This is a genomic window from Micromonospora fulviviridis (assembly GCF_014648395.1).
GTDB lineage: Bacteria > Actinomycetota > Actinomycetes > Mycobacteriales > Micromonosporaceae > Micromonospora > Micromonospora fulviviridis.
In genome coordinates, this window is the sequence record NZ_BMRA01000004.1 from 47,394 (window position 1) to 101,250 (window position 53,857).

A 53,857-nucleotide genomic window follows, 5' to 3' on the forward strand; every position below is an offset into this window, starting at 1 on the left:
GGGGTGCTGCCGTACCTTGACCGTGTGGGACGCCTGGAGCAGTGGCGTCGGGTCGCCCGGGCGGGCCCGAGGGCCGGTGGCGCGCTGCGGGCCGCCCTGCTCCGCGTGCTGCGTCGCGACGGGCAGCCGGCGGCCACCGCCGGGCCCGCGCCCAGCCTCACCCGGCTGGACGCGCTCATCGACGAGTTCGCCGCCGGCCGGCCGGTGCGCTGGCGGGTGGGCGGCCAGCCCCGCCCGCTGCCCGCCGCGGTCGACGTGGCCGCGTACCGGATCATCCAGGAGGCGCTGACCGACGCGTGCCGGCACGCGACGGGTCCGGCCGTCGCGGTCCGGCTGCGCTACCACCCCGCCGGCCTCACCGTCGAGGTACGCGGCGACGGGCCCGCCACCCCCGGCGCCGGCCTCGGGCCGCCCGGGCTGCGGGCGCGGGCCGAGTCGGTCGGCGGCGACTTCCACGCCGGCCCGTGCCCCGAGGGCGGCTGGCTGATCCGCGCCGAACTGCCCGCGCCGGAGGACGAGGCCGAGCTGTCCTGACGGTCCCGGGCCTTCCGTGCCGGCGGTGGCCGACCTAGAGTGAGGGCGGCGACCGCGAGGTTGCCGGTGACCCGTCGGGAGGCGCAACCCGTCGGGCGCAGGCGCGAACGCGTCCACCGGTGCCGCCGTGGCCGCCCGCACCCGGTCGCCCTCGCCCCGGTCCGCTACGGAATCCCCCCATCACGACAGGGGAGAAGGACACATGGCGCGACCCATCACGCTCTTCACCGGCCAGTGGGCCGATCTTCCGTTCGACGAGGTCTGCCGGCTCGCCGCCGAGTGGGGGTACGACGGCCTGGAGATCGCCTGCTGGGGCGACCACTTCGAGGTCGACAAGGCGCTCGCCGACGAGGCGTACGTGGACCGGAAGCGGGCCACCCTCGCCAAGCACAACCTCCAGGTCTTCGCCATCTCCAACCACCTGGTCGGTCAGGCGGTCTGCGACCACCCGATCGACGAGCGGCACCAGGACATCCTCCCCGCCCGGATCTGGGGCGACGGCGAGCCGGAGGGCGTACGCCGGCGCGCCGCCGAGGAGATGAAGGACACCGCCCGGGCGGCGGCGAAGCTCGGGGTGAAGACGGTGGTCGGCTTCACCGGTTCGTCGATCTGGCACACCCTGGCGATGTTCCCGCCGGTCCCGCCGGCCATGATCGAACGCGGCTACCAGGACTTCGCCGACCGGTGGAACCCGATCCTCGACGTCTTCGACGAGGTGGGCGTGCGCTTCGCCCACGAGGTGCACCCCAGCGAGATCGCCTACGACTACTGGACCACCAAGCGGGCCCTGGAGGCGATCGGCCACCGGCCCGCGTTCGGGCTGAACTGGGACCCGTCGCACTTCGTCTGGCAGGAGCTGGACCCGGTCAACTTCATCTTCGACTTCGCCGACCGGATCTACCACGTCGACTGCAAGGACGCGAAGGTGCGCACCGGGGACGGCCGGCGCGGCCGGCTCTCCTCCCACCTGCCCTGGGCGGACCTGCGGCGGGGCTGGGACTTCGTCTCCACCGGCCACGGTGACGTGCCGTGGGAGGACTGCTTCCGCGCGTTGAACGCGATCGGCTACACCGGCCCGATCTCGATCGAGTGGGAGGACGCCGGCATGGACCGCCTCGTCGGCGCGCCGGAGGCGCTCCAGTTCGTCCGCCGGCTCGCCTTCGACGCCCCGGCCGCCGCCTTCGACGCGGCGTTCAGCAGCAGCCGGGACTGATCCGGGGTCCCCGGGGCCGGCGCGGCCGGTCCCGGGGCGGCCCTCAGCGGGCGGCGAAGACCTGGTCGCTGACCAGCCGGGCCGCGCCGACGAGGCCGGCCCGGTCGTCGAGGTCGGAGAGGACGATCGGCATGCTGCCGGTGGCCAGCGGGGTGGAGCGCCGGTAGACCACACCCCGGATCTCGGCGAGCAGGACCGGCCCGATGCCCGGGGCGGCGCCGCCGATGATCACGATGGCCGGGTTGACGAAGCTGACCAGGCCCACCAGCACCTGCCCGAGCCGGCGGGCGGCGTCGCGGACCAGTGTCTGCGCGGCCGGGTCGCCGGCGGTCGCCGCCGCGGCCACGTCGGCCACGGTGAGCGCGCCCGCGGCGGCCAGCCGGTCGGCGAGCGCCGTCGAGCGCCCGGCCCGCGCGGCGGTCACCGCCTCCCGCACCAGGGCGGCATCCCCGCAGTACGCCTCGACGCAGCCGGTGTTGCCACACCCGCAGAGCGGCCCGTCCTCGGTGAGCTGGAGGTGCCCGATGTCCCCGGCGCCGCTGGTGGCGCCCCGGTAGAGCGCCCCGCCGAGCACCAGCCCGCAGCCCACCGCGTCGCCCAGCTTCACGTAGAGGAAGTCGTCGAAGGGCCGGCCGGTGCCGGCGTGCCGCTCGCCCAGGGCCATCACGTTGGCGTCGTTGTCCACCTGCACCGGGCAGCCCAGCTCGGCGGCGATGGTGTCGCGTACGGGGAACTGGTGCCAGCCGGGCAGCGCGGGCGCGGAGACCGGGGCGCCATCGCGGACCGCGACCGGCGCGGGGAGCGCCACCCCGACGCCGGCCAGCCGGGCCAGCCCGGCCTCGGCCCGCAGCTTGCCGAGCAGCTCGACGGCCCGGCCGATCACCGCCTCCGGGCCGAGCCGGACGTCGACCGGCTCGGCGTGCCGGGCCAGCAGGGTCAGCTCGCCGTCGGTGAGCGCGACCTCCAGCCGCCCGTCGCCGACCCGCACCGCGCCGAACCGCACCTGCCGCCCGACCCGCAGCAGCGAGGAGCGGCGCCCACCCCGGGACGCGGCCGGCCCGGCGGTCTCCACCAGGCCCTGCGCGGTCAGCCGGTCCGCCTCGGCGGTGAACCGGGCCCGGGGCAGGCCCAGGACGTCGGCCAGTTCGACCCGCGAGCGCGGGCCGTCGTCGCGCAGCAGGCGCAGCAGCCGCGCCTGGTCCGCGTTCTCCGGTCCGACCATCGTCATCACGATCACCTCCCCCCGAATGTGCCACACCGGCGTCACAGCCGCGTGACGCGAGGGGGCCGCCCCGGTTTCCCGGTGCGGCCCCCTACGATCCTCGGCCGGGTCGGTCAGCCCCGCAGACCCGACATGTGCTCGTAGCTGATCTCCGCGTAGCGCAGCGACCGGCCCGGGTCGGCGGCGCCGCCCGGTGCGTTGTCCTGCTCCCACATCGGGTTGTGGTAGCCCTTGGCGCCCATGTTGGCGAAGAAGTTCCCGTAGTCGATGTCGCCCTGGCCGAGCGGCACCATGGCGTAGCCGGCGGCGGTCGCCGGGTCGTACGTGCCGTCCTTGGCGTGGAACAGCGGGAACCGGATGGGCTGGGCCGCGACCACGGCCAGCGGGTCGAAGACGTTGGTCTGAGTCACCCCGTCCGGGTCGGTGTAGCTGCGGAACCGGTGCTGGGCCACGTGCGCCCAGTAGATGTCCATCTCGAACCAGACCCACTCGGGGTTGGTCCGCGCGATGAAGTACTCCAGCTTCCGGACGCCGGAGGACCGGGTCGGCCGGCCCAGCGCGTCCAGCGGCCCGCTGTCCAGCAGGAAGTTGTACGCGGCGTCGTGGTTGTGCGTGTACAGCTTCAGGCCCCGGGCGGCGGCCATCTCGCCGAAGGTGTTCCACCGGTCCACGGCGGCGTCCCAGTCGGCCTTGTAGTTGCTGCCGGTCGGGTCGCTGCCGGTGCCGATGTGCGTCATGCCGAGGATCTCGGCGGTGTCCAGCGTCTGCTCGAACGCGGCGATGGTGTCCGGGGTGACCGTGCCCGGGATGGAGGCGTGCGAGCCGTTGGCCCGCAGCCCGTTGTCGTCCAGGATCTTGCGGATCTCCGCCGGGGTGATCTGCCGGCCGAGGATCGAGGCGTGCTGGGTGTACCCGGCGAACTCGACCTCCTTGTAGCCGATCTCGGCGAGCCGGGCGAGCACGCGCTCGAACCCGTACGGCACCCCGGTGGCGTCCGGGGCGGCGCCGATCCGGTCGCGGACGCTGTAGAGGATGATGCCCCGCTTGCCGGTCGGAACGAGTACCCCGTTGCCGGCGAAGGCGGCCGACGGGCCGAGCGCGGCGCCGGCGGCGACGGCGCCCGCCGCGCCGGCGATGGTGCCGAGCACCCGGCGACGGCTCATGCCGTGCGATGTGTCGTTCATGTCCTGACTGCCTTTCTGACGGTGCTGGATGGTGTGGGAGGGAAGCGAGGGGGGTGGGGCCGCCGGCCGGCGGCCCCACCCGGGCGTCACGGGGTGACGCCGATGCCCTGGCCGGTGAACTCGACCCAGTTGAGGTTGCCGAAGCCGCTGGCCGGGCCGCCGGGAACGGTGGTCAGGACCAGGTAGAGCTTGTGCGTCCCGCCGGGGTCGGTGACCGGCACGGTGGTGCTCGTGAAGGCGTTGTTGCCGGAGGTCGCGTTGACCGTGGCCGTGGCCAGCAGCGGGCCGGTGGGGGAGTCCAGCCGGAACTGGACGCCGAACCGGGGCTGCCCGGCGGTGGCGGCGCTGCCCCCGGAGGTGCGCAGCGTCACCGACTGCATGTTCTTCAGGTTCACGGTGTTGTTGATCGCGATCCAGTCGCCGGGGTCGAGGCTGCCGCGCTGCTGCCCGCCCCCGGTGTCCGCGCTGGTGCCCACCGTGGTGCCGGACTCCTCGGTGGCGAACTCGACCTCCTGCCGCTTGGCCTGGACGATCTGCTGGTCCACCGTGGTCAGCGCCGGCTGGCCGTTGGCGCCCTGATCGGTGTACGACGCGCTGACCACGCCGTAGATGTAGCCGCCGTGCGACGCGTCGTCGGCGTCCGTGGGCAGCACCCCCGAGCAGCCGAACTGGTTGGCCTCGCCGTGCCCGTGGCTGTCGTGGCCGAGCACGAAGGTCACCTCGACCTTGGCGCAGTCGACCGGCCCGTCCTCCGGGTCGGTGACGGTGACCGTCCACGGGATGTCGTCGCCCCAGCTGAAGAAGCCGCCTTCGAGCGGGGTGGTGACCGTGACCGTCGGCGCGGTGTTGCCGACCGTGATCGTGGTGTTCGCCGACGCGGTCTTGCCGCTGGAGTCGGTCACCGTCAGGCGGGCGGTGTAGACGCCGTTGGTGGTGTAGGTGAACGACGGGTTCGGGTCGATCGAGTCGGTGGTGCCGTTGCCGTCGAAGTCCCAGGCGAACGAGATGGAGTCCGCCGGGTCCGGGTCCTTCGAGCCGTCGCTGGAGAAGGCGACGGTCAGCGGCGCCCGGCCGTTGGTCGGGGTCGCGTTCAGCACGGCGGTCGGCGCCCGCAGGCCCTTGACGTAGCTGAACTTGAGCATCGCCGCGTCCGGGTTGACGTTGAAGAAGCCATCGCCGTACGTCAGCAGGTAGAAGTTGCCGTCCGCGCCCCAGCGCATGTCCATGGGGTTGTCGCAGAGGAACGGCTTCGCGGGTGTGGTGGGCGCCTGCCCGCAGTTCAACACGTTGTTGATCTTCAGGATGTCGCCCTGGTCGTCCAGCCGGATCTCCTTGAGGGTGTCCCGGGTGAACTCACCGAAGAAGATGGCGCCGTCGTAGTACTCGGGGAACTTCGTCTCCGACCTCAGCTCCGGGTCGAAGTCGTACTTCGCCGCTCCGTGCGGGCCGACGCCGCCCGTGCCCAGCTCCGGGAAGAGCACCGGGCAGGTCTGCGTCGGAGTCGACAGGTAGGACTCCGGGCAGGGCGTCGGGGCCTGGAACGAGTACCACAGCTCCGACTTCTCCACCCGCGGCAGGTCGGTCAGGCCGGTGTTGTGCCGCGAGGTGTTCTTCGGGGCCGCGCAGTCGAACGGGGCCACCGGCGAGATCGGGTTGGTGGTCCAGTTCATCTCGATGTACGGCAGGTTCGGCTGCACGCACATCGGCCAGCCGTAGTTCGCCGGCTTGTCGACGACCATCATCCGGCCGGTGCCGGCGGGACCGCGGCCCACCTGGGCGACCGAGGAGTCCGGCGAGTAGTCGGTGATGTAGGCGACGTCGTTCTTGTCGAGGGTGATCCGGAACGGGTTCCGGAAGCCCATCGCGTAGATCTCCGGCCGGGTCTTCTCGGTGCCGGCCGGGAACAGGTTCCCCGCCGGAACGGTGTACGACCCGTCCGCGCCCACCGTGATCCGCAGGATCTTGCCGCGCAGGTCGTTGGTGTTGGCCGAGCTGCGCCGGGCGTCGACGAACGGGGCCTGGTAGACGCCGGTGGCGCTGACCGAGTCGTTGTGCGGCGAGAACCCGCCGGACCCGCCGCCGCCGGCCGGGGTGTCGTCCCCGGTCACCAGCCAGAGGTTGTTCTCCGAGTCGAACGCGATGTCGCCGGCCACGTGGCAGCAGGCGCCCCGGTCCACCGGCACCTGGAGGATCTTCTGCTCGGTGCTCAGGTCCAGCGACGGTGTCTCCCCGTCGACGAACTTGAACCGGGAGAGCTGGAAGTAGCCCTTCCACACGTCCCAGGCGTTCGGGTCGGTGCTGGTCGTGGGCGCGCTGCCCGTCGGGGTGTTCAGCGGGGGCGCGTAGTAGAGGTAGACCCACTTGTTGGTGGCGAAGTCGTGGTCCACCGCCGGGCCGTACATCCCGTCCTCGCTGTTGGTGTAGACGGGGATCTGGGCCAGCACGGTGGTCTGGTTGGTCTCCGGGTTGTGCAGTCGTACGCCGCCACGCCGGTCGGTCTGGATCACCCGGCCGTCGGGGAGCACGTCGAAGCCGATCGGCTCGTTGACGTTGGGCTGTGCCCCGACCACCGTCATCTGGTAGTTGGCCAGCACGGTCGCGCCGCAGTCGCCGTCGGTGACGCCGGCCGCCCACTGGATCGCCCCGCCGAGGTGGGCCCGCAGGTCGGCGCTGTCGTAGCTCTCCGGGGTGGCGCCGAGTCCGGTGTAGAACGAGCGGCCGCCCTGGTAGTCCTTGCACCAGGTGACCGGGTGGTCGAAGCCCATGCTGCCGCCGGCGTACGTCTTTTCGTCCACCGTGGCCAGCACGTGCGAGACGCCCCGGACGTTGGCCGCGAAGTTGTACCACCGGTCGGTGGTGGACCAGCGCTGCGGCAGCGTCTCCGACGCCGGGTGGACCCGGTCGGCGACGGTGACGGTCGCCCGGCTCGGGGCCGTCGGCGCGCCGGTGGCCCGGGTGCCGAGCACATTGGTGAGGAACGACCAGTCCGGCTCGGCCTCGATGGCGGAGTGGACGCCCACGAAGCCGCCGCCGTCGCGGTAGTACGCCTCGAACGCGGCCTGCTGCGCGTCGTCGAGCACGTCGCCGGCGGTGTTCAGGAACACCACGGCGCGGAACTGCTTCAGGTGGGCCTGGTCGAACTTGCGGGGGTCGTTGGTGACCTCGACGGTGAAGCGGCGGTCCCGTCCGAGTTGCTGGACGGCCTGCACGCCGGCCGCGGTGGCGGCGTTGTTGCCGCTGGCCGACCTGGTGAAGACGAGCACCTTGTACTGGATGCCGTTGCTGACGGGTGCGGGGGTGGTGAGTACCGGCGCGGCCTGCGCCGGGGTCGGGGCCCGCTCCGCCGTCGCGACGAGCGTCGCGGCGACGAGGGTGAGCAGGCCGAGATATGTGGCGGCCCTGCGGCCGAACGGTCTTCTGCGCATCGAACCTCGCTCTGGTCGGGCGGGTCCGCCTCAGCGCCGGGACGAGGCTGAGGAGGTCGCTGGGAGGTGACGAGAGCCTGGCCAGGTTCTACGCGAGACGATATTTGCGCCCGGGACCAAAGAGAAGAGGTTGAAGCCAAAAGTTTTCGATGAACTGCTCCCACTTTTGCTCATCCTGAACAAAAGTGGGAGCGGGTCTCGTTCGGACAGACGAGAGCGGGCCGGTCGCCTGATGGCGACCGGCCCGCTCCGGGTTGGCTCAGAGGTTGGTGCTCGTGCCGGACGACCTGGTGGTCGACGAGCTGGTCGAGCCCGTGCCGGTCGAGCCGGACTTGGCGCCGACGGCGGCCGGCGTGCCGGCGAACGGCTTGTCGGCGTCGGTCAGCCCCTGCTTGCTGCCGTTGCCGGTGGCGGTGCCCAGCTTCTCGCCGAGCTTGGTCTGCCCCAGCTTGTCCTTGCCCTCCGAGTAGAGCCGGGTCGCCTGGGCCTGCGCGACTCCCGCCGCCTCCTGGACGGTCGGGTGGTCGAGCACCTTGCGGCCCCGGACCACCAGCTCCTCGTACTTCTCCCGGCCGGCACGGGCGCCCAGGACGAATCCCGCAGCCAGCCCGCCAAGAAACATGATCTTTCCGCGCATGGCGGCTCCTTCCGTACCTGACGCGCCGCCGATCCCGGCCCGGTGGCCCCGGGCGGGAACGACCTTCTCGCGCCTGCGTCCTCTGTCGTCGGCTAACTACCCATCCTGCTCTCCGCTCATACCTCCCTGTGCCGAGATGGCGATTTGTCCGGTATTCTCCGTGGGCTCGGCGGGTCGCCGCCGGGTGGGGGAAGTGGGGTAACCCCCTGGCGCAGCACCCCCCGATGTCCTGTACTCTTGTCCCCGTCGCACGGCGCGGAGAGATCCGCAGCCGGGTGATCTACGGTCCCCCGTAGCTCAATTGGCAGAGCAGCCGGCTGTTAACCGGCAGGTTTTTGGTTCGAGTCCAAACGGGGGAGCTCCGCTCCACACGACGCCCGTCGGCCCTGGCCGACGGGCGTTTCGCGTTGCTGCCCCCGCACCCTGTTTCCACCCACGGACGCCAGTTCGCCCGGCAGGATGGTCGATGTCGACTTAGACTCCCGCTGCGTCGATTACTGCGTCGATTCAAGGGTGGATGGAGATGGCCGGAGGGCGGAGCCGCTGGACCGCGACGTTGATCGCGGTGGTCGTGGTGCTGGGCTGGCTGGTCGTCGGCGGCCTCGCCGGGCCCTACTCGGGGAAGCTCGGCGACGTCGCCACCAACGACAACGCCTCCTTCCTCCCCGCCGACGCCGAGGCCACCCGGGCGCAGGACCTCGCCGCCGGCTTCGTGGACCGGGAGACCACCCCGGCACTCGTCGTGTACGAGCGCACCTCCGGCATCACCCCCACCGACCAGCAGCGGGTCCAGGCCGACGCGGCCCGCTTCGCCGAGGTGCCGGGCGTGGTCGGCCCGCTGCCACCGCCGATCGTCAGCGAGGACCGGCAGGCCGTGCAGGTGGTCGTCCCGATCGACGCGGCCGAGGGGGAACAGGTCGGTGCGGTGGTCGACCGGCTGCGGGAGATCGCCGGCACCGACCGGGACGGGCTCACCGTGGACGTCGCCGGCCCGGCGGGCCTGCTCGCCGACCTGATCGAGGTGTTCACCGCCATCGACGGGCCGCTGCTGCTGGTCACCCTGGTCGTGGTGCTGGTCATCCTGCTCATCGTCTACCGCAGCCCGGTGCTCTGGATCTTCCCGCTGCTCGCCGCCGGGATGTCGTACTCGCTGGCCGCGCTCTGCGTCTACCTCCTCGCGAAGAACGACGTCATCAAGCTCAACGGGCAGGCCCAGGGCATCCTCACCGTCCTCGTCTTCGGCGCCGGCACCGACTACGCGCTGCTGCTCATCGCCCGCTACCGGGAGGAACTGCACCGGCACGAGCGCCGCTGGGACGCCATGAGGGCCGCCTGGAAGGGCGCCGCCCCGGCGATCATCGCCTCCGGCGCCACCGTCATCGTCAGCCTGCTCTGCCTGCTGCTGTCCAGCCTCAACTCCAACCGGGCGCTCGGCCCGGTGAGCGCCGTCGGCATCGCCGCCACCCTGCTGGTGATGCTCACCTTCCTCCCCGCCCTGCTGCTGCTCGGCGGGCGGTGGGCGTTCTGGCCCCGGCGGCCCCGGTTCGACCACGCCGACCCGCGGACCGAACACGGCATCTGGGGGCGGATCGCCGGCTTCGTGGCCCGCCGCGCCCGTACCGTCTGGGTCGTCACGGCGGTGGTCCTGGCCGCGCTCGCCCTCGGGGTGACCCAGCTCGGCGCCACCACCCTCGGCCAGTCCGACCTGTTCACCCAGCGCACCGACTCGGTGGCCGGGCAGGAGGTGATCGCCCGCCACTACCCGGCCGGCACCGGCAGCCCGGCCACCATCTTCACCAACCAGGCCACCGCCCAACAGGTCGCCCAGGTGGCGCAGGGCGTGCCGGGGGTGTCCTCGGTCCGCCCGTTCAGCCGTCAGGGACCGGCGGGGCCGCCCGAGGTGGTCGACGGGCGGGTGCAGTTGCAGGCCACCCTCGCCGACCCGCCGGACAGCAACGGGGCCGAACGCGCCATCCGCGAGCTGCGCGCGGCGGTCCACCGGGTGCCCGGCGCGGACGCGGTGGTCGGCGGCTTCACCGCCATCAATGTGGACACCGCCGACGCCTCCACCCGGGACCGCAACGTCATCATCCCGGTGGTGCTGCTGGTCATCGCCGTCATCCTGGCCGTGCTGCTGCGGGCCCTGCTCGCCCCGGTGCTGCTGATCGCCACCGTGGTGCTGTCGTTCCTGGCCACGCTCGGCCTCTGCGCGCTGATCTTCAAGTACCTCCTCGACTTCCCCGGGGTCGACCAGTCGTTCCCGCTGTTCGCGTTCGTCTTCCTGGTCGCCCTCGGCATCGACTACAACATCTTCCTGATGAGCCGGGTCCGCGAGGAGTCGGTCCGGCGCGGCACCCGGGCCGGCGTGCTCACCGGCCTGGCGGTCACCGGCGGCGTGATCACCTCCGCCGGGATCGTGCTCGCCGCGACCTTCTCCGCGCTCGCCGTGCTGCCGCTCGTGGTGCTGGTCGAACTGGGCGTGGCGGTCGCCGCCGGGGTGCTGCTCGACACCATCGTGGTCCGCTCGCTGCTGGTGCCCGCGCTCGCGTACGACATCGGGCCGAAGGTCTGGTGGCCCGGCCGGCTGTCCCGGACCAACCGGGACGGCGACCGGACCGGGGCGGAGGTGACCGGTGCCCGCTGACACCGACGTGGTCATCGTCGGCGGCGGCCTGGCCGGCCTCGCCGCCGCCCGCCGGCTGCACCGGGCCGGCGTGCCCTGGCGCCTGATCGAGGCCGCCGACCGGCTCGGCGGCCGGGTCGCCACCGACGAGGTCGACGGCTACCTGCTGGACCGCGGCTTCCAGGTGCTCAACACGGCCTACCCGCGGCTCGGCGGCCTGGTCGACCTCGGCGCCCTCGACCTGGGCTGGTTCACCTCCGGCGTCCTGGTCCGCCGCGGCGACCGCCTGGACCGCCTGGTCAATCCGCTGCGCGACCCCGCCGGCGCGCCCGGCACGCTGACCGCGGGCGTCGGGTCGCTGGTCGACCGGCTGCGCTTCGCCGCGCTCGCCACGGGCTGCGCCACCCTGCCGGTGGGCCGGCTGCTCAACGCGCCCGAGACCACCACCGAGGCGGCGCTGCGCCGGGCCGGGCTCTCCGCCGCGTTCGTCGAGGAACTGCTCCGGCCGTTCCTTTCCGGCGTGCTGCTCGACCGCGAGCTGGCCACCTCCAGCCACGTGCTGGCCGTCCTCCTGCGCGCCTTCGCCCGGGGCCGGATCGGCCTGCCCGCCCGGGGCATGGCCGCGCTGCCCGCAGCCATCGCCGGCCCGCTGCCCGCCGAGCTGATCGACCTGGACACCCCGGTCGCCGAGGTCGCGCCGGGCCGGGTCCGCACCCCGGCCGGCGACCTCGCCTGCCGCGCCGTCGTGGTCGCCGTGGACCCGCCGGCCGCGGCCACCCTGCTGCCCCGGCTCCAGCGGGTACGCATGCACAGCTACACGACCTACTACCACAGCACCGACACCCCGCCGCTGGCCGAGCCGATCCTGCTCCTCGACGGGGAGCGGCGGGAACTCGTCGCCAACACCGTGGTGGTCAGCAACGCGGCACCCACGTACGCGCCGGCCGGCAGGCACCTCGTGGCCACCTCGGTGGTCGGCCCGCAGGCCCCGCCCGAGCCGCTGATCCGCCGCGAGCTGGAGCGCCTCTACGGTCGCCCCACCGCCGACTGGACCCACCTCGCCACCGTGTCGGTGCCGGAAGCGCTGCCCGCCGCGCCGCCGCCACAGGGCCGGCTCCGCAAGCCGGTCGCGCTCGGCGAGGGGCTCTTCGTGGCCGGGGACCACCGGGACAGCCCGTCCATCCAGGGGGCGCTCGCCAGCGGCTGGCGGGCCGCCGGGGCGGTGCTCGCGGAACTGCGCGGCACGGGCCCGGTGTGACCACCGGCGCGGCCGACCGATCCGCTGCGCGCTGTTATCCTCGCGTTGCCCATCGTGCCGGGCAGATCATCAACCCGGCCCGACGGGTGATGGCCGGTGATCCGTTGAGCGGGTTACGATCCGGCGCGGTAGCGGGGCGGTAGCTCAGCGGGTTAGAGCAGGGGACTCATAATCCCTCGGTCGCGGGTTCGAGTCCCGCCCGCCCCACCACCATTTACCTGCGTCGACTGTAACCCATCGACGTGCGTCCGGGGAAGTCCGTTGCAGTTCCCGTTGCAATTCAGTTCCACAGTGCCCGTCCGATGCCCTCGGCGGCGGCCCGGGAAAGCTCCGGCGCGACGTGCGAGTACGTACCGAGCGTGAGCGAAATCTGAGAGTGCCCCAGCAGTTCCATGACCACCCGAGCCGGCACGCCCTGGGCGAGCAGCAGGGACGCCGCCGTATGCCGGGCGTCGTGCAGTCGCGCGTCGCGCACGCCAGCCGACCGCAGCAGCGTCTTCCACTCGCCCCAGTCCTGCCGTGGGTCGATCGGCCGCCCGTTGCGCTGAGCGAACACGAGGCCCGGCTCGGTGTCGGGAGGCCCGTGCGACTCCCACAACTCGCCGGCGTACTCGCGCTCTTGCTGCTGCGCCTGCCGGTGCTCCTTCAACGCCTCGGCGAGCTGGTCCGGCAGGACGATGGTCCGCCGGCCGCGGTCCGACTTCGGCTCGACAAACACCAAGCCCTTGCCGGCGAGCCGCTGGAGCTGCCACCGGACCCTGATGCGCTGCGCCTCTAGGTCGACGTACTCCCACGCCAGGCCCAGCGCCTCACCTTGCCGCAGCCCGAGCGCCAGCGCGACCGACCAGCGGGCGCCGTTGCGGCGTGCCGGCCTCGTCTCGGTGAGCCCGAGGATTGCCCGCGCGTCCTCTGCGGACAGCGGCTGGACCTCCTGCCGGCTCATGCTCGGTGCGTCGACCAGGGCGCAGACGTTCCGGGCCACCCGCTCCCGCTGGACAGCCACCTTCAGCGCACGCGACAGGATGCGGTGGATCTGGAGCACCGTCGAGGGGGAGAGGGTCGCCGAGCAGGCGCGATAGAACTTCTCGACGTGCTCAGGCTGGAGCCGGTCGAGCCGGTGCGAGCCAAGGCCCGGCACCAGGTGCTGCGTGATTTTCGACTGGTAGCCCTGCCAGGTCGACGCCCGCACCTTCCGCTCGGCGACGTTCTCCAGCCAGTACGTCAGCCACTCGCCCACCGTGGGGACCTTGCCGGGGCTGGTCACCGAGGCGGCGTCGCGCTTGCGCTCCAGCTCGCGCACCTTGGCCGTGACGGCCTTCTCAGTCGGGCCCTGGACGTGTCGACGGTCGGTACGGCCGTTGTCCTTGACGCCCATGGTCACGTAGCCGTGCCAACGGCCATCCGAGCCCTTGAAGATCGAGCTGCGGCCGTTCGCCTTCCGCCCGCTGGTCACGTCGACTTCCCTCGCCGAGCTGGGGGCAGGTGCCCACGTAGCCGGGCCTCGCGAATCCACGTGTGCACCGTCGGCGGCTTCACCTTCCACTCGGCCGCCATGGCGGCGGCCGGATGGGGCACGTATCGCGCCCACACCTTGAAGTGCTCGGCGACCAAGCGGGAGAAGTCCTCCGGCGCCATGTCGTCACGGCGCAGCGGCGGCAGCTTGTCCAGCTCGGCCCGCATCTGGTCGAACGCGTCCCCTGCGCTGAGGTTGGTGGAGTTCTCCAGAGCGGAAACGGGCACCTTGCGGAGTTGCTCGGCGGTGATCGCCTCACCCAGCAGGAGCAACCCCGTCAGTACCCACCGACCCGACTCGCTCTGCTTGGTCTGCGCGAACATCGCCGCTCCGGGCACCTTCGAGTGTTGCGGGTACCAGCCCATCCAGCGCGGCCCCATCCGCTCATTGAGCCACTCCTCGACCTCTGCTGCCCGGGCGTCGTAGCCGTCCTCCCCCGGGACGAACGTGCGGTTGGCCCTCCGCTCCTGGTCTCGCCATTCGTCCACCTCATCGTGCTGGTCATCGGCGTTCTGCATGGGCGCACCGTACGCCGCGCAGGGTACGTCCGTCAACGTCCGCCGGAATCGCCAGTGAGTCCAGCCGAGCTTGACAATGATCCCGCCATGGTGTGTCCTGCGTGCATGACCAATGAATCCCGCAGGGATCATGGAGGAGCTATGCGAACCCCTTTGTTGCTGACCGTCGAGGAGGCGGCGCGCGAGCTGGGAATCGGCCGCAGCCGCATGTTCGAGCTGATCGGCTCGGGCGCGGTGGACAGCGTCAAGGTCGGTCGCTCTCGACGCATCCCGACGGCCGCCCTCGGCGAGTACGTCGACCGGCTGCGCGTCGAGCAGCGCCAGGAGGTTGCCTGAGATGCCACAGACACGAAAAGGCCCGGGGGTGGGATCCCGGGCCTCATCAGAGCTCATTGCGGCGAGCACCACCAGCGTAGCTGACCTGCTCGAACTTCCGCACGCCCGGGCCTACGCCGCGCCGCCGTGCCGCGGTCGGTCCCTCTGGCTGGTCGTCGTGCTGACCTGCCCGCACTGCGGCACCAGCCACTCCCACCGCGTCGGTGAGGTCGGCCGGCTGCTGTCCAACCGCATCACGAAGTGCTGCCCGGTCACCGGCCTGTGGTACCGGCTCGGCCCCGTCCAGCGCCGCAAGCAAGCAAGGAGCCGAGCGTGACCCCTGCCATCGACCGCGTCCTCGACGCGCTGCGCGACGCCACCGGCCTGGTCCGTCAGTCCGGCGGCCAGTGGCAGGCCCGCTGCCCGGCGCACGAGGACCGGAACCCGAGCCTGTCCATCCGCCCCATTGAGGGGTCGGTGCTGCTGCACTGCCACGCCGGCTGCGACACGCTCGACGTGCTGGCCGCCATCAACATGACGCCGCGCGACCTGTACGACGAGCCGAGCGGCAATGAGTTGGCTCGCTACCAGTACACCGACGCCACCGGCCGCCCCACCCGGACCGTGCACCGGCTCGACGGGAAGCGGTTCACGCAGTCCGGCGACAAGCGGGTGTGCCAGCTGTACCGGCTGCCCAAGGTGGTCGAGGCGGTCACGTTCGGCCGCACGATCTATCTGGTCGAGGGCGAGAAGGATGTCCACGCCATCGAATCGCTGGGCGAGGTCGCCACCACCGGCCCGCAGGGTGCGGAGAACTTCGGCAAGGTCGACGTCTCTCCGCTCAAGGGCGCCCGGGTCGTGGCCATCGTCGACCGGGACGCCGCCGGCGAGAAGTGGGCGGCACTGGTCCGCCAGCGCCTCGCCGGATACGCCGCCGAGCTGACGCTCGTCGAGGCCGCCGCGGGCAAGGACGCCGCCGACCACATCGCCAGCGGCCGGACCCTCGCCGAGCTGGTCGAGCGGCCTGAGTCCGACCCGGCTGGCCAGTGGGACGAGCCGCTACCGCTGGGCTGGCAGGCCGACCTGCCGCCGTTCCCCATCGACGCCCTGCCGCCGACCCTGGCCCGGTTCGTCCGCGGCCTGGCGCTTGAGGTGCAGACGCCGGCCGACCTGCCCGGGTCGGTGGTGCTCGGCATCCTCGCTGCCTGCGTCGGCGGCAGGGTGGTCGTCGTGGTGCGTCGAGGCTGGCACGAGCCGACGAACCTGTTCGTCGTGCCGGTCATGCCGCCCGGCTCCCGCAAGAGCGCCGTCATCGCCGTGTGCCGCCGGCCGCTGACCGAGGCCGAGATGGCACTCGCCGAGCGGGTCGCGCAGGTCATCATCGACCGGCGCACCGAGCGGGAGATCCGCGAGCAGTACGCCGACGCGGCGAAGCGGGTTGCGGCTAAGGACGGCGACCCCGTCAAGATCATGGAGGCGCAGGAAGCCGTACGTGCCGCCGAGCAGGTCACCGTTCCGTCATGGCCCCGGTTGAGCGCCAGCGACGCCACCCCGGAAGCCCTCATCACGCTGCTGGCCAACCAGGGCGGTCGCATCGCCGCCATCTCCGCCGAGGCGGGCATCTTCACCGCGCTGACCGGCCGCTACAGCAAGACACCCAACCTCGACCCTATCCTCATGGCCCACGCCGGAGACGCGATCCTCGTCGACCGACGCGGCCGGGAACCGGAGCGGGTCGACGCCCCGGCGCTGACGCTGGTCGCGTCCATCCAGCCGTTCGCGCTGCGCGAGATGGTCGAGCGGCCCGACTTCGGCGGCCGGGGCGTGCTCGCCCGGATCCTCTGGGCGCTGCCCATCGACAACACCGGGCACCGGGACGTCGAGCCGCCGGAGATGCCCGAGCGGGACCGAGAGGCGTACCAGGCCCTCATCTACGACCTGGCGCTGTCCATGGCCGAGCGGGACAGCCCCGCCCTTGTCGTGCTCAGCGAGGCGGCCCGGAAAGTGCACCTGGAATACCACCGCACCGTCGAGCGCCGCCTACGCCGCGGCGGTGAACTCGGCGCCGACCTGGTCCGCGAGTGGGGATCCAAGCTGGCCGGCGCCGTCGCCCGCATCGCCGGGTGCCTGCACGCTGCCAGCGCGCCGCTCGGCGAGCCCATCAGCGAGGCCACCATGCGGGCCGCTGTCGAGCTGGGCGACTACTACCAGGCTCACGCCGTCGCCGCCCTCGCCCCCGGCGGTGACGACAAGGAGACAAGCAACGCCCGGCTGCTGCTCGCTTGGCTGATCGACCGCGGGCTCACGCGATTCAAGCTGCGCGACCTCCAGCGCACCGGGCCCAAGTCGCTGCGCAAGGCACCCGACGCCCGGCCGGTCCTCGACGACCTGACCGAGAAGGGGTGGATCCGCGAGCACCAAGACGGGGGATGGGAAGTCCACCCGCACGCCGGCCGACTGCTGAAGGCGGGCGACACGGGCGACACGGGCGACAACCCGAGCGTTTCCGCAGGTCACAGTCTGTCGCACCCTGTCGCCCTCCCTGTCGCCCCGGCGGGCGACACGGGCGACAACCTCGCCCCGGACACCTGGCCTGTCGCCCCTGTCGCCCCGGCGGGCGACAACCTGGGCGACACCCTGCCGCACCCGCTGAGCAGGGAAAACGCCGAACTTGTCGCCCCTGTCGCCCCTGTCGCCCCGCTGTGGCCGGACGACGACACCTGCCCCTCCTGCCGCTGGCCGCTCGACTCCAGCGCGCACTACCAGAACTGCGAGGCCACCCGATGACGCCCGCCCTGGCCCTGGAGCGGCTCATGCTCCACCCGTCGTACGACCGGTTCGTCCAGCGAGCCCGGCAGATCGCCCCCGTCGCGCTGCTCGACCAGGCCGACGCTGCCGCCACCGACGCCCACCGGATCATCGCCGACGTCGCCGTCAGACTGTCCGACAACCCGGCGCGGCCGACCACCGCCGGCGACCTGCCCGGCTGGCTGCGGCTGTCCCTGCTGGACACCCTCACCGCGTTCGCCGACGGCTGGGCGACAACCTGCCGACACAACCCGGCGGCGGACCGACCAAGCCCGGTCGTAGGCGCCGCATGGAAGCCGCACATGGTGGTTTGCCCGACCTGCGTCCACCTGCTCAGCCTGCGTCACGACGCCGCCGCCGACGCGGTGTGCGACGGCTGCGGCCACCAGTGCGCGGGACCTGAGCACGGCGACGGCATCTACCCCGGCATGGTGCAGCTCGGCCCGCTGCTCTATCAGTACGGCACGTGCGGAGGGTGCCGCCCTGATGCCGCCGGGAGCGGCACGCTGAGCGCCACGGAGGCGGCCGAGCAGGGCACGCCGAGGGGTACGGGCAGGGTCACGCCGCGAGGCTCACGAGGGCGCAGCCGCGGGAAGGGACGCCAGCGGTGAACCAGCCACCGCCCACCGCAGACGAGATGGCCGCGCTCGGCCTGGCGGCGCGGATCCTGCTCGCGTGCGACGAACGCGATTTAGACCAGGTCGCGCGGCTCGTCGGCAGTGACCCCCGCCCCGCCCTCGACGCCATGATCCTGCTCGCCGGCGTCCTCGCCCACGGGCTGTACGACGACCGGGTCACCGAGGCCCTTTCCTCGATGGTCACCGCCGCCGACCTCGACGCAATCGGCCGAGAGGTAACCGGGTGACCGGCCGGGAATGGCGGCCACCAGCCGCCTACGTCCACGGGCTCGACGGGCCCGCCGTCGTCGTACCCGCCCGGGTCGCCGCCTGGCTGGAGCGGGTCGCCGACCTCCGCGAGATCCGCACCCACCACCGCGGTGCTGACCCCGAAGTCGACGCCGTGCTCGTCGCCCTCGGCGTCGCCGCCGCAGCCTGGCGCCAACAGGCCGGCATCAGTTCCGATCACGGCACTGACCAGCGGAAACAGCCGGAAACCGAGCCAGGATCACCCCTGACAACAACACAAGCGGCCGACCTCCTGAACATCACCGACCGGGGCGTGCGCGCGGCAATCGCGGCACAACGCCTGAACGCGCAGCGCGTAGGCGACCAGTGGCTGATCGACCGGGAAGACCTGGAGCACTTCCGGGCAGGACGCGCCGCCTGACCAGCAGGGAGCACCCGCATGGCCACCGCGCAGGAGCAGGCACAGAAGCTGTTCACCGAGTACACCGAGACGGTCGAGCGGATCCGCGGCAACAAGGCCGCCAGCCGCGAGGGCAAGCGCGCCGACCTCGCCCGCACCTACCTCACCGCCCGCGAGCGCATGGATGGTGTCTTCGCCACCGCGGACGCCCAGCGTGCCGCCCGCCGCCGTGAGCTGGAGCGCCGCCTGTTCGGTGCCCCGACGCTCGGCGACCAGGCCAGCACGATGCTGGCCCGCCGCGACGCCATGGACCGGGCCGCCCGGCTCACCAGCAGCGACGACGCCCAGGCCCTGCTGCGTAGCGCTCTCACCTCCGGTGACGAGACGTTGGCCCGCGCGGTCGTCCAGTGGGGTTACGAGCGGCGAGACGCCGCCGTGGTCGACGCCTACAGCGACGCCCGCCCCCACCTCGACCCCGACCTGGCCGAGCTGTGGCAGATGCCCGACAAGAACCCCACGCAGGCCGGCGTCGAGCGGATGCGCCGCGAGATGAACTACCCCATCACCCGGCCCGCCGAGCTCCACGACGTCCCCGACATGCACCTGCAAGCCGTCGCCGACGGCCGCGAACTCGCCCAGACCGCCTGACCAGGAACGGAGACACAGCCATGGGCGCCAGAGACGAACTCATCCGCACCGCCGACCGCTACCGCACGCAGGTAGCCGCCATCCGCAACGACGACACCCTCTCCCCGAAGGGCAAGCGGCAGCAGCTGGAGCAGCTCTACAACGACACCGCCCCGCGTGCCGCCGAGCTGCGCCGGCAGATGGACCGCGGCCAGTACCAGAGCCGTACCGCGCTGGAGCGCCAACTCTTCGGCCTGCCCGCTGGCGCCAGCTCGTCCGACGCCATCAGCTACCGCGACGCCCTCGACCGGGTGGCCGCCATCAAGGACCCCCACCAGCTCGGCGAACTGATGGAACGCGCCCACACCAGCGGCGACGACATGCTGCTGCGGGCCGGGTTCGCCCACGCCTACCAGCAGACCCGCAACCCGCTGGCCTCCGACCTGTGGGGCGGCCTGGTCGCCGAGTACGTCGAGAACAACCCCGCAGCCGGGCAGGCCCTCGCCGAGCTGGACGGCCACTCCGTCAGCCGGGCCCAGGCCCTCACCGACGCCGTGAACATGTCCATCAGCAAGCCGCCGGAACTCAACGACGCCAACCTCGGCGACGTCGTGCCCGACGCCGCCTGACCAGTAGGGAGCCAACCCATGACCGCCAGCCTCTTCTACCGCGCCGCCATCCGCGGCATCGACGACATCACCGAGGCGACCACCGCTCACCAGCAGCAGGTCGAGCAGATCAACGCGTCGACCATCCACACCGCCGAGGCCAAGCGGGACCGCGTCCGCGCCGCCGCCGACCAGTTCCACGCCCAGCTGCGCGACCTGTCCGCCACCGTGACGGACAAGCTCGACCAGGCCGACAAGCGGGCCGCCGCCATCCTCGCCGGCGACCGCAGCAACACCGAGCAGGAGAACCGCAAGCACCGCGCCGCCGGCCGCGTCACCCGCCTGCTCGACGCCGGGAAGAACCCCGCCGAGGCCGCCGAGGTGTTCGCCGCCAGCGGGGACGTAGACGCCTACCAGGCACTGCGCGACGAGGTGCCCGCGTGGGTCGCCGCCACCCTGCCGGCCGGAGAGCTGAACACCGCAGCCGAGCACACCCGCCGGATGCTCCTGCTCGTCGACACCACCATGGCGCCCGCCCTCGACGGGGAGATGGGGAACGCCGCACGGATCCGCGGGGACATCGACACCCAGCGGGCCAGGCTCACCGCCGCCAAGGAGTACGCCGTGCACCCGAGCCCGAGCGCACGGCTGACGCTCGCCTTCGCCAACGAACCAGCCGCGTGAGTCACGCAGAGTCACCCCCGGTGAAGGTGACTGCGGGTGAGGGGGTGGGGGATGACCCCCCGGTGTGCTCCGACCAGGACCGCCGGGGAGGTCGCTCGGGGGCCGGCCGCCCTGGAACAAGTCGACCTATCGACCGTCCGTAACGGAGAGTGAACCATGTCGGAGAGTGTGAGTCCGCCGACGGACCTGCGCGGGCCGGGCCGCCGGCTGTGGAAGGCGATCACCGGTGACTACGACCTCGACGAGCACGAGCTGGCGCTGCTGGTCGAGGCGACCCGCACCGTCGACCTGCTCGACGAGCTGGAGCGGCGCGTACGGGCCGACGGCGCGGTCATCCAGTCACCGCAGGGACTGAAGGCGCACCCGGCCGCGGTGGAGGCGAGGCAGCAGCGGATCGCTCTGGCGCGGATCCTGGCCGCTCTGCGGATGCCCTCGGGCGACGAGGGCGACCAGGTGCAGGGCCGCCGGCCGCAGCGACGTACGGGCGTGCGCGGGACGTACGGGATCCGGGGCGTGGCGTGAGGCGCCGGGAGCCGGCCCGGCCAACTCGGCGGGCCGGCGAGACGCCGTCGTGGGTGCAGAACCTGAGCGCCGGCCTGCGGCATGCCGCCGAGATGACCGGGAAGCGGGAGCTGGGCGACCTGATGCCCTACCTGCGGCGGGAACGGGCCCGCTGGTGCGCCGAGCACGGCTGCCACCGGCCAGGGACGAAGACGTGCCGGGAGGCGTTCGGCACGGTGCCGGAGGCCTGCCAGAAGGCGGGCGGCCCGGCGGAACAGGGAGAGGGGTAGGGGATGGCACGAACAGTCAAGGTCGATCTGCTGCTGGAGGCGTCCCGGTATATCCGGGACGCCAAGAATGCGGAGAAGGCCACCGGCGACCTAGCGGGCGGCCTGGACGACGCCGCCCGGGCTGGCGAGAAGGCGTCGAGGGCCACGGACAACCTAGGCGGCGGACTGTCTGACCTGGCGGGGGACGCCCGCCGGCTGGACTCGCAGATCGGGAAGACGAAGGACGGCATCCGGGACCTGGCCCGGCAGATCGCCGCCACCTCCGACGAGGCCAAGCGCGCCGAGCTGACCAAGAAGCTCAACATCGAGCAGGGGAAGCACCGAGACCACGTCAACCTGCGGAAGCTGATCGACTTCGACTCGGCCGGCGACATGGGCGCTGAGCTGGCGGGCAAGGCGTCGCTGACGTTCGCGCAGCGTTTCGGTCCGCTGCTGGCGCGTGCCCCGATGGCTGGCATGAACCCGGCCGCCCTGGCGATCGGCGCGCCCATCGTCGCCGGCGTGGCCACGCTGGTCGGGACCGCGGTGGGCGGGGCGATCATCGGAGGCGTCGGTATCGGTGGGGTGCTCGGTGGGCTGAAGCTGGCGGCGAAGGACCCGATGGTGCAGGCCGCCGGGGCGCAGCTGGGCGAGGACCTGTCGGGGATGCTGGGGCGGGCGTCGTCGGCGTTCGTGCCGGAGACGTTGGGCGCTATCGACACCATCCGCCGCCGTATGGACGGCATGGAGGGTGACTTCACCCGGGTGTTCTCCGCAGCCTCGCGGTACGTGGACCCGCTCGTCGACGGGCTGCTCGACGCGGCCGAGAACGCCATGCCGGGGATCATCGACGCGATGGAGCACGCGGGGCCGGTCATCGAGGTTGTCGCGGACGGGATCCGGGACCTGGGCCAGGTGGTGGGCGATGGCCTGTCGGAGCTGGCGCCGTACGCCGATGAGGGCGCCCGAGCTCTCCAGAACCTGTTCTACGTCATGGAGGCCGGCGTCGGCGTCGCGTTCGACACGCTGGAGAACATGGCCCGGCTGTACAAGGTGTCCGAGCTGGTCGGCGCCGCCTTGACTGGTGACATTCCGAGGTTCATGGCGTTGGCGTCGGCGCAGGATAGCGCCGGCGGGGCGTCGGAGCAGCTGACGACCGGCCTTGGTGCTGTGGGCCGCGCTGCGGGGATCGGCGCCCGTGAGGCCGGCAGGCTGGTCGACGCGCTGCAGATCCTGAACGGGATGCAGCTGAACGCGAACGAGGCGGAGCGGGCGTTTCAGGCGGCGGTCGACGAGGCGCGGGACACGTTCGACAAGAAGGTCAAGTCGATCGACCTGGGTACGCAGCGGGGCCGGGACTACAGCAAGGCGCTCGACGGGATCGCCACCACGGCGAAGACTTCCGCGCAGGCGATCTACGACCAGACGGGATCGGTCGCCAAGGCCAACGCGAAGATTGACGAGGGTCGGACCGCCCTGTACAAGCAGGCCCGGCAGTATGGCCTGTCGGAGGGTGCGGCGTGGGCGTACGTCAACAGCGTGCTGTCGATTCCGAAGAAGTGGAACACGGACGTCAAGGCCACGGACAAGGCCACCCCGACCATCAACGCCATCAAGTCCCGTATCGCCAGCATCAACGGCCGGACTGTGGTGGTGGCCGTCAAGTACGAGACGCACGGCAGCATCAAGGGTGAGCACATCATCGGGCAGGGCACGAAGACCTTCCGGTGGGGTGGCATCACGGAGCACGCCCGCGACGGCCTGCTGCGCGACGCGGCGGTCTACAGCCCGGCCGGCCCGGCTCGGTACGCGTTCGCTGAGCCCGCCACCGGCGGTGAGGCGTTCGTCCCGCGGCTGGGCGATCCTCGCCGGTCAATGGCGATCCTCGACAAGGCCGCCGGCTGGTACGGCGCCACCGTCCAGCCCCGCCACCTGTCGTCCCTCACCGCCAGCGCCGGCGGTGGTACGACGGTCGTCAACCACCACCACAGCTGGCAGGTGAACGTCCCGCCGACGGTCAACAAGGCCGAGGTTGGCCGGGAGATCGCCGCCGCGCTCGACGACTGGGCGCGGGGCAACGGGCAATCGTGGCGGTCCTCGAAGAAATAGGCGGGCCATGCGGTACGGCCCGCCAGGAGGCACCTGGCGGGCCGTTTCCGCGTTCCGCGGCTGTCAGGTCTGCGCTGCGTTGTAGAAGGCCGGCCCGCAGCACGCCACCACGACCAGGATCACCGCGGCGACCAGGGTGAGGACGGACCACGTCGACCACGCGCGTTTGACGGCCACGCCGCGCCCGGGCACCACCCAGGCGGTGGCCGCCTGCCAACGCCGCTCGATCGTCGCCGACGTGCCCGGCGTGACCTGCACCGAGAAGCCCGCTGCCTGCGCCTGGGCGACGAACTGGTCGAGCGTGATCGGCAGGAGCGTCGGTTGGCTGCCCTTGCCGATCGGGGCGGAGACCATGAACGGGCCGACCCTGGCGCCGATGCGGAAGTCCATGCCGGCACCGTACCGCCGCCGGTCAATGCGTCGGCTCGTCACGCGCCTGCCTGGCCGCCGCCTTGCGGGCGTCGCGGGCGGCCAGCTGGTCGGCGAACTGGGCGAGGCTGGCGCCGCTGCGTACGGCGGAGCCCACCCAACGCGCTGAGGGCGTGACCACGACGGTCACGCCCTCTGTCAGCGGGTGCATGGGTGGAGGCTACCGCCGGTTGCTGCACAGCGACCCGATGAGGCAGAAGAGCAGGAGCCAGAACACGATCCGACCCGGAGTGAAGGGCCCGCGAACCTTGCGGCGGTAGAGCGGGGGGTGCGGGGTGCGGGGTGCGGGCCGGTTCTTGTACTCGGGTTTGTTCATCCAGTCAGGTGCCGTCACCGGGCGATCCTCGCACCAGCGGCGGCGTCACGGTGCACTCGGCGGACCCGATTCCACAGTCGCCGGCCGAACCGGAGACGCTTGCCGGATGCCTTGCACCAACGGCACGGGCGGGACAGCTTGCTCTTGCGCTTGCTGCGGTGGTGGCCGCGCCCGTCGCACAGCCAGCAGTCGCGGAACGGCCGGATGATGCACGAGCCGGCGTAGGCCAGCAGGACGACCAGCAGGATGCCGGTCGCGGTGATGGTGCCTCTCACGATCCCTCCCAGGGGTGGTTTCCGGGGCCGCAGCGGGGGGTGCCGCGACCGTGCGACCAACAGGGGTTTGCGCTGGTGGGGGCTGGTCGCACCCCTGGTCGCACTTCCGCGACCAGGGGCACACCCGCGACCAGCCGTGCGACCTACTCGGCTTCGATCTCGCGACGCTGCTGCGCGGCCTCCAGCGACGTGCGCCGGGCGCCCTTCAGGTTCTTTCGGCCGACCTTGACGTCCATCGAGTCGACGCCGTACCGGGCGAGGGACTCGCGCACCATGTCGGCGGTGATCCCGGTGTACATATCCGGCGCCAGCTCGGCGAGCCGCTCGGCGAGGACCGCCCACGGCACGCCGGCCTCACCGGGCCGGAGCACCGCGCGGGCGTCGGCGAGCATGTCCCGGGCCTCGACCCGCTCGACGTCCTCGCCGATGACCTGACCGCGCAGCTGGGCGGCGCGGGCGACGATCGCGGCGGCCGTCTTCGGGTCGGGGAAGAACGACCGCACCGAGCCGGCCTTGCCGTTGCCGGTGATGACGCCCCACCCGGCGTCAACGCCCGGCTGGTAAACGGTGGCGGTCAGCCCTCGCTTGTACGCCCCGGTGCCAAGGATCATGTCGTTCTCCACCTGGCCGCCCACCGACAGGCACCAGCGGGTGACCACGCAGCGGGTGATGTTCGGCGGCACGCTGTCCCGGTCGGCGATCTGCGTCGCCAGCACGAGGATGATGCCCAGCGCCCGGCCGCGCTTGGCGACCCGCTCGGCCATGTCCGCAGCGTCCGGGTAGGCCAGGAACAGCTCGTGCACCTCGTCGAGCAGGATGAACACCGGGTGCAGCCCGCTGCCGCGCTTGGCGGCCAGCTCCGGCGTCACCTTCCCGAGCGGAGCCTCACCGCGCTCCCGAGCCCGCTTGATGCGCTCGCCGCGGCGCTCGCACTCGGCCAGCGCCCACGCGATGACGTCCCGCCCGGTCGACAGCGCCTCATCGTCAACACCGCAGGCGTACGTGCTGCACAGCGGCGCCATGTCGAGGAAGTCACCGGTGCCCTTGAACTCGGCGATCTTCAGCTCGCACGTCGGGTCGAGCGCGGCAATCGTGGCCAGCGTGCGGGCGGCGTACGACTTGCCGGAGCCCGGCTGCCCACCGATGAGGACGTTCCGCTCGAACAGCACCGTGGACACGGGCCGCTGCCGGGCGTCGGTGCCGAACGGCTGCGGCTCGAAGATGCTGGTGCGCGCCGTGTCGCCGGCGAGCGCCCACCGCGGCTGCCCCATCTTGCTCGACGGCTGATAGCCGACCCACAGGTCGACCTGCCCCGGGTGGTCCGGGCCGACCTCCGGCCACACCTGGTCGACGGGCAGCCGCAGCGCCGCCGCGAGGCCGTCGCGGCTCTCGAGAACCTTGGTGGCGACGATGGCGCCGGGCAGGTTGAACCGGGCCAGCCAGCCCGGCCCGTCCTTGTGGATGCCGGGCGGCGGGAACGTGATCTGCCCGGGTTCCTTGACCCCGATGCCGAGCGCGACGACGGCGGCGCGGACCATCTCGCCGGTGAGCTTGGTGAACGCCGCCTTGGTGGTCACCCGGTCGACGATCGGCCGGTCAGCGGGCCGCCCGTAGTGCGCGGCGAGCAGCACCAGGCCGACGACGGCGGCGTACCAGCCGACCGGCGGCATCCCGGCCAGCCCGGCACCGACGACGACGGCCAGGAGCAGCACCAGACCAGCGCCGACCACCCACCAGCGGGCGGCGGATGCCTTCTCCCGCCGGCGGTCGAGCTGCTGCCAGGTGTGCGGGTCGTTCTTGCTGGCCGCTTCCTGCCGCAGCTGGAAGTTCTCCCGGCCACCGACCGCCCACCAGATGACGCTGGCCGACACCCGCCACGCCCCGCGCGGGGCGTAGACGGCGACCTTGGCGGCGTACTTCGGGGAGCGGGTCAGGTGGTACAGGGCGGTGTGGCCGCCGTAGCCGGCGGACCAGCGGACCAGCGCCCGGCGGGCGTCCGGGTTGCGGAGCGCAGCCGGCACGATCGGCCGGCGGGCGTCGGTGCGCGTCACCACGTCGGCGAACGTGGTCCGCCGGTCGGCCGGGTCGACAGCACCGCCCACCTTGTCGGCCTCGATGACGTGCCGCTCGTCGTCGTACTCGATGGGGAGCGTGGTCATGGTCAGTAACCCCCTTGCGCCTGGTCGGCGAGGTTGGACACCCGCACGGCGGCCACGTCGAGCAGCTCGCGGCGGGACATGGTGGTTTCCTCGGTCAGCTCGCGCTCGATGAGGGCGGCGAGGGCGCGCAGCCCGCCGGCAACACCGGCGAGCCGCGCCTCCAACGTCGGGCAGTACGTGCAGTCGCTAGACATCAGGCGGTCATCTCGATGTCGAAGCGCTGCCACCACGGCAGGCGCCGCTCGGCGCGGATGACGCGGCCGTTGGCCTTGAGGTAGTCGTCGGTCTCCTCGGTGCTCTGCGCGCTGACCTCGGCCAGGTTGCGCAGTGCCTCTCGCAGCTCCACGCGGGCGGCGTGGGTCTCTTCGCTCAGGCGGAACAGGCGGAACAGGCGGATCATGCTGACACCTCCACGGGCGTGCCGTTGATGCGGGTTTCCGCAGCTACCGCCTCGGTTGCTGACGGCAGATGGCGGCGGGCGGTGGACTCGCTCACCCCGGCCTTGGCGGCGATCTGCGCGAGCGTCCCGGCGGGCAGCTTGGCGGCAGCCTTGGCGACTTTCTGCGCGCTGGTGAGCGACCGGGGACGGGGCCGGCTGGTGCGCGGCTTGGCGGCAGCCTCGGCGGGCGGCGGCGTCACCGGGGCCGGGTCGGCCGGGGCCGGGGCCGGCGTCACCTCGACCAGCTCGGCGACCGGCTCGACGCGGCGGCCGGTGGCGATCAGAGCGCCGGTGGCCATCAGCATCAGACCGTCTACGGCCAGCGGACCCAGGGCCACCGTGACGGGATCCTCGCCGTAGTGGGCGAGCAGCCCGGACAGGTGCCGGTACGACACCAGCGCGGCGACGAACGCGACCGGCAGTAGACCGCCGAACCGCAGCGCCGCCCACCGGCCGCCGGCGGGCCACTGGACGCGGGCGAGGATCTCGACGGCGACGAACAGGGCCACCGGCCAGAACACCGACATGGCGACGGCCAGCGGCGCCGGGTCGCCAGCGGCGACGTAGGAATGCGCGACGTTCGCGGCGATCGACACCGCGCCGCCGAGGATCGCGCCGAAGTAGGCCCAACCGCGGCCAGGTGCACGGGTCATCGGGTCAGCTCCTTCGGGCGGTTGGCGGCGCGGCCGGCTCGGATCTCGGCGAGGATCTCGGCGGTCGGCCGGGCGTACAGCTCGGCGTCGGTGTAGTCGGCCAGCTCCGGGTACCGGGTCGCCAGCGTCGGGCCGAACTCGGCCACGACGCTGCGGGTCGTCGTGTAGGGCGTGCCGGTGACGAGCTCGTACGCCCGAGCGATCAGTCGGTTCATTCGGTGCCTCCAGCGAGGTCAGCGAGGCGGGGCAGGACGTCGGCGACGCGGGCCGCGTCGACCAGGTCCAGCAGGATCAGTTCGGCCGGCTCGGCGGCCTCCGGGTCGTCCCAGTGCTCCAGCGCGATCCGCGGCGGCTGGCCGGGACGCTGCCGCAGCACCGCGAACAGGTTGTCGCGGATGTCCACCGGCTCGGCCTGGTGCTGGCCGCCGGGCCGGGTGGCCGTGCACATGTTCGGCACGCACCACCCGGGGTGTCCGGCGGTCATCGGGCGGTGCGGGTGATGCTGACGGCGGCGAGCAGGGCCTGGGCGAGCTGCTCGGCCTGCTCGACGGTGCCGGTCCACGCCTGCGTGTCCTGGCCGTCGTAGGCACCCTCGTCGCCGTCCGACACGGACAGCACGATGCGGGTCGGGGTGGTGACCTCGCTGCCCTCGGTGGTCGACTCGATCCGCACCACGGCGGTGGCCGGGTGGTCCCGGTGCCAGCCGGGGTCCTGCCCGGTCAGCTCGGCCAGGATCCGCTCGTGCACCAGCCCGATGGTGAACCCGTCGACCTCGGTGACCTCGCCGCGGTGGTCCTCCGAGCAGTACGGCGGGCAGCCGGCCGGGCGGAAGGCCTGGCGGTAGTTGTCGAACGCCTCGTAGGCGTCGAACGCCTCGTCGGCCGTCACGCCAAGCCGGGCGGCCACCTCGTCGTCGGTGAGGTTGGTGCCGACGACCAGCCGGTCGACCTTGCGGGCCAGCTCCATCACCGCGGCCGGCGGCTCGACCGGCACGGCGGCGCGGCCGGTGTACGGCTGGTTGGTCGGGAACCGGCCCTGGTTGGTGTCCGGACGGCGGATCGCGGTCAGGTTGGGGGCGGTGTCGGCGTCGATGAGGCGGTTGGCCGCCGGGACGGACGCGGATGCGATGATGCTCATGGGTCGGGGTCCTCTCCCGATCTAGGGCCCGGAGCACAGGAGCGCCAACTCCTGCCGGGCCCGCCTACGTTTGGTAGCCGTTTCGGGCCGGTTGCAGATCCTGTTGCAGTACGCCTCGGTCCGTGATCGTTTACGGCGGTCCGCGTATGCCCTCTGACCTGCAGTTCTGTACGTAGGTGAACGGCGATGGACTTGACCTAGGGAAACTCATAATCCCTCGGTCGCGGGTTCGAGTCCCGCCCGCCCCACCACGCGAAACGCCCTGCCCAGTCACGCTGCCGACGACCCGGGCGAACAACCGCCCGACGAGGAGATCTACCTACCACCCGGATCAGTTGGCGGCGCGTTCGGCGAGGGGGCGGCGACGCAGGGCCGGGTCGGTCAGTGTGCGCGGGGGCGAGGCGGCGTGGGGGTTGAACAGGTTGGCGCCGGGCGGCACGATCTCGTCGATCCGGTCGAGTGTCGCATCGTCCAGGGTGAGCGCGGCCCCCTTGAGGAGGTCCTCCAGCTGTTGCATGGTTCGCGGTCCGATGATCGCCGAGGTGACGGCGGGGTGGGCCACGGTGAACGCTACGGCGAGCTGGGGAAGGGTGCAGCCGATGCTTTCCGCGAGTTCAACGAGTTGTTCGACGGCGTCGAGCTTGGCAGCGTTTTCCGCGTTCGTGGGATCGAACAGCTCCGGCCGGATTGTGGGACGGCCGGTTGCCAGGTCGATGGGCTGGTTCTTGCGGTATTTGCCGGTGAGGAAGCCGAAGGCCAGTGGGCTCCAGACCAGTACGCCCATTCCGTAGCGCTGGCAGACGGGCAGGAGTGAGGCCTCGATTCCGCGGGCCAGGATCGAATAGGGCGGCTGCTCGGTGCGGAAGCGTCCGAGGCTACGCCGCTCGGAGACGTGCTGCGCCTCGACGATCTCCTCGGCCGGGAACGTCGAGCATCCGAAGGCGCGGATCTTCCCTTGGTGCACGAGGTCGCTGAGAACCGAGAGCGTCTCCTCGATGTCGGTCGAGGGGTCGGGGCGGTGGACCTGGTAGAGGTCGATCCAGTCGGTGTTCAGGCGCCTGAGGCTGTCGTCGACCGCCTTGAGGATCCAGCGCCGTGAGTTGCCACTGCGGTTGCGACCCTCGCCCATCTTGAAATGCACCTTGGTGGCGAGTACGACGTCGTCGCGACGCCCTTGCAGCGCCTTTCCCACGATTTCCTCGGACTCACCCTGTCCGTACATGTCAGCCGTGTCGACGAAGTTGATGCCCTGGTCGAGGGCCGTGTGGATGATACGGACGCAATCGTCGTGGTCAGGGTTGCCGACAGCCTGGAACATCATGGTCCCGAGGCAGTAGACACTGACTTCCATCCCGGTTCCGCCGAGGGGGCGATAGCGCATGGTGATGCTTCCTCACTGGTTCAGCCGTGATTACACAGAGCGACCGAAGCGTCGATCACGCGGGGGAGCCTAGGATCTAGAGTCGGCTGTAGGTCAACCCGTTACCCTGACCGGCATGGCTGAGGTCACAACGGGTCTGAGCATCGGACAGGTCGCCGAACGTACCGGCTTGAGCGTTCACGCGCTGCGCTTCTATGAGCACGAGGGCCTCTTCGTCAACCCCGTGCGACGCGGACCTGGCGGGCGTCGCGTCTACAGCCAGGACGACGTGGAGTGGCTCACCGTCTGCATCATTCTCCGCGCCTCCGGCATGCCCCTACACGCGCTCCGGCGATACGCCGACCTCGTCAGAGAAGGAGCCGGTAACGCGGAAGAACGACTCATGCTCCTGCGCGAGCACCAGGCGCACGTCACCGCCCAGATCGGCAGGCTCACCGAGTGCCTGGACCTGATCAGGTTCAAGGTCGGAGTGTATGAGGACCTCCTCGACCCGGGGAGCCCCACCGCCCGCCAATGCCATGCCCCATCCCCTTCGGCAGACAAAGAACAGGCGCCAACCAAGTCGATAAGCTCCTAGACCCCATGTGCCCTGGTTTCTTGTTGGGCTGGCCATACGAATCGCAATGCACAGGTCGCGCCGTGCCATCCGCGTGCCAGAGGTGTTTCCGCTGCTGGGATCGGCATGTGACCAGCTTGGCCGGATGGGCAGTTTGATCTCGTAATCCCTCGGTCGCGGGTTCGAGTCCCGCCCACTCCACCGCTCCTCGTCACCGTGACCCCCGCCGGGTCGTTCCCCCAGGTAGGGCCTGGGGTGGCCGGTGGGAGGGCGGGGCGAGGATGACGACCACTGGGCGGCTGGCGGCCGCGGTGAGGAGCCGCCGGGCCGCGAACATCGCGGTCCTCGTCGGCGCGCAGACCGTCAACCTCGGCGGGGTCCTCGTCGTCACGGCGCTGTTCGCCCCCGCCGACTTCGGTCGGTTCGCGACGTTGTTCGCGGTCGCCGCGATGGTCGGGGGAGCCAGCCCGCTACGGCTCGAGGTGGCCGCCACCACCGCCTCCGAGGCGGACGCGTCGCAGCTCATCCGAGCGGCGATGCGCTCCAACCTCATCGCCGCCGCCGCGACCGGGATCATCGCGCTGACCTGCCACGCCGTGTGGGGGCAGGTCGACGGCCGTGCGCTCGCCGAGTCGGCGGCGCTGGCGGCCGTCACCTACGCCATCGCCGCCGCCGGCACCTACACCTATGCGCGGGTACGGGAACGCCGCTACATGCGGGTGTCCGGTAGCAAGCTCCTCACCGCCGGCGTGCAGGTCGCCGGGCAGGTGGCGGCCAGCGTGGTGATGCCGACCCCGGCGGGCCTCCTCGCCGCCGCGGCCGTGGGCTACGGCGCGGGCACCCTGCTCCTGCTCACCGCCACCCCCACCACCGGGATCACCGTCCCGCCGATGCGGGACGTCCTCTACCGGCACCGCGCGTTCATGCTCGCCGGGGCGCCGGCCGGCATCGTGTCCGCCGTGGCCGTCAACCTGCCCGTCGCGGCGTCCGGCGTCGCGCTCGGTGACGTCGCCGCCGCCGATGTGGCGTTGGCCCTGCGGATCGGGGCGCTCCCGTCGGCGCTGCTCGGGCAGGCGCTGATGCCGCTGCTGCTCGGGGAGATCACCCACCGGGTACGCACCGACGCGGCGATGGCGTTGCCCACCTTCATGCGGGCCCTTCGCGGCCTGACCGTCGCGGGCTGCGTGTCCGTCGCCGCGGTGGTCGCCGCCGGGTGGTGGCTGATACCCGTCGTCCTCGGTGAGCAGTGGCACGGGGTGGGACTGGCGTTGTTGCTCCTCTCGCCGTTCCTCCTCGGCCAGTTCGCCGTGGCCCCGGTCAGTCAGAGCCTCAACGCCGCCGGACGGAACGGGACGCAGCTCGCGTGGGATCTGGCCCGGTTGACGGCGACCGCGGGGGTGTTCGCGGCTGCCGCGGCAGGCGTGATCGGCTACCGGGCCTGCCTGCTGTGGTTCTCGGCGGTGATGGCCGTCGCGTACGCCGCGCATGTCGCGCTGACCCGGGCCGCGCTGGCCGGGCTACCCGACGTGTCGCCTACGGAACCGGTGGTGGCGACACCGACGGCGGCGTACCGGTGAACGCCACACCAGTGCCCGCCACGACGGTCACCGCACGGGACGTGGCCGCGGTCGCGCCGATCGTCGCGCTGCCGGCGGCGGTCCTCCTCGACGGTTCCCGGCTCGTCGCCGACGCGCTCGCGCCGGTGGCCGGCACGGCGGCCACCCACCCGCACCTGCTGCTGTACGCGACGCTCGCCGCTGCGGCTGTCGTCACCCTGGCGGGGTGGTCGGCGCGAGGGTTCCGGTCTCTCGCCGGATCGGGGCCGTTCGTGGTGCTGCTGCTGTCGTTCACACCCGCACTGCTGCTCAGCTCCTTCGACGCCTACTCGACGGCGAAGGTCACGACCATGCTCACCGTCACGCCGCTGCTGGTCGTCGGCGCGCTGACGGTGGTCGACCGGCCCGCCCGCAGGGCTGCCGCACTGTGGGTGCTGGCATTCCTCGGCGTCCTGGTTGCCGTGCTCGCGGTGGCCGTGCCCGAGCCCGCCTACGAGATCCAGCAGGCGGTGGTGCTACGCGGCAACGTCACGATCTCCACCGCTCGCGTCATCGGCTTCGGGGCCGTGGCCCTGCTCTGCCTGGCCGTGGCGCAACGGCGGCTACGACTTCGGGTGGCCGCCGCCGCCGGCGCGGTCGCCCTGGTGGTGCCCCTGACGTTGACCGGTTCGCGAGGCCCGGTCGTCTCCGCCGCTGCCGCCGCCGCGGTGCTGGTCGTGCTGCGCAGCCGAGGGGGCCGGTGGGTGACCATCGTGCCCGGGGTCGCGGCGGTCGCCGCCGCCGCTGTCGCTGTCGCGTCGTCGCTGGTGCCCCAGCAGTCCGCAGCCCGGTTCGAGGTGCTGTCCGGTGGCCCCCTCGATCCGTCGTCGGAGGCCCGGGTGGCGTTGTCGAACCTGGCTCTCGACACGTTCGCGGCGCACCCGATCGGGCTGGGCTGGGGTGATTTCGGGTCGGTGGTGCCGGGCTACCTGCTGGCGTACGCGCCAGGTCGGGAGGACATCGTCTACCCGCACAACCTGCCGCTCGAGGTGGCGGTGGAAGGCGGGTTGGTGGCGCTGGCGGGACTGCTGCTGCTGGCCGTCGCGGTGGCCCGGGCAGTGTGGGTGCGGCGCGGCGACCCCACGGCGGCCGGCATGGGCGCCCTCGTGGTGTACGCGACGGTGAACGCGCTGTCGAGCGCGGACATCAACGGCAACGTCATGGTGTGGGTGTTCAGCGCCGTGGCGCTTGCCGCCGGGTCGCAGCGGGCGGCGGCGCACCGCCAGGCAGACAATGCGGCGCCGACCTTCCGAGCCGACCCGACGCCGGTCGGCACGGCCGGCCCTCGCTGATCTCCCACCACGGGCCGGGCTGCCCGTCGGCCTCGCGGCGCTCGTAGCGCGCGACAGTTCTTCGTGCAGGTGGGTCGGAATTCGAACCCCGGGCCTCCGGCGTGCACGGGTACCCTTCGTGCCGTGATCAACAGCGTGAGGGTCGCGGTCGTCGGGGTCGGCAACAACACCTCGGCGCTGGTGCAGGGGATCGCCTTCTACCGCAGCACCGGCAGCCTGGTGGGCATCCACCAGCCGGAGATAGCGGGGCTGGGGGTCGGCGACATCGACGTCGTCGCGGCCTTCGCCCTCTCCGGCGGCAAGGTGGGCAAGGACCTGCACGAGGCGATCTTCGTCCCGCCCAACAACTTCCCCCGGCTCGACGTGGAGTTGCCGCCCGCGGGCGTGACGGTGCAGCCCGGTCTCGTGGACTCGACGGAAATCGACCGGGTGGCACACGCGCTGGAGGGCGCCGAAGTGCTGCTCTATTCCGCGCCGAGCGGCAGGCTGGAAACCGCTCACGCGTACGCCGAGGCGGCCCTGCGGGCGGGGGTGGCGTTCGTCAACACCACGTCGGACGCGGTCGCCAGGGAACCGTTGTGGCTCAAGCGGTTCGAGGCCGCCGGCGTGCCGCTGCTCGGCGACGACCTGGCCAGCCAGTTCGGCACCTCCGTGGTGCACCACGCACTGCTGCGGTTGATCGAGGAGCGCGGGCTCACCCTGGTCAGTTCCTACCAGGTGAATCTCGGGGGTACGGAGGACTTCCGCAACCTGGTCGAGAACGCCAACACCAAGGCACAGTCCAAATTGAACGCCGTCGGATCCGACAAGGTGCAGATGGCGCCCCTCGGCTACCTACCCCATCTGCAGTCCCAGAAGATCGCCCACCTCAACATCGAGGCGCAGGGTTGGGGTGAAACGGCGGTGAGCCTGGACGTACGGCTGAAGGTGCACGACCCGAGTGGCGCGGCCGGCGTCAACATCGACCTGATCCGGATGGCCGCCACCGCGCTGCGGTCGGGGCGCGGCGGCTACCTCGCCGAGGCGGCGTCGTTCCTGAAGTCCCCACCCGGGACGGCGATCTGACAAACCGATGAGTCCCCGCGGGGGGACGGATCACTGAGCCGTGCCCGCGAGCAGCCACCGTCGGACGGGAACCTCCAGCAACACCCGGTCACCCTCCTGAGCGACCGGCTTCGTGACGTCCCATCCTTCGTACTTGTTCGCGAACGCCTCGACGACCGCGGTGGGGAAGTTGCCGCGGTGCAGGTGGGCGACGCCCTCGGCCACCACGGGGGCGGCCCCGTCCTCCAGGGCCAGGGACACCCGCGGGTCGGCCGCCAGATTTCGAACCTTCACGCTGCGGCCGTCGCAGCCGATCCACCAGATGCCGTCGGCGTAGACGAACCAGACCGGCGTCACGTGGGGGGATCCGTCGCGGCGCACGGTGCACAGCCACACGTTCCGCTCGTCGGCCAGCCGGGTCTCGACGTCGGGCGGAAGAGGCGTCGACAGGTGCGGAGTCACCCGGGAAGTGGACCACATCCGGGATGGCCGCAGATGCCGCCGTGCGGGCCGCTGTCGCTGACCGGGAGGCCTAGAGTCGGGGAATGCTGATCCGGATCGAGGGCAGCGACCTGCCGGGGCGGCGTACCGGTGCCGAGGCGGACCTGCTGCGGCTCCGTAACGTGCACGTGGGAATGCAGCGCAAGGCCGAGGTGGTCGACCGGGTGCCAGCCGACGCGCGCGAAGCTGCCTGGCAGTTCGAGGTCACCAGCCGCGAGGTGGACGGGCTGCTCGACGTCGGTGGTCCGTGGGTGCACGGGCGCCTGGGGGCGCGGTTCCTCTATCTCAGCTGGGGTTCCCTGACGGACGACCGTTTCGAGATGTTCCGTCGGGCGAAGCTCCTGTTCGGCGACATCCCGGGGAAGCTGCTGCGCGCCAGCCACGAGGGGGCCGGTGTGCTGGTCGGCCGGCTCCGGTTGACGGACGCCCAGGGTGGGCCGGTCTGTGCCCGGGTCCGGCCACCCGACATCGGCTGGACCCTGGAGTGAGCGGGCTCGGCGGGTAGCGGAACGCCGCCTCCACCCACCCTGCTGCGGCGGGCCGTACCGTATCCATGATCTGTGCGGCCATGGCGGGAAGACCATGTCACTGACCACTGAGCCACGCGGTTCCCGGACAGCCGAGCTGGCCGCGGTGATCGCGACCTGTCCGTGGCTTCTCGACGTGCTGGTGGTGGTGCGGGAGGCAGGTCTGCCGGGCGCATGGGTGGGGGCGGGCGTCCTTCGGGATCTGGTCTGGGGCCGGCGGTACGGCAGCGGCTTCGACCCACGGGACGTGCGGGACGTCGACGTCGCGTTCTTCGACCCCGACGATCTCACCCCGAGCGCTGACGTCGCGGCGACCGAACTGCTGCGGCGCCACGATCCGGCGATCCCGTGGGAGGCGACCAACCAGGCCGCCGTGCACACCTGGTACGAGAACGTGTTCGGCACCGGTCCGGTCGAAGCGCTGCGCTCGGTGGCCGAGGCGGTGGCCACCTGGCCCGAGACCGCCACCTGTGCGGCGGTACGTCTCGACTCTGCCGGAATGCTGCATGTCTGTGCCCCGCTCGGGCTGGACGACCTGCTCGACGGGGTATGGCGGCGCAACCCTCGCCGAGTGACTGTCGAGCTGTCCCGCGCCCGCCTCGCCCGCCACGATCCGGGCAGACGCTGGCCCGAGGTGCGGATCCTGCCGCCGTAGCGACCGGCAACGCGGCCCAACCGCGCGGGTGGGTCTCCCGACCCGAGTACGGATGCTCATCCGCGTGGCGTCGTGAGCCGGCAGGATCGGGCCGTGACGACGACGACGCGTACCGCGCTCGGCGGCCTGCTTCTGGCGGCGGCGACGGTCGGTGCCTGGTGGGCCTGGCTGGGCTGGGAGTCGGGCTACACGGTCGACCCGGAGACCGGCGCGACCAGCGGCCCGTACGCGGTCTGGCAGGTGGCCGCCGCCGTGCTCACCCTGATCGTGATCGCGGCCGTGGGGGGCTGGTTCTGGAGCCCGTGGCTGGTGGCACCGGTGATGACCGTGACCTTCACCGCGGTCTGGGCGGCGCGGGCCGCGTCGACCGACGACAGCGGGCTCTGGGCGGTGGGGGCGGCGATGGTCGCCATCGGCACCGCCATCGGCGCGACGGTGGTCAGCGGCGGCGCCGCCTGGCTGCGTCACCGCGAGGGCGCCCCGGCCCGGTGAGGGGCAGGATGTCCGGCGGGCATACTTGCCGGATGCCCGAGCAGGCCCGCCGCACACGACCGGAGGCCGTGTCGCCGCTGCTGGCCGCGTTGCGGACCGGCACCCGCGACCACCATCTGGCGCTGGAACGCGACCTCGAACTGCCCGGCCGGATCCGGACCCGGGCCGACCTGGCGGCCGTGCTCGCCGCGCTGCTCGCCGCGTGGGCCCCGCTGGAACGCGACCTCGCCGCCGCGGACTGGTCCGGGCTGCGGCTCGACCCCCGGCTCGGCGCGGCGACCGAGCTGCTCCGCGCCGACCTGGCCGCCCTCGACACGGCGCCGCCGGCGGGCACCGGTCGGCCGGACGCCGGTGTGCGGTTCGACACCCCGGCCCGGGCGGTCGGCGGCCGGTACGTGCTGCTCGGCAGCGCGCTGGGCGGCAGTGTCATCGCCCCGGTGGTGGAACGGCGGCTCGGCCTCGCCGAGGGCGAGGCGACCGGGTTCTTCCGGCGCACCGGCCGCGCGCCGGGGCGCGACTGGCGGGACTTCCGCGTGGCACTGACCGCCCGCGACTGGTCCCCGGCGGAGCTGGCCGACGCGGCCGAGGCCGCCCGGGAGACGTTCACCTTCGTCGGCCGGACGGCCGCGCCGCTCCTCGGCGCCGGTCGCGGCCGCGGCCTGACCGCCCGCCCGACCGCGTCCGCGGCTCCGGGCGGCGCACTCCGGCGCGAGGCCACGCCGGTGGCGAAGCCGCGCAGGTCCGCGACGACGACGGGGGGAACGGGATGAGTGGGATCCGGTGGGGCGTGGTGCTGCCCCAGGGCTGGCGGTCGGACCTGACCCACCTGGCCGACCCGGTGGAGCAGTTCGAGGCCATGGTCGCGGTGGCCCGGGAGGCCGACGAGCTGGGCAGTGACTCCGTGTGGCTGTACGACCACGTGCAGGCCGTCTCGGGCGTGCCGGAGACCACCTTCGAGTGCTGGACCAGCCTGGCCGCGATCGCCCGGGAGACCCGGCGGGTCCGGCTCGGCCAGATCGTCACCTGCAACAGCTTCCGCAACCCGGCTCTGCTGGCGAAGATGGCGGCCACCCTCGACGTGGCCAGCGCCGGCCGGGCCTTCCTCGGCCTGGGCGCCGGCTGGGACCAGCGCGAGTACGACGCGTACGGCTTTCCGCAGCCGTACCCGTCGACCGGGGAGCGGCTGACCCGGCTGGACGAGGCGGCGGCGGTGGTCACCGCGATGCTGCGCGAGCCGGTCGCCACGGTCGAGGGCCGGCACCATTCGGTACGCGGGGCGCAGAACGTGCCGACCGGGGCGGGGCGGTCGCCCGTACCCCTGATGATCGGCGGCAGCGGCGAGAAGCGCACGTTGCGGACGGTGGCCCGGTACGCGGACGCCTGCAACCTGACCGACCACACCGACCCGGCGTTCTACCGGCACAAGCTGGACGTGCTGGCCGGGCACTGCGCCGACCTCGGCCGCGACTACGACGCGATCCTCCGGACCGCCTCGTTCTCGGTCGTCACCGGCACCAGCGACGGCGAGGTGACCGCCCGGCTGCGTGGGCGGGACCGGGCGGAGGTGGCGGCGGGCAGCGCGGTCGGCACACCCGCCGAGCTGGTCGAGGTCTTCGGCCGGCTGATCGAGGCCGGCATGGAGTACTTCATCCTCTACTTCCACGAGCCGACCGACCTGGCGCCGATGCGGCTCTTCGCCCGCGAGGTCGTGCCGAAGCTCGGCTGACACGCGGCGGCCGGCCGCCGAACCCCCCTCGACGGCCGGCCCGCCGCGGGCCGGCGCCCCTCGCGCCGGCCGGGGACCGGGCCCCACCGGTCCCCGCGACAAGGTCAGTACGCCAGCGCCACCGGCCGGCCCAGCAGCCGCGCCCCGTTGTTGCCCAGCCAGCCCTCGGCGGCCGCCGCGTGCTGGGCGAACGTGTGGATGTCCCGGAACCGGCGTTGCAGCGGGGAGGAGTCCCGGGCCGCGCCGCCGCCGGCCGCCCGGTAGCAGGTGGCCACCGCGGCGATCGCCTGCTCGGTCACCCAGGGCAGCGCCGCGGAGATGGTCGGTTGCAGCGCGGGGATCCGCTCCGGGTCGTGCGCGCAGGCCGCCCAGAGGTCGTCGGCGAGGTCGGCGAGGAGCGTCCGGGCGGCGCGCACGTTCAGGTCGGCCCGGCCCAGGTGGATCCGGAAGGCGGGGGAGTCGGCGAGCGGCTGCCGGGCGTAGAGCCGCTGCCGGTCGCCGGCGAGCAGCGCGGTCATGTCGTCCAGCGCGCCCTGCGCGATGCCGACCGCCACGGCGCCCAGGTGCAGCACGAACTGCGCCAGCGGCGCCACGAACCCCGGACCGGGAACGCACGGCGTGCCGGTGAACAGGTCGAAGGTCGCCTCCGCCGGGCAGAAGGCCGAGTCGACCACCACGTCGTGGCTGCCGGTGCCGCGCAGGCCCAGCACGTGCCAGGTGTCCAGCACGGTCACCCGGTCGGCCGGGAAGAGCATCGAGCGGGTCTCCGGCGGCGCCCCGTCCGCGCCGGGCAGCGGCTGGCCGTCGGCGGTGACCAGGCAGTTGCCGAAGATCCAGTCGGCGTGCCGGCAGCCGCTGGCGAACGCCCAGCGCCCGCTGACCTGGAAGCCGCCGTCGGCCAACTCGGCCCGGCCCTGCGGGGCGAAGGCGCCGGCCACCACGACGTCCGGCCCGGCGGCGTAGATCTTGTCGAACCGGTCCCGGGACAGCAGGGCCAGCAGGTGCGGGGTCTCCGCGCCGATCATCACGGTCCAGCCGGTCGAGCCGTCGGCCCGGGCCAGGGTCTCCAGCACCGCCATGCCGGTGCGCAGGTCCACCTCGTACCCGCCGTGGTCGCGCGGCACGAACATCCGGAAGCAGCCGGCGGCGCGGAGCCGGTCGAGCAGGTCGGCGGGCAGCTCCCGGGCCTGCTCGATCTCGGCGGCCCGCGCGGTCAGTTCGGGCGTCAGCTCGCGTACGGCGGTCAGCAGGTCGTGCGCCATCGGTGGCCTCCCTCGGCATCGGTGTGGCGGATCCACGGTGGGCGGCCCACCGTCCCGGCCGCCAGGGACACCGGCACCGACCGGTCGGGACACCGGCGCGGCCCGGGTACGCCGCCGGAACCGCCCGGGTGGTCGGGACACCACGCCCCATGCGCCCGGGACGCCGGGACGGTGACGCTGCACCGAGCGGCGCGCCGCCGCGCCCGCGTACCCGAAGGAGGAACCATGACCAGCGCCCTGCTCGACGGCACCGCCGTGCCGGCCGCCACCGACCGCCCCCGCCGCGGCTGGGCGGTCGCCGGAGCCGTCGCCGGCCTCACCGGCATCGCCCTCTTCCAGTTCAGCCCGGCGCTGACCGACGTGGACCGGTCGCTCCTCGCGGACAACGCCCGCTATGTGGCCGCGATGGACGGCCGCGAGGCGTACCTCTGGGTCTTCCAGGTCCTGGCCGTGCTGGCCGCCGGCTGCCTGGCGGTCTTCGCGGCCGGGTTGCGGCGGCGGCTGGCCGCCCGCGAGCCGGCCGGCGGCCTGCTGCCCGACGTGGCCGCGGCCGGTCTGCTGCTCACCGCGGCGCTGCTGCTCGTCGGCGGCGGGGTGTCCACCGAGTTGTACTGGGACCTGCTGCACGTGGCCGAGACCGACGCCGACACCGTCGCGGCGCTCGCCGCCCTCTACAGCACCTTCCCCTGGGTGTGGGCCGGCGCCGGGCTGAGCGCCGGCGCGGTGGCCGTGGCGGGGCTGCGCCGCCGGTCGGTGAGCCGGTGGCTGGCGGTGTTCAGCCTGGTGATGACGCTGCTCGTGGTGGTCACGCAGGCGGTGCCGCTGCAGTACCTGGCGCTGGCCCCGGCCGCGCTCTGGGCCACTGTCGCCGGCCTGACATTCGCGCTGGAGCGGCGGGGTCTCGGCAACTGACCCGGCGACTGCCAGGATCAGGGCCATGTCCGCCGATCCGACGCCCGCGCCGTCCCGCGACCGCCGCCGCCCGGTGGCCGCCCGGCTGGTCGCCGTCGGCTGCGCGGTCCTGCTCGTCGGTACGGCGGCCTGCTGGGTGGCGGCCCGCCGCCCGTGGGGCCTGTCGCAGCTCTACTTCCTGGTCGACTTCACCGACTGCGCGGTCTACGGCACCGTCGCCTGCCTGGTCCTGCTGCGCCGCGGTCACCCGGTCGCCTGGCTGCTCGCCGCGACCGGGCTGGGCGGCGGGCTGTCCGCGCTGAGCGCGCAGTACGTGGACCTGCTGGCGGTCCGGCCCGACCTGCCCGCGCCGGTGCTGCTCACCTCGGCCCGGGACTGGGCCTGGGTGCCCGGGATGCTGTCGCTCATCACGGTGGTGCCCTGGCTGGTCCGGGAGGGGCGGCTGCCCGTGCCGGCCCGGGTCGCCGTGGCGGCCGGCGCGCTGGTCACCGCCGGGATCGCGCTGTTCCACCTGACCTGGCCGGGGCGGCCGGGGCATCCCTCGGGAGCGCCGTTCCCGGTCACCGCGCCGCGCTGGGCGGAGTTCGTGGTCGCCGGGGAGCCGTGGCTGTTCCGGGTGGTGCCGCTGCTCGGGCTGGTGGCCGCCGCCGGGGTGCTGCGGCGGTGGCGTACCGGGCCGCCGGCCGAGCGGGTGGGGCTGGGCTGGCTGGCGGTCGGCACCCTGCTGCTCGCGGTGAGCTTCGCCCCGCTCGGCTTCCCCGCCGGGTGGGCCCGCCAGGTCCCGGACTGGCTGGCGCCGACCGCGATGCTCGCCTCGCAGGCGTTCTTCCCGGCCGCGGTGCTGGCCGTGGTGCTCCGGCAGCGGCTGTGGGGGATCGAGATCGCGGTACGCCGCACCCTGGTCTGGTTCCTGCTCACCTTCCTGCTGGTCGCCGCGTACGTGGTCGGGGTGAGCCTGCTCGACGGGCTGCTCCCGTCGTCGCCGGCCGTGCCGGGGGTGCTGGTCACCGCGCTCGTGGCGGCCGGCACCCAACCGGCCCGGTCCCGGGTGCAGCGCGGCGTGGACCGGCTGATCCACGGCGAGGCGGTGGAGCCGCTCGGCGTGGTCCGCGGCGTCGGCCACCGGATCAGCGCCTCCGCCGACCCGGCGGACGTGCTGGACGGGGTGGCGCGCAGCGTGACGGACCTGCTCCGGCTGGGCGCCTGCGCGATCGAGGTGGACGGTCCCGAGCCGTACGCGGCGCACGGCTCCTCCGCCGGCCCGGTGGGCGCGCCGCTGGTGCTGCCGCTGCTCCGGGGCGGCACCGAGATCGGCCGGCTTGTCGCCTGGGCCCGGGCGGGGGAGCGGCTGGACGGCCGGACCCGCGCGGCGCTGCTCGACCTGGTGCCGTTGGTCGCCTCGGCCGCCAGCCTGGCCGCCACCGGCCGGGCGCTGGCCGCCTCCCGGACCCGGCTGGCCGAGGCGCGCGAGGAGGAGCGGCGCAAGCTGCGCCGGGACCTGCACGACGGGCTCGGCCCGGCGCTGGCCGGGGTGGCGCTGGGCCTGGCGGCGGCCCGTAACCTGCTCACCGTGGACCCCGAGGCGGCCGGCCGGTTGCTGGACCGGTTGCGCGACGAGACCGACCAGCGGGTGGAGCACGTCCGGGACCTGGCCCGGGGGCTGCTGCCGCCGGTGCTGGGCGAGCGCGGCCTCGCCCCGGCGCTGCACGAGCTGGCCCAGCGCTACGCGGGCTCCGGGCTGGCCGTCGAGGTGGCGGCCGAGCCGCTGCCGCTGCCGGAGCCGGTGGCCACCGCGATCTACGGGATCGTCTCCGAGGCGGTCCGCAACGCGCACCGGCACGCGGGCGCGACCGAGTGCCGGGTGACCGTGCGGCGGGACGAGGAGGGGCTCACGCTCCGGGTCGAGGACGGCGGTCGCGGCATCGTGCCGGGCACGCCGGCCGGGATCGGGATGCGCTCGATGCGGGAGCGGGCCGAGGGGATCGGCGGGGTGTGCGTGGTCGCGCCGGGGCCCGACGGCGGCACCACGGTCACCGTCCGGGTGCCGGCCGCCCGGCTGTCCGGCGACGGCGTGGCGGACGAGGCCGGGCAGCCGTACGCGGTGGTCCCGTGACCGGGGAGAGGATCCGGGTGGCGGTGGTCGACGACCACCCGGTGTTCCGGCTCGGCATGAGCGCGCTGCTGGCCTCGACGGCCGGGCTGGAGGTGGTCGGCGAGGCGGCCGACGCGGACGCCGCGTTGCGGGTCGCCGACCAGCACCGGCCCGACGTGATCATCATGGACCTGCACCTGGGCGGCCGCTCCGGCGTGGCGGCGACCCGGGAGATCGTGGCCCGGCACCCGGAGGTCGGTGTGCTGGTGGTGACCATGCTGGACGACGACGACTGGGTCTTCGCGGCGCTGCGCGCCGGGGCCCGGGGCTACCTGCTGAAGGGCGCCGCCCCGGCCGAGGTGGAGCGGGCGGTACGGGCGGTGGCCAACGGCGAGGTGCTGCTCGGCCCCGTCATCGCCAGCCGGGCGGTGAGCTACCTGTCCGGGGCGCGCGGCGCCGGGGCGGCCCCCTTCCCCGAGCTGACCGACCGGGAGCGTGAGGTGCTGGATCTGGTCGCCCAGGGGCTGAGCAACGTGGTCATCGCCCGGCGGCTGACGCTGAGCCCGAAGACCGTCCGCAACCACCTGTCGAACGTGCTGGCCAAGCTCCAGGTGGCCGACCGCGCCCAGGCCATCGTCCGGGCCCGGGAGGCGGGCCTCGGTCAGCCCTGACCGAACTCGGCGCTGAGGACCCGCAGCGCCCGGGTCAGCTCCCGCGCCGAGGGCGCCGCGGCCGGGTCGACCAGCCACTGGGCCGCGACGCCGCCGATCAGGGCCTGGTGGAAGGCGCCGAGGGCGAGCGCGGTCGACTCGTCGAGGGCCGGGTCGAGCCGGTGGAAGACCTGGGCCAGCCCGAGCCGGGCCTGGCGGGTGACCCCGGCGAACGCCTCCCGCAGCTCGGGCGCGCGGTCCAGTTGCGCGATCAGCTCGAACTGGACGGCCCAGAGCGGCCGCAGCCGGGCGAACGACTCGATGATCCGCTCCCACGCCGCCTCGAAGCGCTGCTCGGGCGTGGCCTCCGGCCCGGCGTCCTCGGCGAGGGCGCGTTCCAGCTCCTCGCCCCACTCCGCCATGGCCTCCACGAGCGCCTCGTTGAGCAGCGCTTTCGTGGTGCGGAAGTGGTAGCCGATGGCGGCCAGGCTGGTGCCGGCGGCGCCGGCCACGTCCCGGGCCGTGGTGGCCGTGTAGCCCTTCTCCATCAGGCAGCGCTTGGCCCCGGCGAGCAGGTCCTCCCGATTTCCCATGCCGGCAGCGTAGCGGATTCTTTGAACAAACGTCTTGCACAAATGTCTAACACGCTTGTACCGTCGGTGGCATGACTGACGTGCTGATCTCCGGCGCCGGCGTCGCCGGCCCCACGCTCGCCTGGTGGCTGCGCCGCCACGGCTTCCGGCCGACGGTCGTCGAGCGCGCCCCGGCGCTGCGCGGCGGCGGCTACAAGGTGGACGTCCGGGGCGCGGCACTGACCGTGCTGGACCGGATGGGCCTGCGCGAGCGGGTGCGCCGGCACGACACCGGAATGCGGCTCGCCCGCTTCGTGGACGCGTCCGGCGCGCAGCTGGCCACCATGGACGCCGCGCTCTTCGGCGGCCGGGAGGGGGACGATGTCGAGCTGATGCGCGGCGACCTGGCCCGGCTGCTCGTCGAGGCCACCGGCGACGTGGAATACCTCTTCGGCGACTCGATCGCCGCGCTGGACCCGGCCGCCGACGGGGTGGACGTGACCTTCGCCGGGGGCGGGCGCCGCCGCTTCGGCCTGGTGGTCGGCGCCGACGGACTGCACTCGACCGTACGCCGGCTGGCGTTCGGCCCCGCCGCGGCGCACCTGCGCCCGCTCGGGCACCACATCGCGATCTGCACCGTCCCCGCCGGCTTCGGCGAGGAGCGGGTCGAGCTGATGCACCCGGCGCCGGGCCGGACCGTCGGCGTCTACCGCACCGCCGGCGCGCCGGACGCCCGGGCGCTGTTCCTCTTCCCGTCGCCCGCCGAGGAGCCGGACCACCGGGACCTGCCCGCCCAGCGGGCGGCACTGGCCCGGGCGTTCGACGGGGCCGGCTGGCGGGTGCCCGAGCTGCTCGCCGCCGCCGCCGACGCGCCGGACCTCTACGTCGCGCCGATGAGCCAGGTGCGGATGGACCGCTGGTCCACCGGCCGGATCGGGCTGGTCGGCGACGCCGGCTACGGCCCGTCGCCGGCCTCCGGGCAGGGCACCAGCCTCGGGCTGGTCGGGGCGTACGTGCTGGCCGCCTCGCTGGCCGAGGCCGGTGGGGACCCGGTCGCCGGGTTCGCCGGGTACGAGCGCCGGATGCGGCCGTTCGTCACGGCGAACCAGCGGCTGGCCGAGCGCAACCTCAAGGGGATGGTGCTCTCGTCGGCCGCGCAGATCCGGTTCCAGACGCTGATGCTGCGCCTCATGCCGCGCCTGCCCGGCCGGGAGCGGATGATCCGCCGGGTCACCGAGCCGATCCGCCGGGCGGCCACCGCGATCACCCTGCCGGACGCGCGCTGACCGGTCAGTCCTTCAGGCGCACGTCGTACGCGGCGCGCAGTTCGTCCCAGCCGAACTCCTTCGCCTCGGCGCCCCGGATCGGGCCGACCGGGTCGCCGTCGAGCAGGTGGCCGGCCACGTCGAGGCAGAGGTGCCAGCCGGCGGCCATGCCGGCGCCCAACGCGCGGTCGTCGAAGCGGTGCCGCAGGGTCAGCCGGGTGCCGGTCGCCGTGCCGGCCAGTTCCCAGCGCAGCAGACCGTCGCCCCAGGTGTATTCGAGCAGGGTGGGTGGTTCGGCCCGCCGCACGGTGGCCGGGGCCGGCCAGCTCCGGTCGCCGTCGACGGTGCTCAGCGTGACCGCGCCGGGCGTGCCCAGGTCGCGGTCGGCAAGGAAGGGCGCCCACTGGGCGAGCCGGTCCGGCTCGGTGAGCGCGGCCCACACCTTCTCCGGCGGATGCCGCAGGTCGCGGACGAGGATCAGGTCCCACCGGTCGCCGGCCGCCGCCCAGGAGACGTCGGCGAGCGGGCCTGGCCGGAAGCTGTCGCGGTCCATGGTCACTCCTGACTGTCGAGATGGCGTTCCAGGGCGTCGAGGTGGTCGGTCCACATTCGCCGGTACGGCCCGAGCCAGTCGTCCACGGCGCGCAGCGGGCGGAGGTCGATCCGGTAGATCCGCTGCTGGGCGGCGGTGCGGCAGGTGACCAGGCCGGCCTCGCGCAGCACCTTGAGGTGCTTGGAGACGGCCGGCTGGCTCATGCCGAGCGCGGCCACCAGCTCGCCCACGCTGCTCTCCGACCGGCGCAGCCGGTCGAGGATGCGGCGTCGGGTGGGCTCGGCCAGCACGGCGAAGGCATCCCCGGACACGCCCCCAATATGCCCCGGTGGTCATATGCCTGTCAAGGAATGCGAGGCGACGGCGCGGCGGGCCGGCCCGCTTCCTATGCTCGGGGCATGGAACTGCGGATCTTCACCGAACCCCAGCAGGGCGCCAGCTACGACCAGCTGCTCGCCGTGGCGCGCCGCGCGGAGGAGACGGGCTTCGGCGCCTTCTTCCGCTCCGACCACTACCTGAAGATGGGATCGGTGAGCGGCGACCCGGGCCCGACCGACGCCTGGACCACCCTCGCCGGCCTGGCCCGGGACACCAAGACCATCCGGCTCGGCACCCTGATGACCGCGGCCACCTTCCGGCTCCCCGGGCCGCTCGCCATCACCGTCGCCCAGGTCGACCAGATGAGCGGCGGCCGGGTCGAGCTGGGCATCGGCACCGGCTGGTTCGCCGAGGAGCACACCGCGTACGGGATCCCGTTCCCGCCGCTGGGGGAGCGGTTCGATCGGCTGGAGGAGCAGCTCGCGGTCATCACCGGGCTCTGGGAGACGCCGGCCGGGTCGACCTTCGACTTCCCCGGCAAGTACTACCCGGTCAGCGACTCACCGGCGCTGCCCAAGCCGGTCCAGCAGCCGCGCCCGCCGATCCTGCTCGGCGGCATGGGCCCGAAGCGCACGCCCCGCCTGGCGGCCCGCTACGCCGACGAGTTCAACCTGCCGTTCGCCTCGGTCGAGGACTCGGCGGCGCAGTTCCAGCGGGTGAAGGACGCCTGCGCCGAGGCCGACCGGGATCCAGCCACCATGACCTGGTCCAACGCCCTGGTGCTCTGCTGCGGCCGGGACGACGCCGAGGTGGCCCGGCGCGCCGCGGCAATCGGCCGGGAGCCCGACGAGCTGCGCGAGAACGGCGCCGCCGGCACGCCCGCCGAGGTCGTCGACAAGCTCGGCCGGTACGCGGAGATCGGCAGCGAGCGGGTCTACCTCCAGGTGCTCGACCTGGCCGACCTGGACCACCTGGAGCTGGTCGCCGCCGAGGTGATGCGGCAGGTCTGAGCTCAGGTCACCACCTCGACCGACCCGTCCAGGTGCCGGGTGACGATCGACCGTCCTCCGGCGGCCCGGGGCGGCGGCCCCGGATGGGGGATCGGGTCGGGCTCGGGTTCGGGCATCGGCGGCGGCGCCGGGGCCGTGGCGTACGCCCCGTCGACCGGCTCGGGGCCCACGCCGGTCGGGTCGATCTCCTCCTCCGACGGATACACGTCGCCACGGAGGGTCGGGTCGCGGTAGCTGCTCATGTCCACAGGGTGCCCTACCGGACGGCGGGGCAACCGCGCCTTGCGCGATTGGCGGATGATGCACCCGGACACCGGGGACGGGAACGGGGGGAACGACGTGGAGCTGCACCGCAACCGAGGGGTCCTGCCGCTGGCCCTCGTCTGCGTGGCGGGCGGGGTGATGGTGCTCGCCGTGGCCGGGGACGGGCCGGTGCTGCGGATGCTGGTCGCCCTGGGAATCGTGGTGATCGGCGTCAAGGTGCTGGTGGGCGCCCTGCGGCCGTTCCGCTGCGTACTCGGCCCGGAGGGGCTGGAGGTGCGCCGGCCCGGCCTGCGCGGGACGTACCGCTGGGAGCAGTTCGCGGCGCTCGCCCTCGACGACGCGGGCCGGCTGGTCGGTGTGCCCGGGGCCGGGCTGCCGCCGGGCCTGCCGGTCACCGCCCGGCACCCACGAGACGGCCGTCCCGGCGTGGAACTGCTCGACCTGACCCAGGTGCGGGAGAATCCCGACGAGGTGACGGCGGCGCTGACCCGGTACGCGGGCGACCGCTTCACCGACGCGCGCAGCCGGCCGGCCGGCGCGGACCTCGACTTCGCGATCGGGCTGCGCGGCTACGACGTCCGCGAGGTGGACCGGCTGGTGCGCCAGGCCCGGGAGGCGCTCGCCCGGGGCGGAGCGGCGGAGCGGCGGGCCGCCCGGACCGAGATCGAACGGGCACGGGCCGCCGGACTCCCGGTTGCGCTGCGCGGGTACAGCACCACGCAGGTGGAGGCGGCGCTGGACGCGCTCCGCGCCGCCCTCGCCGAAGAGACGAGCCCCGATCGGGAGGCCACCGCGTGACCGGCACCAACTGGGCGGGCAACGTTCAATACTCGGCCCGGGCCCACCACCGGCCGTCCACCCTCGACGAGCTGCGCCGGCTGGTGGCCGGCGCGGACCGGGTGCGGGCGGTGGGCACCGGACACTCGTTCAACCGGCTCGGCGACACCACGGGCGAGCAGGTGTCGGTGGCCGGGCTGCCGCCGACCGTCGCGCTCGACCGCGACCGGGGCACCGTCACCGTCGCCGCCGGCCTGCGCTACGGCGACCTGGCCACCGCGCTGCACGCCGAGGGGTACGCGGTGGCGAACCTCGCCTCGCTGCCGCACATCTCGGTGGCCGGCGCGGTCGCCACCGCCACCCACGGTTCCGGGCCGGCCCACGGCAACCTGGCCACCGCCGTGGCCGCGCTGGAACTGGTCACCGCCGACGGCGACCTGCTCACCGTGGACCGCGCCGACCCCCGGTTCGCCGGGCTCGTGGTCCACCTCGGCGCACTGGGCGTGGTCACCCGGCTCACCCTCGACGTGGTGCCCGCCTTCGAGGTGCGGCAGTACGTCCGGCTCGGCCTGCCCCGCGCGGCCCTGGACGACGCCCTCGACTCGGCCTACAGCGTCAGCGTCTTCACCGGCTGGCGCTCACCCCGCTTCGACCAGGTGTGGCTCAAGCAGCGGGCCGACCAGCCGCCGCCCCCGGCGGACTGGCTGGACACCCGGGCCGCCGACACGCCCTGCCACCCGGTGCCCGGCATGCCGGCGCAGAACTGCACCGAACAGCTCGGCGTGCCCGGGCCGTGGCACGAGCGGCTGCCGCACTTCCGGTTCGGCTTCACCCCGAGCAGCGGCGACGAACTCCAGTCCGAGTGGCACCTGGCCCGCTCGGACGGCCCCGCGGCGCTGGCCGCGCTCGACCCGGCGGCCGAGCGGATCGCCGCCGTGCTCCAGGTCTGCGAGCTGCGTACGGTGGCCGCCGACGGGTTGTGGCTGAGCCCCAACCACGAGCGCGACAGCCTGGCCGTCCACTTCACCTGGGTCGGCGACCCGGCCGCGGTGGCGCCGGTGCTCGCCGAGGTGGAGGAGCGGCTCGCGCCCTTCGCCCCGCGCCCGCACTGGGGCAAGCTCTTCACCCGCGACCCGGCCGCTGCCTATCCCCGCCACGACGACTTCCATGCCCTGCTGCGGGAGTTCGACCCGGCCGGCAAGTTCCGCACGGCGTTGCTGGACCGCTACTTCCCGCGCTCCTGACCGGCGAGGGCTAGGAGCGGCCGGCCGCCATCTGCTCGCGCATGCTGCCGCGCTGCACCGCACGGCTGATGTCGCTGGGCGAGACGATCCCGACCAGCCGCTGGTCGGCCACCACGAGCGCCCGGCCGTCGGCGCACTCGCTGAGCCGGGGGAGCAGGTCGGTGAGCTGCTCGTCCGGGTTGGCGAGCACCAGTTCGTCGGCGCGGCAGGAGACCTCGGCCAGGGTGGTCGAGGCGCGCCGGTCGGCCGGGATGCCGCGGACCCGGTCGAGGGTGACCAGCCCGACCGGCCGGCCCTCCTCGGTCAGCGGGAGCGCCGAGTGCCGGTACGCGAAGAGGTAGTGGTCGACGAAGTCGGCGACGGTCATCTCCCCGGAGGCGGTCTGCGGCTGGGGCGTCATCACCTCGGCGACCCGGATGCCGCGCAGCGCGCTGCCCATCCGGGCCTGGCGCTCCTCCATGCCGGCGGCGCCGATCAGGAACCAGCCGATGAGCGCCAGCCAGAGCCCGCCCACCCCGCTGCCGGCCAGGAACTGCCAGAGCCCCAGCCCGATCAGCAGCGCGCCGAGGACCCAGCCGGCCCGGGCCGCCACCACCGACGCCTTCGTCCGGTCGCCGGTGGCCTTCCACACCGCCGCCCGCAGCAGCCGGCCGCCGTCGAGCGGGGCGGCCGGCAGCACGTTGAAGATCGCCAGCAACACGTTGATGCCGGCCAGCCAGGACAGCGAGCCGAGCAGCAGGCCGTGCGCGCCGACCAGGGCGAGCAGCACCGCGATCGCGCCGAAGAACAGCCCGATGATGAGGCTGACCAACGGCCCCACCCCGGCGATGCGCAGCTCGGCGCCCGGGTCGCGGGCCTCGCCCTTCAACTCGGAGACGCCGCCGAAGAGCCAGAGCGTGATCCCCTCGACCTCGATGCCGTTGCGCTTGGCGACCACCGCGTGGGCGACCTCGTGGGCGAGCAGGCCGAGGAAGAAGACCACCGCGGCGGCCAGCCCGGCGGCGACGTACGCCACGGCCGAGTGGCCCGGGTAGGCGCGGGGGAACTGGCTGGCGGACAGCGCCCACGCGATCAGCAGGAAGATGACCAGGACGCTCCAGTTGACCCCGACGGGTACTCCCGCGATCCGGCCAAGCCGGAAGCTCGCCCTCATATCCCCGTCATACCCGTCCAAGTCCCTGCCACACCAGGGCGGAAAGTCCCGGACTATCGCTTGCCGTGCGTCAAGCGAGCATTGACGGCGCGTGCCATTCGCGGATATCTATCCGGTAAGTCGCCGTCAGATCTTTCGATCGCCGCCACGAGCGGTGCCCGGAAGAGGTAGAGGAGTCCAGGTGAATCCACGTACCGTCCGCCGCGCCGCCCTGTCGCTGGGCATCGCGGTCGCCACCCTGACCGCAGCGGTCGCCACCCCGGCGTACGCCCGGCCCGTCCACTCCGCGCCGGCGGCCACCGCCGCCGGCCCGGTGTCCACCGTCCTCGACGGCGTCACCCGCCAGGTCGCCGGGGCCCTCGCCGACCCGTCCGCCCTGCGTCGACTGAGCGCCGCCGTCACCGCCGGCCCGGTGGACCTGCTCGCCGCCCCGGTGAGCGGCCGGCTCGCCGGCGAGCTGCGCGCGGCCAACGAGCGGCTGCTGGTCGCCAAGGGCCTGCCGGCCGGCACCGGCTCGCTGCTGCGGATGCGCCTGGCCCACCCGGACCTGCGTGCGGCGCTGGCGCGGGGCGAGGTCCCGCTGGTCGCGGCCACCCCGACCGACGACGCCGCGGCGAGCGTCGTCGCCCACGACCGCTCCGGCGGCACCGTGGTGCTGGACGCCGCGCGGGTGCCGCAGCGGCCGGTGCTCGTGGTCGAGGTGGACAGCGAGCGGGCGCTCTCCGCCGGGCTGGCGCTGATGCGCGAGCAGTTGAGCGCGCGCGGGATCGGCCCGGCGGCGTCGGCCCGGACCGCGACCGCCGCGCTGACCGCGTCGGGCGGTTACTGGGCCACCAAGGTCGACGCCGTACGGCTCAGCGACGACAAGGAGCCCTGGATCAAGGGCGCGGCCGAGATCTACACCGTCGTCGCCGGGTTCGGGCTGGACGGCAAGGCGAAGGTCGACCTGGTGCAGATGCCGTACCTGGACAACGACGGCACCACGTACTACCCGAACCAGCTCCTGGTGCACTTCTCGGCGTACAAGTACAACCTGGCCGACGCCGTCATGATGGAGGACGACGGGGACACCAACTACTCGGCGCTGGTCAAGGCGATCGCGAACGCGCTGCTGGTGATCGTCGACGGTGGCGCGTACACGCCGCTGGTCAACGCGATCCTGGACGCCATCCCCACGTCCTGGTACACCGACGACCCGGACTTCGTGGACGCCTGGTACACGCTGAGCACCACCAGCAGCGGCCGGAGGTACGGCGCGGGCGGCAACGGCTGGATGGATGTCGCGCCGTACTGGGTCTCGGAACTCTGATCGGCTGGGTCGACGGCCCGCCCCCGACCGACCCGAGGGAGGTGGGCCGTCGACCGGCTAGGGCAGCTCGGGCTGCTCCGGGAGGTGGCGGACGTGACCCGGCCGCGGCCGGCGGTCCGGTGCGGCTGGCGCCGCCCTAGTCGGCCGTTCCAGCCGGAACCACCCAGGCGGTGGGCTGTCCGGTGATCGCGGTGATCAGGTCGAAGTCGCCGTCGTAGTGGAGGACGGTGACGTCGTGCCGTTCGGCCGTGGCGGCAATCAGCAGATCCGCCATGGAGAGCGCCCGGTGGTTGCCCTTGTGCAATGCCTGCACCTGGATGTCGATTGCTCGATCCCAGACCTCGTCGGGCATCGGCAGCCATCGGAAGCCACTCAGCATCCATCGGACGCGCTGTGCATCCTTGGCCGTGCGGGCGCTGTGGATGACCTCTATCTCGATCGCCCCGCACACCGCGAGCAGCCCTCGATCGGAGAGTTCGTCGAGCACCGGGGCCACGCGTGGTCTGGGCCAGCGGGCGAGGGCCGACTTGTCCAGCAGGTAATACTCTCGATTCACGCCGCGTCCGGCTCGGCCGTCTCGACGGGGCCGGTCAGGTCGGGCAGCCCTCCGCTCTTGAGCAGGTCGGCGAACTGCCGCCGCTTCTCACGGTCGGCGACAGCTTTGAGGGCGGCGTTGACGGTGGCTTTCTTGGTAGTGGTGCCGAGGATCTTGCTGGCCTCGGCGAGTAGCTCATCATCCACATCAAGGATCGTTCGGCTCACGGTGACTCCTCCATCAGGCGACACACGCCGATGATATCAATCCGAGTGGTTCTTGATATCACGTCCTCAGTCGCGATGCCGACACGTGTAGTGATGTGAGTGCCGGGGGCAGCGTGCTGGATAGTCGAGCAGGTGACGGCTCTGATGGACGAGGGTGACGATCCGCATCTCTGGCTCGAGGATCTTGATTCTGCGGACTCCGCCAGGTGGGTGCAGAACCGCAACGCGGAGACCACCGCCACGCTGACCGGGAGCGAGCGGTTCAGCGCTCTGCGGACGGAGATCCGGCAGGTGTTGGATGCCGAGGATCGCATCCCCTACCCCGGCTGGCGCGGCGACCACCTCTACTACAACTTCTGGACCGACGCGGCTCATCCGCGGGGGCTGTGGCGGCGCACCACGCTCGACCAGTACCGCCGGCACGAGCCCGAGTGGGAGGTGCTGCTCGACCTCGACGCGCTGGCCGCCGAGGAGGGCGAGAACTGGGTCTGGCAGCAGGTGACGGTGCTGCGCCCCGGCTACCAGCGCTGCCTGATCAGCCTGTCCCGCGGCGGCGCCGACGCCGTCGTCGTGCGGGAATTCGACCTGGCCCGCCGCGCCTTCGTCGAGGACGGGTTCACCCTGCCGGAGGCCAAGAGCAAGGTCTGCTGGATCGACCTCGACCACATCTACGTCGCCACGGACTTCGGGCCCGGGTCGCTCACCACCTCCGGGTATCCACGCGTCGTCAAGCGCTGGCGGCGGGGCACCCCGCTGACCGAGGCCGCCATCACCTACGAGGGCCGCCCGGACGACATCGGCGTCTACGCCTCGCACGACCCCACGCCCGGGTTTGAGCGCGACTTCGTGGGCCGCAGCCTCGACTTCTACCGAACCGAGAACTACCTGCTGACCGGCGCCGGGGAGCTGACCCGGATCGACGTGCCGGAGGACGCCCAGTGGGACGTGCATCGCGAGTGGCTACTGATCCGGCCGCGCTCGCCCTGGACGGTCGACGGGGTGACGCACCCGGCGGGCACGCTGCTGGCGACCCGGTTCGAGGCGTTCCTCGCCGGCAGTCGGGAACTGGCGCTGCTGTTTCAGCCCGACGACCGCACGACGCTGAGCTACCACGTCTGGACCCGGCACCATCTGATCCTGGCCACCCTCATCGACGTGCGGAGCCGGCTGGAGGTGCTCACGCCCGACGGGTCGGGCTGGCGACGCGAGCCGCTCGGCGGGGT

60 protein-coding genes and 2 tRNA genes (1 of these 62 running past the window's edge) are annotated in these 53,857 nt (G+C 73.0%); 35 read left to right on the forward strand and 27 right to left on the reverse strand.

Annotation, left to right across the window (positions count from 1 at the left end; translation table 11 throughout):
* Together IEY96_RS11560 and IEY96_RS11565 are read left to right on the forward strand one after the other, a co-directional pair.
* Positions 1-534 (forward strand): sensor histidine kinase (locus IEY96_RS11560; RefSeq protein ID WP_373293550.1); only part of this gene is annotated, 534 nt, incomplete at its 5' end.
* Between the two features lie 202 nt (positions 535-736).
* A complete protein-coding gene (locus IEY96_RS11565; protein WP_189194830.1) occupies positions 737-1,747 on the forward strand; it encodes a sugar phosphate isomerase/epimerase family protein in 1,011 nt (336 codons plus the stop codon).
* A gap of 43 nt (positions 1,748-1,790) precedes the next feature.
* Here the strand turns inward: IEY96_RS11565 and IEY96_RS11570 are convergent, their stop codons facing one another.
* The 4 genes from IEY96_RS11570 to IEY96_RS11585 form a co-directional block, all read right to left on the reverse strand.
* On the reverse strand, positions 1,791-2,975 hold the full coding sequence (locus IEY96_RS11570; protein ID WP_189194831.1) for an ROK family transcriptional regulator: 1,185 nt from the start codon (positions 2,973-2,975) through the stop codon (positions 1,791-1,793).
* Positions 2,976-3,082: 107 nt separating this feature from the next.
* Complete coding sequence (locus IEY96_RS11575; protein WP_229791541.1) at positions 3,083-4,153, reverse strand: sugar phosphate isomerase/epimerase family protein; 1,071 nt, start codon at positions 4,151-4,153, stop codon at positions 3,083-3,085.
* A gap of 86 nt (positions 4,154-4,239) precedes the next feature.
* Positions 4,240-7,578 carry a ThuA domain-containing protein gene (locus IEY96_RS11580; RefSeq protein ID WP_189194832.1) on the reverse strand — a complete coding sequence of 1,113 codons (3,339 nt, stop codon included), beginning with the start codon at positions 7,576-7,578 and terminating at the stop codon, positions 4,240-4,242.
* A gap of 259 nt (positions 7,579-7,837) precedes the next feature.
* Positions 7,838-8,215: a hypothetical protein gene (locus IEY96_RS11585; protein ID WP_189194833.1), complete on the reverse strand. Its 378-nt coding sequence runs from the start codon at positions 8,213-8,215 to the stop codon at positions 7,838-7,840.
* Positions 8,216-8,501: 286 nt separating this feature from the next.
* Between IEY96_RS11585 and IEY96_RS11590 the strand changes: the two genes are divergently transcribed.
* The 4 genes from IEY96_RS11590 (at position 8,502) to IEY96_RS11605 (ending at position 12,306) form a co-directional block, all read left to right on the forward strand.
* A tRNA-Asn gene (locus IEY96_RS11590) sits at positions 8,502-8,574 on the forward strand.
* A 158-nt stretch (positions 8,575-8,732) separates the two neighbouring features.
* Positions 8,733-10,859 carry an MMPL family transporter gene (locus IEY96_RS11595; RefSeq protein WP_373293551.1) on the forward strand — a complete coding sequence of 709 codons (2,127 nt, stop codon included), beginning with the start codon at positions 8,733-8,735 and terminating at the stop codon, positions 10,857-10,859.
* Entirely contained in the window at positions 10,849-12,096 is a 1,248-nt protein-coding gene (locus IEY96_RS11600; protein WP_189194835.1) for an NAD(P)/FAD-dependent oxidoreductase, read from the forward strand. The genes IEY96_RS11595 and IEY96_RS11600 overlap by 11 nt, the downstream gene beginning before the upstream one ends.
* Positions 12,097-12,229: 133 nt before the next feature.
* Positions 12,230-12,306 (forward strand) — tRNA-Ile (locus IEY96_RS11605).
* Between the two features lie 70 nt (positions 12,307-12,376).
* On the opposite strand, the gene IEY96_RS11610 is transcribed toward IEY96_RS11605, so the two are convergent.
* Both IEY96_RS11610 and IEY96_RS11615 read right to left on the reverse strand, forming a co-directional pair.
* The gene (locus IEY96_RS11610; RefSeq protein ID WP_229791542.1) at positions 12,377-13,549 is read right to left on the reverse strand and encodes a tyrosine-type recombinase/integrase; all 1,173 of its coding nucleotides are present in this window, start codon (positions 13,547-13,549) and stop codon (positions 12,377-12,379) included.
* The gene (locus IEY96_RS11615) at positions 13,546-14,127 is read right to left on the reverse strand and encodes a hypothetical protein (RefSeq protein ID WP_189194836.1); all 582 of its coding nucleotides are present in this window, start codon (positions 14,125-14,127) and stop codon (positions 13,546-13,548) included. The genes IEY96_RS11610 and IEY96_RS11615 overlap by 4 nt, the downstream gene beginning before the upstream one ends.
* Positions 14,128-14,268: 141 nt before the next feature.
* Here IEY96_RS11615 and IEY96_RS11620 point away from each other — a divergent pair, with 141 nt between their 5' ends.
* The 11 genes from IEY96_RS11620 (at position 14,269) to IEY96_RS11670 (ending at position 23,314) form a co-directional block, all read left to right on the forward strand.
* On the forward strand, positions 14,269-14,463 hold the full coding sequence (locus IEY96_RS11620) for an excisionase family DNA-binding protein (protein WP_229791543.1): 195 nt from the start codon (positions 14,269-14,271) through the stop codon (positions 14,461-14,463).
* 312 nt (positions 14,464-14,775) lie between these two features.
* Positions 14,776-17,229 (forward strand): DUF3987 domain-containing protein, encoded by a 2,454-nt coding sequence (locus tag IEY96_RS11625; RefSeq protein WP_189194838.1) that lies wholly within the window; start codon positions 14,776-14,778, stop codon positions 17,227-17,229.
* A complete protein-coding gene (locus tag IEY96_RS11630; protein WP_189194839.1) occupies positions 17,226-17,861 on the forward strand; it encodes a hypothetical protein in 636 nt (211 codons plus the stop codon). The genes IEY96_RS11625 and IEY96_RS11630 overlap by 4 nt, the downstream gene beginning before the upstream one ends.
* Entirely contained in the window at positions 17,858-18,115 is a 258-nt protein-coding gene (locus IEY96_RS11635; protein WP_189194840.1) for a hypothetical protein, read from the forward strand. The genes IEY96_RS11630 and IEY96_RS11635 overlap by 4 nt, the downstream gene beginning before the upstream one ends.
* Positions 18,112-18,537 carry a helix-turn-helix domain-containing protein gene (locus IEY96_RS11640; protein ID WP_189194841.1) on the forward strand — a complete coding sequence of 142 codons (426 nt, stop codon included), beginning with the start codon at positions 18,112-18,114 and terminating at the stop codon, positions 18,535-18,537. Before IEY96_RS11635 ends, IEY96_RS11640 begins: the two co-directional genes overlap by 4 nt.
* A gap of 18 nt (positions 18,538-18,555) precedes the next feature.
* Positions 18,556-19,164, forward strand: coding sequence for a hypothetical protein (locus IEY96_RS11645; protein ID WP_189194842.1), 609 nt, complete (start codon positions 18,556-18,558; stop codon positions 19,162-19,164).
* A gap of 20 nt (positions 19,165-19,184) precedes the next feature.
* Positions 19,185-19,772, forward strand: a complete 588-nt coding sequence (locus tag IEY96_RS11650; protein WP_189194843.1) for a hypothetical protein — start codon at positions 19,185-19,187, stop codon at positions 19,770-19,772.
* Positions 19,773-19,790: 18 nt separating this feature from the next.
* Positions 19,791-20,435 (forward strand): hypothetical protein, encoded by a 645-nt coding sequence (locus tag IEY96_RS11655; protein ID WP_189194844.1) that lies wholly within the window; start codon positions 19,791-19,793, stop codon positions 20,433-20,435.
* A 156-nt stretch (positions 20,436-20,591) separates the two neighbouring features.
* Complete coding sequence (locus IEY96_RS11660) at positions 20,592-20,957, forward strand: terminase (protein WP_189194845.1); 366 nt, start codon at positions 20,592-20,594, stop codon at positions 20,955-20,957.
* Between the two features lie 53 nt (positions 20,958-21,010).
* Positions 21,011-21,226, forward strand: coding sequence for a hypothetical protein (locus tag IEY96_RS11665; protein ID WP_189194846.1), 216 nt, complete (start codon positions 21,011-21,013; stop codon positions 21,224-21,226).
* A gap of 3 nt (positions 21,227-21,229) precedes the next feature.
* On the forward strand, positions 21,230-23,314 hold the full coding sequence (locus IEY96_RS11670) for a hypothetical protein (protein WP_189194847.1): 2,085 nt from the start codon (positions 21,230-21,232) through the stop codon (positions 23,312-23,314).
* A gap of 63 nt (positions 23,315-23,377) precedes the next feature.
* Here the strand turns inward: IEY96_RS11670 and IEY96_RS11675 are convergent, their stop codons facing one another.
* The 12 genes from IEY96_RS11675 to IEY96_RS11730 all read right to left on the reverse strand — a co-directional run bounded on the left by IEY96_RS11675 (position 23,378) and on the right by IEY96_RS11730 (position 30,103).
* Entirely contained in the window at positions 23,378-23,704 is a 327-nt protein-coding gene (locus IEY96_RS11675; protein ID WP_189194848.1) for a hypothetical protein, read from the reverse strand.
* A 22-nt stretch (positions 23,705-23,726) separates the two neighbouring features.
* Positions 23,727-23,894, reverse strand: a complete 168-nt coding sequence (locus IEY96_RS11680; RefSeq protein WP_189194849.1) for a hypothetical protein — start codon at positions 23,892-23,894, stop codon at positions 23,727-23,729.
* A gap of 9 nt (positions 23,895-23,903) precedes the next feature.
* Positions 23,904-24,077 carry a hypothetical protein gene (locus IEY96_RS11685; RefSeq protein WP_189194850.1) on the reverse strand — a complete coding sequence of 58 codons (174 nt, stop codon included), beginning with the start codon at positions 24,075-24,077 and terminating at the stop codon, positions 23,904-23,906.
* On the reverse strand, positions 24,074-24,334 hold the full coding sequence (locus IEY96_RS11690; RefSeq protein WP_189194851.1) for a hypothetical protein: 261 nt from the start codon (positions 24,332-24,334) through the stop codon (positions 24,074-24,076). Before IEY96_RS11690 ends, IEY96_RS11685 begins: the two co-directional genes overlap by 4 nt.
* Before the next feature lie 143 nt (positions 24,335-24,477).
* Positions 24,478-26,493, reverse strand: coding sequence for an FtsK/SpoIIIE domain-containing protein (locus IEY96_RS11695; protein WP_189194852.1), 2,016 nt, complete (start codon positions 26,491-26,493; stop codon positions 24,478-24,480).
* A gap of 2 nt (positions 26,494-26,495) precedes the next feature.
* Complete coding sequence (locus tag IEY96_RS11700) at positions 26,496-26,687, reverse strand: hypothetical protein (RefSeq protein WP_189194853.1); 192 nt, start codon at positions 26,685-26,687, stop codon at positions 26,496-26,498.
* Positions 26,687-26,893, reverse strand: a complete 207-nt coding sequence (locus IEY96_RS11705) for a hypothetical protein (RefSeq protein ID WP_189194854.1) — start codon at positions 26,891-26,893, stop codon at positions 26,687-26,689. Before IEY96_RS11705 ends, IEY96_RS11700 begins: the two co-directional genes overlap by 1 nt.
* Positions 26,890-27,585: a hypothetical protein gene (locus IEY96_RS32585; protein ID WP_229791544.1), complete on the reverse strand. Its 696-nt coding sequence runs from the start codon at positions 27,583-27,585 to the stop codon at positions 26,890-26,892. The genes IEY96_RS11705 and IEY96_RS32585 overlap by 4 nt, the downstream gene beginning before the upstream one ends.
* Positions 27,582-27,800 carry a hypothetical protein gene (locus IEY96_RS11715; RefSeq protein ID WP_189194855.1) on the reverse strand — a complete coding sequence of 73 codons (219 nt, stop codon included), beginning with the start codon at positions 27,798-27,800 and terminating at the stop codon, positions 27,582-27,584. The genes IEY96_RS32585 and IEY96_RS11715 overlap by 4 nt, the downstream gene beginning before the upstream one ends.
* The gene (locus IEY96_RS11720; RefSeq protein WP_189194856.1) at positions 27,797-28,069 is read right to left on the reverse strand and encodes a hypothetical protein; all 273 of its coding nucleotides are present in this window, start codon (positions 28,067-28,069) and stop codon (positions 27,797-27,799) included. The genes IEY96_RS11715 and IEY96_RS11720 overlap by 4 nt, the downstream gene beginning before the upstream one ends.
* Complete coding sequence (locus IEY96_RS11725; protein ID WP_189194857.1) at positions 28,066-28,722, reverse strand: hypothetical protein; 657 nt, start codon at positions 28,720-28,722, stop codon at positions 28,066-28,068. The genes IEY96_RS11720 and IEY96_RS11725 overlap by 4 nt, the downstream gene beginning before the upstream one ends.
* A 331-nt stretch (positions 28,723-29,053) precedes the next feature.
* Positions 29,054-30,103: an aldo/keto reductase gene (locus IEY96_RS11730; protein WP_189194858.1), complete on the reverse strand. Its 1,050-nt coding sequence runs from the start codon at positions 30,101-30,103 to the stop codon at positions 29,054-29,056.
* Positions 30,104-30,218: 115 nt separating this feature from the next.
* Between IEY96_RS11730 and IEY96_RS11735 the strand changes: the two genes are divergently transcribed.
* From IEY96_RS11735 to IEY96_RS11750, 4 genes are all read left to right on the forward strand, one after another.
* Positions 30,219-30,680: a MerR family transcriptional regulator gene (locus tag IEY96_RS11735; protein WP_189194859.1), complete on the forward strand. Its 462-nt coding sequence runs from the start codon at positions 30,219-30,221 to the stop codon at positions 30,678-30,680.
* A gap of 260 nt (positions 30,681-30,940) precedes the next feature.
* Positions 30,941-32,236 carry a hypothetical protein gene (locus IEY96_RS11740; protein ID WP_189194860.1) on the forward strand — a complete coding sequence of 432 codons (1,296 nt, stop codon included), beginning with the start codon at positions 30,941-30,943 and terminating at the stop codon, positions 32,234-32,236.
* Positions 32,233-33,546 (forward strand): O-antigen ligase family protein, encoded by a 1,314-nt coding sequence (locus tag IEY96_RS11745; RefSeq protein WP_189194861.1) that lies wholly within the window; start codon positions 32,233-32,235, stop codon positions 33,544-33,546. Before IEY96_RS11740 ends, IEY96_RS11745 begins: the two co-directional genes overlap by 4 nt.
* Before the next feature lie 123 nt (positions 33,547-33,669).
* A complete protein-coding gene (locus IEY96_RS11750; RefSeq protein ID WP_189194862.1) occupies positions 33,670-34,611 on the forward strand; it encodes an inositol-3-phosphate synthase in 942 nt (313 codons plus the stop codon).
* Positions 34,612-34,641: 30 nt separating this feature from the next.
* On the opposite strand, the gene IEY96_RS11755 is transcribed toward IEY96_RS11750, so the two are convergent.
* Positions 34,642-35,052, reverse strand: a complete 411-nt coding sequence (locus tag IEY96_RS11755; RefSeq protein WP_229791545.1) for a TIGR03618 family F420-dependent PPOX class oxidoreductase — start codon at positions 35,050-35,052, stop codon at positions 34,642-34,644.
* Positions 35,053-35,135: 83 nt separating this feature from the next.
* On the opposite strand from IEY96_RS11755, the gene IEY96_RS11760 reads away from it, so the two are divergent.
* From IEY96_RS11760 to IEY96_RS11780, 5 genes are all read left to right on the forward strand, one after another.
* Positions 35,136-35,579, forward strand: a complete 444-nt coding sequence (locus IEY96_RS11760) for a DUF5990 family protein (RefSeq protein ID WP_189194864.1) — start codon at positions 35,136-35,138, stop codon at positions 35,577-35,579.
* Positions 35,580-35,673: 94 nt separating this feature from the next.
* The gene (locus IEY96_RS11765; protein ID WP_189194865.1) at positions 35,674-36,273 is read left to right on the forward strand and encodes a nucleotidyltransferase family protein; all 600 of its coding nucleotides are present in this window, start codon (positions 35,674-35,676) and stop codon (positions 36,271-36,273) included.
* Positions 36,274-36,366: 93 nt separating this feature from the next.
* Complete coding sequence (locus IEY96_RS11770; RefSeq protein ID WP_189194866.1) at positions 36,367-36,765, forward strand: hypothetical protein; 399 nt, start codon at positions 36,367-36,369, stop codon at positions 36,763-36,765.
* 32 nt (positions 36,766-36,797) lie between these two features.
* Entirely contained in the window at positions 36,798-37,535 is a 738-nt protein-coding gene (locus tag IEY96_RS11775; protein WP_189194867.1) for a biliverdin-producing heme oxygenase, read from the forward strand.
* Positions 37,532-38,491, forward strand: coding sequence for a TIGR03560 family F420-dependent LLM class oxidoreductase (locus IEY96_RS11780; RefSeq protein ID WP_229791546.1), 960 nt, complete (start codon positions 37,532-37,534; stop codon positions 38,489-38,491). Before IEY96_RS11775 ends, IEY96_RS11780 begins: the two co-directional genes overlap by 4 nt.
* A 104-nt stretch (positions 38,492-38,595) precedes the next feature.
* On the opposite strand, the gene IEY96_RS11785 is transcribed toward IEY96_RS11780, so the two are convergent.
* On the reverse strand, positions 38,596-39,753 hold the full coding sequence (locus IEY96_RS11785) for an acyl-CoA dehydrogenase family protein (protein WP_189194868.1): 1,158 nt from the start codon (positions 39,751-39,753) through the stop codon (positions 38,596-38,598).
* A 225-nt stretch (positions 39,754-39,978) separates the two neighbouring features.
* On the opposite strand from IEY96_RS11785, the gene IEY96_RS11790 reads away from it, so the two are divergent.
* Genes IEY96_RS11790 through IEY96_RS11800 form a run of 3 tightly spaced genes read left to right on the forward strand, consistent with a single transcriptional unit; the run spans position 39,979 to position 43,428 of the window.
* Positions 39,979-40,665, forward strand: coding sequence for a hypothetical protein (locus IEY96_RS11790; protein ID WP_189194869.1), 687 nt, complete (start codon positions 39,979-39,981; stop codon positions 40,663-40,665).
* A gap of 25 nt (positions 40,666-40,690) precedes the next feature.
* Entirely contained in the window at positions 40,691-42,778 is a 2,088-nt protein-coding gene (locus IEY96_RS11795) for a sensor histidine kinase (RefSeq protein ID WP_189194870.1), read from the forward strand.
* On the forward strand, positions 42,775-43,428 hold the full coding sequence (locus IEY96_RS11800) for a response regulator (protein WP_229791547.1): 654 nt from the start codon (positions 42,775-42,777) through the stop codon (positions 43,426-43,428). Before IEY96_RS11795 ends, IEY96_RS11800 begins: the two co-directional genes overlap by 4 nt.
* Here IEY96_RS11800 and IEY96_RS11805 read toward each other — a convergent pair.
* A complete protein-coding gene (locus tag IEY96_RS11805) occupies positions 43,419-44,000 on the reverse strand; it encodes a TetR/AcrR family transcriptional regulator (protein WP_189194871.1) in 582 nt (193 codons plus the stop codon). The two genes, IEY96_RS11800 and IEY96_RS11805, sit on opposite strands and share 10 nt — an antisense overlap.
* 71 nt (positions 44,001-44,071) lie before the next feature.
* Here IEY96_RS11805 and IEY96_RS11810 point away from each other — a divergent pair, with 71 nt between their 5' ends.
* A complete protein-coding gene (locus tag IEY96_RS11810; RefSeq protein ID WP_189194872.1) occupies positions 44,072-45,265 on the forward strand; it encodes an FAD-dependent monooxygenase in 1,194 nt (397 codons plus the stop codon).
* Positions 45,266-45,269: 4 nt separating this feature from the next.
* Here the strand turns inward: IEY96_RS11810 and IEY96_RS11815 are convergent, their stop codons facing one another.
* Positions 45,270-45,797 carry an SRPBCC family protein gene (locus tag IEY96_RS11815; protein WP_189194873.1) on the reverse strand — a complete coding sequence of 176 codons (528 nt, stop codon included), beginning with the start codon at positions 45,795-45,797 and terminating at the stop codon, positions 45,270-45,272.
* A gap of 2 nt (positions 45,798-45,799) precedes the next feature.
* On the reverse strand, positions 45,800-46,108 hold the full coding sequence (locus IEY96_RS11820) for an ArsR/SmtB family transcription factor (RefSeq protein WP_189194874.1): 309 nt from the start codon (positions 46,106-46,108) through the stop codon (positions 45,800-45,802).
* Between the two features lie 87 nt (positions 46,109-46,195).
* Between IEY96_RS11820 and IEY96_RS11825 the strand changes: the two genes are divergently transcribed.
* Positions 46,196-47,125 (forward strand): LLM class F420-dependent oxidoreductase, encoded by a 930-nt coding sequence (locus tag IEY96_RS11825; protein ID WP_189194875.1) that lies wholly within the window; start codon positions 46,196-46,198, stop codon positions 47,123-47,125.
* 2 nt (positions 47,126-47,127) lie between these two features.
* Here the strand turns inward: IEY96_RS11825 and IEY96_RS11830 are convergent, their stop codons facing one another.
* Positions 47,128-47,367: a hypothetical protein gene (locus tag IEY96_RS11830; protein WP_229791548.1), complete on the reverse strand. Its 240-nt coding sequence runs from the start codon at positions 47,365-47,367 to the stop codon at positions 47,128-47,130.
* A gap of 55 nt (positions 47,368-47,422) precedes the next feature.
* Between IEY96_RS11830 and IEY96_RS11835 the strand changes: the two genes are divergently transcribed.
* Both IEY96_RS11835 and IEY96_RS11840 read left to right on the forward strand, forming a co-directional pair.
* Positions 47,423-48,187 (forward strand): PH domain-containing protein, encoded by a 765-nt coding sequence (locus IEY96_RS11835; protein ID WP_189194876.1) that lies wholly within the window; start codon positions 47,423-47,425, stop codon positions 48,185-48,187.
* The gene (locus IEY96_RS11840) at positions 48,184-49,410 is read left to right on the forward strand and encodes an FAD-binding protein (protein ID WP_189194877.1); all 1,227 of its coding nucleotides are present in this window, start codon (positions 48,184-48,186) and stop codon (positions 49,408-49,410) included. Before IEY96_RS11835 ends, IEY96_RS11840 begins: the two co-directional genes overlap by 4 nt.
* 10 nt (positions 49,411-49,420) lie before the next feature.
* On the opposite strand, the gene IEY96_RS11845 is transcribed toward IEY96_RS11840, so the two are convergent.
* On the reverse strand, positions 49,421-50,563 hold the full coding sequence (locus IEY96_RS11845) for a site-2 protease family protein (protein WP_189194878.1): 1,143 nt from the start codon (positions 50,561-50,563) through the stop codon (positions 49,421-49,423).
* Between the two features lie 181 nt (positions 50,564-50,744).
* Here IEY96_RS11845 and IEY96_RS11850 point away from each other — a divergent pair, with 181 nt between their 5' ends.
* Positions 50,745-51,872, forward strand: coding sequence for a DUF3103 family protein (locus IEY96_RS11850; protein ID WP_189194879.1), 1,128 nt, complete (start codon positions 50,745-50,747; stop codon positions 51,870-51,872).
* 136 nt (positions 51,873-52,008) lie between these two features.
* Here IEY96_RS11850 and IEY96_RS11855 read toward each other — a convergent pair whose 3' ends face one another.
* Positions 52,009-52,428, reverse strand: a complete 420-nt coding sequence (locus IEY96_RS11855; protein ID WP_189194880.1) for a PIN domain nuclease — start codon at positions 52,426-52,428, stop codon at positions 52,009-52,011.
* Positions 52,425-52,634 (reverse strand): type II toxin-antitoxin system VapB family antitoxin, encoded by a 210-nt coding sequence (locus IEY96_RS11860; protein ID WP_189194881.1) that lies wholly within the window; start codon positions 52,632-52,634, stop codon positions 52,425-52,427. Before IEY96_RS11860 ends, IEY96_RS11855 begins: the two co-directional genes overlap by 4 nt.
* A gap of 132 nt (positions 52,635-52,766) precedes the next feature.
* Here IEY96_RS11860 and IEY96_RS11865 point away from each other — a divergent pair, with 132 nt between their 5' ends.
* Positions 52,767-53,857, forward strand: the 5' portion of a protein-coding gene (locus IEY96_RS11865) for a prolyl oligopeptidase family serine peptidase (RefSeq protein ID WP_229791550.1). It continues 1,042 nt past the right edge of the window; the window shows 1,091 of its 2,133 coding nt (coding positions 1-1,091); its start codon is at positions 52,767-52,769; its stop codon lies off the right edge, out of view.

What these genes read in the sequence shown, in the direction of transcription:
- IEY96_RS11565 (WP_189194830.1), top strand. Translation starts at nt 737, where the DNA reads ATGGCGCGACCCATCACGCTCTTCACCGGCCAGTGGGCCGATCTTCCG.
- IEY96_RS11570 (WP_189194831.1), bottom strand. Translation starts at nt 2,975, where the DNA reads ATGACGATGGTCGGACCGGAGAACGCGGACCAGGCGCGGCTGCTGCGC.
- IEY96_RS11575 (WP_229791541.1), bottom strand. Translation starts at nt 4,153, where the DNA reads ATGAACGACACATCGCACGGCATGAGCCGTCGCCGGGTGCTCGGCACC.
- IEY96_RS11580 (WP_189194832.1), bottom strand. Translation starts at nt 7,578, where the DNA reads ATGCGCAGAAGACCGTTCGGCCGCAGGGCCGCCACATATCTCGGCCTG.
- IEY96_RS11585 (WP_189194833.1), bottom strand. Translation starts at nt 8,215, where the DNA reads ATGCGCGGAAAGATCATGTTTCTTGGCGGGCTGGCTGCGGGATTCGTC.
- IEY96_RS11595 (WP_373293551.1), top strand. Translation starts at nt 8,733, where the DNA reads ATGGAGATGGCCGGAGGGCGGAGCCGCTGGACCGCGACGTTGATCGCG.
- IEY96_RS11615 (WP_189194836.1), bottom strand. Translation starts at nt 14,127, where the DNA reads ATGCAGAACGCCGATGACCAGCACGATGAGGTGGACGAATGGCGAGAC.
- IEY96_RS11620 (WP_229791543.1), top strand. Translation starts at nt 14,269, where the DNA reads ATGCGAACCCCTTTGTTGCTGACCGTCGAGGAGGCGGCGCGCGAGCTG.
- IEY96_RS11630 (WP_189194839.1), top strand. Translation starts at nt 17,226, where the DNA reads ATGACGCCCGCCCTGGCCCTGGAGCGGCTCATGCTCCACCCGTCGTAC.
- IEY96_RS11645 (WP_189194842.1), top strand. Translation starts at nt 18,556, where the DNA reads ATGGCCACCGCGCAGGAGCAGGCACAGAAGCTGTTCACCGAGTACACC.
- IEY96_RS11650 (WP_189194843.1), top strand. Translation starts at nt 19,185, where the DNA reads ATGGGCGCCAGAGACGAACTCATCCGCACCGCCGACCGCTACCGCACG.
- IEY96_RS11655 (WP_189194844.1), top strand. Translation starts at nt 19,791, where the DNA reads ATGACCGCCAGCCTCTTCTACCGCGCCGCCATCCGCGGCATCGACGAC.
- IEY96_RS11660 (WP_189194845.1), top strand. Translation starts at nt 20,592, where the DNA reads ATGTCGGAGAGTGTGAGTCCGCCGACGGACCTGCGCGGGCCGGGCCGC.
- IEY96_RS11670 (WP_189194847.1), top strand. Translation starts at nt 21,230, where the DNA reads ATGGCACGAACAGTCAAGGTCGATCTGCTGCTGGAGGCGTCCCGGTAT.
- IEY96_RS11675 (WP_189194848.1), bottom strand. Translation starts at nt 23,704, where the DNA reads ATGGACTTCCGCATCGGCGCCAGGGTCGGCCCGTTCATGGTCTCCGCC.
- IEY96_RS11680 (WP_189194849.1), bottom strand. Translation starts at nt 23,894, where the DNA reads ATGCACCCGCTGACAGAGGGCGTGACCGTCGTGGTCACGCCCTCAGCG.
- IEY96_RS11695 (WP_189194852.1), bottom strand. Translation starts at nt 26,493, where the DNA reads ATGACCACGCTCCCCATCGAGTACGACGACGAGCGGCACGTCATCGAG.
- IEY96_RS11700 (WP_189194853.1), bottom strand. Translation starts at nt 26,687, where the DNA reads ATGTCTAGCGACTGCACGTACTGCCCGACGTTGGAGGCGCGGCTCGCC.
- IEY96_RS11705 (WP_189194854.1), bottom strand. Translation starts at nt 26,893, where the DNA reads ATGATCCGCCTGTTCCGCCTGTTCCGCCTGAGCGAAGAGACCCACGCC.
- IEY96_RS32585 (WP_229791544.1), bottom strand. Translation starts at nt 27,585, where the DNA reads ATGACCCGTGCACCTGGCCGCGGTTGGGCCTACTTCGGCGCGATCCTC.
- IEY96_RS11715 (WP_189194855.1), bottom strand. Translation starts at nt 27,800, where the DNA reads ATGAACCGACTGATCGCTCGGGCGTACGAGCTCGTCACCGGCACGCCC.
- IEY96_RS11720 (WP_189194856.1), bottom strand. Translation starts at nt 28,069, where the DNA reads ATGACCGCCGGACACCCCGGGTGGTGCGTGCCGAACATGTGCACGGCC.
- IEY96_RS11725 (WP_189194857.1), bottom strand. Translation starts at nt 28,722, where the DNA reads ATGAGCATCATCGCATCCGCGTCCGTCCCGGCGGCCAACCGCCTCATC.
- IEY96_RS11730 (WP_189194858.1), bottom strand. Translation starts at nt 30,103, where the DNA reads ATGCGCTATCGCCCCCTCGGCGGAACCGGGATGGAAGTCAGTGTCTAC.
- IEY96_RS11735 (WP_189194859.1), top strand. Translation starts at nt 30,219, where the DNA reads ATGGCTGAGGTCACAACGGGTCTGAGCATCGGACAGGTCGCCGAACGT.
- IEY96_RS11740 (WP_189194860.1), top strand. Translation starts at nt 30,941, where the DNA reads ATGACGACCACTGGGCGGCTGGCGGCCGCGGTGAGGAGCCGCCGGGCC.
- IEY96_RS11760 (WP_189194864.1), top strand. Translation starts at nt 35,136, where the DNA reads ATGCTGATCCGGATCGAGGGCAGCGACCTGCCGGGGCGGCGTACCGGT.
- IEY96_RS11765 (WP_189194865.1), top strand. Translation starts at nt 35,674, where the DNA reads ATGTCACTGACCACTGAGCCACGCGGTTCCCGGACAGCCGAGCTGGCC.
- IEY96_RS11775 (WP_189194867.1), top strand. Translation starts at nt 36,798, where the DNA reads ATGCCCGAGCAGGCCCGCCGCACACGACCGGAGGCCGTGTCGCCGCTG.
- IEY96_RS11780 (WP_229791546.1), top strand. Translation starts at nt 37,532, where the DNA reads ATGAGTGGGATCCGGTGGGGCGTGGTGCTGCCCCAGGGCTGGCGGTCG.
- IEY96_RS11785 (WP_189194868.1), bottom strand. Translation starts at nt 39,753, where the DNA reads ATGGCGCACGACCTGCTGACCGCCGTACGCGAGCTGACGCCCGAACTG.
- IEY96_RS11790 (WP_189194869.1), top strand. Translation starts at nt 39,979, where the DNA reads ATGACCAGCGCCCTGCTCGACGGCACCGCCGTGCCGGCCGCCACCGAC.
- IEY96_RS11795 (WP_189194870.1), top strand. Translation starts at nt 40,691, where the DNA reads ATGTCCGCCGATCCGACGCCCGCGCCGTCCCGCGACCGCCGCCGCCCG.
- IEY96_RS11805 (WP_189194871.1), bottom strand. Translation starts at nt 44,000, where the DNA reads ATGGGAAATCGGGAGGACCTGCTCGCCGGGGCCAAGCGCTGCCTGATG.
- IEY96_RS11810 (WP_189194872.1), top strand. Translation starts at nt 44,072, where the DNA reads ATGACTGACGTGCTGATCTCCGGCGCCGGCGTCGCCGGCCCCACGCTC.
- IEY96_RS11815 (WP_189194873.1), bottom strand. Translation starts at nt 45,797, where the DNA reads ATGGACCGCGACAGCTTCCGGCCAGGCCCGCTCGCCGACGTCTCCTGG.
- IEY96_RS11825 (WP_189194875.1), top strand. Translation starts at nt 46,196, where the DNA reads ATGGAACTGCGGATCTTCACCGAACCCCAGCAGGGCGCCAGCTACGAC.
- IEY96_RS11830 (WP_229791548.1), bottom strand. Translation starts at nt 47,367, where the DNA reads ATGAGCAGCTACCGCGACCCGACCCTCCGTGGCGACGTGTATCCGTCG.
- IEY96_RS11835 (WP_189194876.1), top strand. Translation starts at nt 47,423, where the DNA reads ATGATGCACCCGGACACCGGGGACGGGAACGGGGGGAACGACGTGGAG.
- IEY96_RS11845 (WP_189194878.1), bottom strand. Translation starts at nt 50,563, where the DNA reads ATGAGGGCGAGCTTCCGGCTTGGCCGGATCGCGGGAGTACCCGTCGGG.